The organism is Acaryochloris marina MBIC11017 (assembly GCF_000018105.1).
In the GTDB taxonomy this organism is placed as follows: Bacteria; Cyanobacteriota; Cyanobacteriia; order Thermosynechococcales; family Thermosynechococcaceae; genus Acaryochloris; species Acaryochloris marina.
Map to the genome: position 1 here is coordinate 1 of NC_009933.1, position 57,671 is coordinate 57,671.

The 57,671-nt window shown below is 45.9% G+C and carries 53 protein-coding genes and 3 pseudogenes (1 of these 56 running past the window's edge); 34 read left to right on the forward strand and 22 right to left on the reverse strand.

Features of this window, described 5'->3' with window-relative positions:
• Positions 1–27 precede the first annotated feature (27 nt).
• Positions 28–1,080: pseudogene (gene istA, locus AM1_RS43835) on the forward strand (IS21-like element ISAcma26 family transposase); the annotation flags it as partial.
• 382 nt (positions 1,081–1,462) lie between these two features.
• The gene (istB, locus tag AM1_RS36875; RefSeq protein ID WP_012168214.1) at positions 1,463–2,281 is read left to right on the forward strand and encodes an IS21-like element ISAcma26 family helper ATPase IstB; all 819 of its coding nucleotides are present in this window, start codon (positions 1,463–1,465) and stop codon (positions 2,279–2,281) included.
• Between the two features lie 178 nt (positions 2,282–2,459).
• Here istB and AM1_RS36880 read toward each other — a convergent pair.
• Together AM1_RS36880 and mobF are read right to left on the reverse strand one after the other, a co-directional pair.
• Positions 2,460–3,584 (reverse strand): annotated as a pseudogene (locus tag AM1_RS36880) (ISL3-like element ISAcma10 family transposase); the annotation flags it as partial.
• A gap of 662 nt (positions 3,585–4,246) precedes the next feature.
• A complete protein-coding gene (gene mobF, locus AM1_RS36885; RefSeq protein ID WP_012168420.1) occupies positions 4,247–8,176 on the reverse strand; it encodes a MobF family relaxase in 3,930 nt (1,309 codons plus the stop codon).
• Positions 8,177–8,324: 148 nt separating this feature from the next.
• Between mobF and AM1_RS38165 the strand changes: the two genes are divergently transcribed.
• The 8 genes from AM1_RS38165 to AM1_RS36925 all read left to right on the forward strand — a co-directional run bounded on the left by AM1_RS38165 (position 8,325) and on the right by AM1_RS36925 (position 14,146).
• The gene (locus AM1_RS38165) at positions 8,325–9,566 is read left to right on the forward strand and encodes a pentapeptide repeat-containing protein (protein WP_012168421.1); all 1,242 of its coding nucleotides are present in this window, start codon (positions 8,325–8,327) and stop codon (positions 9,564–9,566) included.
• A 419-nt stretch (positions 9,567–9,985) separates the two neighbouring features.
• Positions 9,986–11,011: a ParM/StbA family protein gene (locus tag AM1_RS36895; RefSeq protein ID WP_012168422.1), complete on the forward strand. Its 1,026-nt coding sequence runs from the start codon at positions 9,986–9,988 to the stop codon at positions 11,009–11,011.
• A complete protein-coding gene (locus tag AM1_RS36900) occupies positions 11,008–11,415 on the forward strand; it encodes a hypothetical protein (RefSeq protein ID WP_012168423.1) in 408 nt (135 codons plus the stop codon). Before AM1_RS36895 ends, AM1_RS36900 begins: the two co-directional genes overlap by 4 nt.
• Positions 11,402–12,091 (forward strand): hypothetical protein, encoded by a 690-nt coding sequence (locus AM1_RS36905; protein WP_148216143.1) that lies wholly within the window; start codon positions 11,402–11,404, stop codon positions 12,089–12,091. Before AM1_RS36900 ends, AM1_RS36905 begins: the two co-directional genes overlap by 14 nt.
• Positions 12,092–12,099: 8 nt before the next feature.
• Positions 12,100–12,366, forward strand: coding sequence for a hypothetical protein (locus tag AM1_RS36910; RefSeq protein ID WP_012168425.1), 267 nt, complete (start codon positions 12,100–12,102; stop codon positions 12,364–12,366).
• A 138-nt stretch (positions 12,367–12,504) separates the two neighbouring features.
• A complete protein-coding gene (locus tag AM1_RS36915; RefSeq protein WP_012168427.1) occupies positions 12,505–13,056 on the forward strand; it encodes a hypothetical protein in 552 nt (183 codons plus the stop codon).
• A 164-nt stretch (positions 13,057–13,220) separates the two neighbouring features.
• Complete coding sequence (locus AM1_RS36920; RefSeq protein WP_012168428.1) at positions 13,221–13,697, forward strand: hypothetical protein; 477 nt, start codon at positions 13,221–13,223, stop codon at positions 13,695–13,697.
• A 224-nt stretch (positions 13,698–13,921) separates the two neighbouring features.
• Complete coding sequence (locus AM1_RS36925; RefSeq protein WP_012168430.1) at positions 13,922–14,146, forward strand: hypothetical protein; 225 nt, start codon at positions 13,922–13,924, stop codon at positions 14,144–14,146.
• A 987-nt stretch (positions 14,147–15,133) separates the two neighbouring features.
• Here AM1_RS36925 and AM1_RS38170 read toward each other — a convergent pair.
• A complete protein-coding gene (locus tag AM1_RS38170) occupies positions 15,134–15,628 on the reverse strand; it encodes a GNAT family N-acetyltransferase (protein WP_012168433.1) in 495 nt (164 codons plus the stop codon).
• 227 nt (positions 15,629–15,855) lie between these two features.
• Between AM1_RS38170 and AM1_RS36940 the strand changes: the two genes are divergently transcribed.
• Together AM1_RS36940 and AM1_RS36945 are read left to right on the forward strand one after the other, a co-directional pair.
• Positions 15,856–16,482: a hypothetical protein gene (locus AM1_RS36940; RefSeq protein WP_041661547.1), complete on the forward strand. Its 627-nt coding sequence runs from the start codon at positions 15,856–15,858 to the stop codon at positions 16,480–16,482.
• Between the two features lie 231 nt (positions 16,483–16,713).
• Positions 16,714–17,382: a hypothetical protein gene (locus AM1_RS36945; RefSeq protein ID WP_012168435.1), complete on the forward strand. Its 669-nt coding sequence runs from the start codon at positions 16,714–16,716 to the stop codon at positions 17,380–17,382.
• Positions 17,383–18,126: 744 nt separating this feature from the next.
• Here the strand turns inward: AM1_RS36945 and AM1_RS36950 are convergent.
• Both AM1_RS36950 and AM1_RS36955 read right to left on the reverse strand, forming a co-directional pair.
• On the reverse strand, positions 18,127–21,183 hold the full coding sequence (locus AM1_RS36950; protein ID WP_390610102.1) for a tetratricopeptide repeat protein: 3,057 nt from the start codon (positions 21,181–21,183) through the stop codon (positions 18,127–18,129).
• A gap of 105 nt (positions 21,184–21,288) precedes the next feature.
• Positions 21,289–21,735, reverse strand: coding sequence for a hypothetical protein (locus AM1_RS36955; protein WP_238549408.1), 447 nt, complete (start codon positions 21,733–21,735; stop codon positions 21,289–21,291).
• Between the two features lie 997 nt (positions 21,736–22,732).
• On the opposite strand from AM1_RS36955, the gene AM1_RS36960 reads away from it, so the two are divergent.
• Positions 22,733–23,230: a helix-turn-helix domain-containing protein gene (locus AM1_RS36960; RefSeq protein ID WP_049783929.1), complete on the forward strand. Its 498-nt coding sequence runs from the start codon at positions 22,733–22,735 to the stop codon at positions 23,228–23,230.
• Between the two features lie 148 nt (positions 23,231–23,378).
• Positions 23,379–23,981 (forward strand): transposase, encoded by a 603-nt coding sequence (locus tag AM1_RS36965; protein ID WP_049783892.1) that lies wholly within the window; start codon positions 23,379–23,381, stop codon positions 23,979–23,981.
• A gap of 28 nt (positions 23,982–24,009) precedes the next feature.
• Here the strand turns inward: AM1_RS36965 and AM1_RS36970 are convergent.
• A pseudogene (locus AM1_RS36970) lies at positions 24,010–24,462 on the reverse strand (transposase); the annotation flags it as partial.
• A 207-nt stretch (positions 24,463–24,669) separates the two neighbouring features.
• Here AM1_RS36970 and AM1_RS36975 point away from each other — a divergent pair.
• Positions 24,670–25,296: a recombinase family protein gene (locus AM1_RS36975; RefSeq protein WP_012168441.1), complete on the forward strand. Its 627-nt coding sequence runs from the start codon at positions 24,670–24,672 to the stop codon at positions 25,294–25,296.
• 52 nt (positions 25,297–25,348) lie between these two features.
• A complete protein-coding gene (locus AM1_RS36980; RefSeq protein ID WP_012168443.1) occupies positions 25,349–26,209 on the forward strand; it encodes a hypothetical protein in 861 nt (286 codons plus the stop codon).
• On the opposite strand, the gene AM1_RS36985 is transcribed toward AM1_RS36980, so the two are convergent.
• The gene (locus AM1_RS36985; RefSeq protein WP_012168442.1) at positions 26,163–27,218 is read right to left on the reverse strand and encodes a hypothetical protein; all 1,056 of its coding nucleotides are present in this window, start codon (positions 27,216–27,218) and stop codon (positions 26,163–26,165) included. The two genes, AM1_RS36980 and AM1_RS36985, sit on opposite strands and share 47 nt — an antisense overlap.
• Before the next feature lie 109 nt (positions 27,219–27,327).
• Between AM1_RS36985 and AM1_RS36990 the strand changes: the two genes are divergently transcribed.
• Positions 27,328–27,750 (forward strand): hypothetical protein, encoded by a 423-nt coding sequence (locus tag AM1_RS36990; protein ID WP_012168444.1) that lies wholly within the window; start codon positions 27,328–27,330, stop codon positions 27,748–27,750.
• Positions 27,751–27,807: 57 nt separating this feature from the next.
• Here AM1_RS36990 and AM1_RS36995 read toward each other — a convergent pair whose 3' ends face one another.
• From AM1_RS36995 to AM1_RS37015, 5 genes are all read right to left on the reverse strand, one after another.
• Complete coding sequence (locus tag AM1_RS36995; protein WP_012168445.1) at positions 27,808–28,221, reverse strand: hypothetical protein; 414 nt, start codon at positions 28,219–28,221, stop codon at positions 27,808–27,810.
• A 68-nt stretch (positions 28,222–28,289) separates the two neighbouring features.
• Positions 28,290–28,643 carry a hypothetical protein gene (locus tag AM1_RS41900; RefSeq protein WP_041661550.1) on the reverse strand — a complete coding sequence of 118 codons (354 nt, stop codon included), beginning with the start codon at positions 28,641–28,643 and terminating at the stop codon, positions 28,290–28,292.
• An 84-nt stretch (positions 28,644–28,727) separates the two neighbouring features.
• Entirely contained in the window at positions 28,728–28,913 is a 186-nt protein-coding gene (locus AM1_RS37005; RefSeq protein WP_041661564.1) for a hypothetical protein, read from the reverse strand.
• A gap of 13 nt (positions 28,914–28,926) precedes the next feature.
• Positions 28,927–29,190, reverse strand: coding sequence for a hypothetical protein (locus AM1_RS37010; RefSeq protein WP_012168449.1), 264 nt, complete (start codon positions 29,188–29,190; stop codon positions 28,927–28,929).
• Positions 29,191–29,228: 38 nt separating this feature from the next.
• Positions 29,229–29,474 (reverse strand): helix-turn-helix domain-containing protein, encoded by a 246-nt coding sequence (locus AM1_RS37015; protein WP_012168450.1) that lies wholly within the window; start codon positions 29,472–29,474, stop codon positions 29,229–29,231.
• Between the two features lie 198 nt (positions 29,475–29,672).
• Between AM1_RS37015 and AM1_RS37020 the strand changes: the two genes are divergently transcribed.
• From AM1_RS37020 to AM1_RS37060, 9 genes are all read left to right on the forward strand, one after another.
• Positions 29,673–29,975, forward strand: coding sequence for a hypothetical protein (locus tag AM1_RS37020; protein ID WP_012168451.1), 303 nt, complete (start codon positions 29,673–29,675; stop codon positions 29,973–29,975).
• Between the two features lie 69 nt (positions 29,976–30,044).
• On the forward strand, positions 30,045–30,422 hold the full coding sequence (locus AM1_RS37025; protein ID WP_012168452.1) for a DUF6876 family protein: 378 nt from the start codon (positions 30,045–30,047) through the stop codon (positions 30,420–30,422).
• 65 nt (positions 30,423–30,487) lie between these two features.
• Positions 30,488–31,471: a phosphoadenosine phosphosulfate reductase domain-containing protein gene (locus AM1_RS37030; protein WP_012168453.1), complete on the forward strand. Its 984-nt coding sequence runs from the start codon at positions 30,488–30,490 to the stop codon at positions 31,469–31,471.
• 107 nt (positions 31,472–31,578) lie between these two features.
• A complete protein-coding gene (locus AM1_RS37035; protein WP_012168454.1) occupies positions 31,579–31,908 on the forward strand; it encodes a hypothetical protein in 330 nt (109 codons plus the stop codon).
• Positions 31,909–32,265: 357 nt separating this feature from the next.
• Complete coding sequence (locus AM1_RS43840) at positions 32,266–32,904, forward strand: hypothetical protein (protein WP_012168456.1); 639 nt, start codon at positions 32,266–32,268, stop codon at positions 32,902–32,904.
• 14 nt (positions 32,905–32,918) lie between these two features.
• A complete protein-coding gene (locus AM1_RS37045; protein ID WP_238549409.1) occupies positions 32,919–33,383 on the forward strand; it encodes a hypothetical protein in 465 nt (154 codons plus the stop codon).
• 73 nt (positions 33,384–33,456) lie between these two features.
• Positions 33,457–33,789 (forward strand): hypothetical protein, encoded by a 333-nt coding sequence (locus tag AM1_RS37050; RefSeq protein WP_012168458.1) that lies wholly within the window; start codon positions 33,457–33,459, stop codon positions 33,787–33,789.
• A gap of 32 nt (positions 33,790–33,821) precedes the next feature.
• Positions 33,822–34,232 (forward strand): DUF4326 domain-containing protein, encoded by a 411-nt coding sequence (locus tag AM1_RS37055; protein ID WP_012168459.1) that lies wholly within the window; start codon positions 33,822–33,824, stop codon positions 34,230–34,232.
• A complete protein-coding gene (locus AM1_RS37060) occupies positions 34,232–34,618 on the forward strand; it encodes a hypothetical protein (RefSeq protein ID WP_041661553.1) in 387 nt (128 codons plus the stop codon). Before AM1_RS37055 ends, AM1_RS37060 begins: the two co-directional genes overlap by 1 nt.
• Positions 34,619–34,650: 32 nt before the next feature.
• Here AM1_RS37060 and AM1_RS37065 read toward each other — a convergent pair whose 3' ends face one another.
• On the reverse strand, positions 34,651–34,908 hold the full coding sequence (locus tag AM1_RS37065) for a hypothetical protein (RefSeq protein ID WP_041661554.1): 258 nt from the start codon (positions 34,906–34,908) through the stop codon (positions 34,651–34,653).
• A gap of 86 nt (positions 34,909–34,994) precedes the next feature.
• Positions 34,995–35,141: a hypothetical protein gene (locus AM1_RS42775; RefSeq protein WP_012168462.1), complete on the reverse strand. Its 147-nt coding sequence runs from the start codon at positions 35,139–35,141 to the stop codon at positions 34,995–34,997.
• 344 nt (positions 35,142–35,485) lie between these two features.
• Here AM1_RS42775 and AM1_RS41915 point away from each other — a divergent pair, with 344 nt between their 5' ends.
• The 3 genes from AM1_RS41915 (at position 35,486) to AM1_RS37075 (ending at position 38,589) form a co-directional block, all read left to right on the forward strand.
• Positions 35,486–35,797, forward strand: coding sequence for a hypothetical protein (locus AM1_RS41915; RefSeq protein WP_012166311.1), 312 nt, complete (start codon positions 35,486–35,488; stop codon positions 35,795–35,797).
• Positions 35,798–36,778: 981 nt separating this feature from the next.
• Positions 36,779–37,366, forward strand: a complete 588-nt coding sequence (locus AM1_RS38175; protein ID WP_012168465.1) for a hypothetical protein — start codon at positions 36,779–36,781, stop codon at positions 37,364–37,366.
• A gap of 278 nt (positions 37,367–37,644) precedes the next feature.
• Positions 37,645–38,589: a cation diffusion facilitator family transporter gene (locus AM1_RS37075; RefSeq protein WP_012168466.1), complete on the forward strand. Its 945-nt coding sequence runs from the start codon at positions 37,645–37,647 to the stop codon at positions 38,587–38,589.
• 190 nt (positions 38,590–38,779) lie between these two features.
• On the opposite strand, the gene AM1_RS37080 is transcribed toward AM1_RS37075, so the two are convergent.
• Positions 38,780–39,568: a RecB family exonuclease gene (locus tag AM1_RS37080; protein WP_012168467.1), complete on the reverse strand. Its 789-nt coding sequence runs from the start codon at positions 39,566–39,568 to the stop codon at positions 38,780–38,782.
• A 237-nt stretch (positions 39,569–39,805) separates the two neighbouring features.
• Between AM1_RS37080 and AM1_RS37085 the strand changes: the two genes are divergently transcribed.
• Positions 39,806–40,015 (forward strand): hypothetical protein, encoded by a 210-nt coding sequence (locus AM1_RS37085; protein ID WP_012166316.1) that lies wholly within the window; start codon positions 39,806–39,808, stop codon positions 40,013–40,015.
• Positions 40,016–40,509: 494 nt separating this feature from the next.
• On the opposite strand, the gene AM1_RS37090 is transcribed toward AM1_RS37085, so the two are convergent.
• The gene (locus AM1_RS37090) at positions 40,510–41,628 is read right to left on the reverse strand and encodes a hypothetical protein (RefSeq protein ID WP_012168468.1); all 1,119 of its coding nucleotides are present in this window, start codon (positions 41,626–41,628) and stop codon (positions 40,510–40,512) included.
• Positions 41,629–42,567: 939 nt separating this feature from the next.
• Between AM1_RS37090 and AM1_RS37095 the strand changes: the two genes are divergently transcribed.
• Complete coding sequence (locus tag AM1_RS37095) at positions 42,568–43,752, forward strand: diguanylate cyclase domain-containing protein (protein WP_012168469.1); 1,185 nt, start codon at positions 42,568–42,570, stop codon at positions 43,750–43,752.
• Positions 43,753–43,903: 151 nt separating this feature from the next.
• On the opposite strand, the gene AM1_RS37100 is transcribed toward AM1_RS37095, so the two are convergent.
• From AM1_RS37100 to AM1_RS37110, 3 genes are all read right to left on the reverse strand, one after another.
• Positions 43,904–44,917: a tyrosine-type recombinase/integrase gene (locus tag AM1_RS37100; protein ID WP_012168470.1), complete on the reverse strand. Its 1,014-nt coding sequence runs from the start codon at positions 44,915–44,917 to the stop codon at positions 43,904–43,906.
• A gap of 290 nt (positions 44,918–45,207) precedes the next feature.
• Complete coding sequence (locus AM1_RS37105) at positions 45,208–46,248, reverse strand: WD40 repeat domain-containing protein (protein WP_012168471.1); 1,041 nt, start codon at positions 46,246–46,248, stop codon at positions 45,208–45,210.
• 61 nt (positions 46,249–46,309) lie between these two features.
• Positions 46,310–46,879, reverse strand: a complete 570-nt coding sequence (locus tag AM1_RS37110; RefSeq protein ID WP_012168472.1) for a ferric reductase-like transmembrane domain-containing protein — start codon at positions 46,877–46,879, stop codon at positions 46,310–46,312.
• 729 nt (positions 46,880–47,608) lie between these two features.
• Here AM1_RS37110 and AM1_RS37115 point away from each other — a divergent pair.
• Positions 47,609–49,282: a phosphatase PAP2 family protein gene (locus tag AM1_RS37115; RefSeq protein ID WP_041661555.1), complete on the forward strand. Its 1,674-nt coding sequence runs from the start codon at positions 47,609–47,611 to the stop codon at positions 49,280–49,282.
• A gap of 249 nt (positions 49,283–49,531) precedes the next feature.
• On the opposite strand, the gene AM1_RS37120 is transcribed toward AM1_RS37115, so the two are convergent.
• The 3 genes from AM1_RS37120 to AM1_RS40680 all read right to left on the reverse strand — a co-directional run bounded on the left by AM1_RS37120 (position 49,532) and on the right by AM1_RS40680 (position 56,810).
• Positions 49,532–51,547: a tetratricopeptide repeat protein gene (locus AM1_RS37120; RefSeq protein ID WP_315897256.1), complete on the reverse strand. Its 2,016-nt coding sequence runs from the start codon at positions 51,545–51,547 to the stop codon at positions 49,532–49,534.
• Positions 51,548–51,696: 149 nt separating this feature from the next.
• Positions 51,697–52,794 carry a TIR domain-containing protein gene (locus tag AM1_RS37125; RefSeq protein WP_012168475.1) on the reverse strand — a complete coding sequence of 366 codons (1,098 nt, stop codon included), beginning with the start codon at positions 52,792–52,794 and terminating at the stop codon, positions 51,697–51,699.
• Positions 52,795–52,928: 134 nt separating this feature from the next.
• Entirely contained in the window at positions 52,929–56,810 is a 3,882-nt protein-coding gene (locus AM1_RS40680) for an NB-ARC domain-containing protein (RefSeq protein ID WP_012168476.1), read from the reverse strand.
• A 314-nt stretch (positions 56,811–57,124) separates the two neighbouring features.
• On the opposite strand from AM1_RS40680, the gene AM1_RS37135 reads away from it, so the two are divergent.
• On the forward strand, positions 57,125–57,652 hold the full coding sequence (locus AM1_RS37135; RefSeq protein WP_012168477.1) for a hypothetical protein: 528 nt from the start codon (positions 57,125–57,127) through the stop codon (positions 57,650–57,652).
• Positions 57,636–57,671, forward strand: partial view of a hypothetical protein gene (locus AM1_RS37140; protein WP_012168478.1) — the start only. Its footprint extends 609 nt past the window's final position; the window shows 36 of its 645 coding nt (coding positions 1–36); the start codon lies at positions 57,636–57,638; its stop codon lies off the right edge, out of view. The genes AM1_RS37135 and AM1_RS37140 overlap by 17 nt, the downstream gene beginning before the upstream one ends.

Consider the following 57,671-nt stretch of genomic DNA (forward strand, 5'->3'; position numbering starts at 1 on the left):
ATTGATTCCTATCATACTCGTGTTTATATGAACGGAAGAGACCTCGGCTTAAAACAAGCTGATGCAGCTTACATTGCCGAAATATCTACAAGAACCGGACAACGAATTGAGGCCGGCACCCATCAACCTAATCGCGGCCGCCTTCAGGACCAACGCACCGTTCCCGACCCCTTAGCTGATGTGTGGGAAGACGAGCTAGAACCAATGCTGCGTCGAGACCCACGCCTCAAACCCATGACCCTGTATGAGTACCTGCAGGATAAGTATCCAGGCCAGTATCCCCAAGTCCTGCGGACCCTACAACGTCGGGTGAGAACGTGGAAAGCCTTACATGGACCAAGCCCTGAAGTGATGTTTGAATTGCGTCATGAACCAGGGGTACAAGGGTTCTCCGATTTTACAGAACTCAAAGGCATCACGATTACCATTGCCGGCAAACCCTTTGAGCACCTGATTTACCATTACCGTCTGGGATACAGCGGCTGGCGATATGCCCAGATCATCGAAGGAGGCGAAAGCTTTGTCGCCCTCTCAGAAGGATTGCAAAATGCCTTTGCAGCCTGTGGAGGTGTTCCTACACAGCATCGTACTGATAGTTTGAGTGCAGCCTATCGCAACATGGGCGGCCGCCGGTCCAAAAACCTCACTCGTCTGTACGACGAACTGTGTGACCACTATCGGCTAGAACCCACTCGTAACAACAAAGGTGTAGCCCATGAGAATGGCTCCATTGAATCTCCCCATGGTCATCTGAAGAACCGAATTAAGCAGGCGATCTATCTGCGCGGCAGTGCAGATTTTACGAGCGTTGCTGAGTATCAAGCCTTAATTGATGCACAGGTTGCCAAGTTGAATCAGCAGTGCCAAACCAAGTATGAGCAAGAGAAAGACCATCTACAACCACTGCCCAAATATCGAACCCCTGACTATGAAGTGCTCACGGCTAAAGTCAGCAAACGCAGCACCATCGATGTTCGCTGCATTCTATACACCGTCCCTTCTCGACTGATTGGTCGTCAATTGGAACTGCATCTATACCATGACCGGATTGTCGGCTATCTGGAGCGACACCCGGTGGTGGAATTGCCGAGGAAGCGCGTCAGTGGCAAAGGCAAACGTCGCGACCGTTGCATCAACTATCGCCATGTTATTGGTTCAATGCGATTGAAGCCTCGTGCTTTTATCTATTGCACCTGGCAATCAGACCTACTTCCCAATCCTGAATACCGCCAAATCTGGGAACAGCTCAAAGCCCAATTTGACCTGGAGCAGGCTGCCAAGATCATCGTGGAAGCCCTGTATATTGCTGCGGTTCAAGATAAAGAACAGGCCGTAGCAGTGTACTTACAGCAGCAGCTTCGCTCATCCAGCCTTACCCTCAATCGCCTGAAAAAACAGTTTGAGCCGCCTCAGATGAAGCAGGTTCCTGAACTCAGCATTGAACAACATTCACTTGAACTTTATGACAAACTCCTCCCCTCCTGCTCAGTCCCCGCTGAGCCCCTACCAGCACCTGAGCCTCTATTTAAAAAAGCTCAGGCTCTCCCACATGTTGACCCATTGGGAATCTATCGAATCCCAAGCCATGCAGGAAAACTGGTCTTATGCGGAATTCTTACTAGCCTTGTGCGAAACGGAGGCCCAACGAAGAGAACAAGCTCGTCTAAAACGTGCCCTCACCGAAGCCAGGCTCCCAAACGCAAAAAGTTTTACCAACTTTGACTTTAGCCATTGTCCCCAGCTCAATCCAGCTCCCTTGATGCAATTAGCCGCAGATCCGGGTTGGTTGGAGCGCGCCGAGAATTGCCTTATTCTGGGGCCCTCGGGTGTTGGAAAAACACATCTGGCCACTGGGGTGTCCAAAAAGATGCTGGAATTCGGTAAGCGGGTGAAGTTCTTTGCAGCCAACGCATTGGTCCAGCAACTGCAACAGGCGAAGCTCCAACTGCAGCTGCATCCAATGCTCAAAAAACTGGACCGCTATGATCTGTTGATCTTGGATGACTTGGGCTATTGCAAAAAGTCGGAAGCGGAAACGTCCGTTCTGTTTGAATTAATTGCGCATCGCTATGAACGAAAAAGTTTGTTGATTACAGCGAATCAACCCTTCAGCCAATGGGATGACATTTTCACTGATTCGATGATGGCGGTGGCTGCCATTGATCGCTTAATTCATCATGGCTTGATTATCGAAATTCAAGCCGATAGTTATCGGCGCAAATCAGCGACTCAGAGAACGGCTCAAACTCAGTCTCAACCTCAAAAATCCCAGTCCAAATAATCGAGCGATCACTGGTTGTCATTTCGATCACGGGTTGTCGTTTTGTTCTGAAGGTATCGTATGAGGTCTGAAAAAGAGCTAACGCAAAGGGAGTGTACGCCAAATAATACGGTTCAAATTTGGGGGTTGATCCGCCTTGTGGTTGTCGCGACATCGCCTATGGGGTTGACATCCAATATTCCACAAAACCACTGGTCCACCCCTCCAGGAAATAGTTGGTCATCTCGTCCATCCAATTATTGATAGTGGTCAGAAAACAATCGAATTCCTTGATGTCACTCTTGAGTACTTGTTTACACCAAGCACGGATGGCACATTTAGCTCCGTGCTTGGTGTACCTGCCCTCAAATATCTGCGTGAGTTTCTCTCGGAGGTTGTACGCCTGTTTCAGTTGTGGAGAATAAGCAAACAATCGCTCAAGGAGTTGTTGCTCTGACTCTTTCAGATTCTCTGGTCGTTTTCTAAAAGGCCACATCGCGCCTTTGATGCTGTCATACTCTTGCTTAGAGAGCTCTCGTCGTAGACGTTTGACCTCACGTTTACGAACCGTATCAGCACAATTACGATAGGCTTTGGTCACATGAAAGCGGTCAATGACAATTTTGGCTTGCGGCAATTGTTCTCGGACTGCACTGACAAATCCTTGGTACATGTCCGTACAGACGCGCTCAATGGTTTGGCGTAAATCAATGGGAATCGATTGAAGGAAATTTGCCACTGTCTGCTGTTTACGGTCGGCTAGAACTGCCAATATATCCACCCCATCCGTCGTAGGAATCGTGATCAAAACCACAAAATCACGATGGCCTCGTTTGAGAGAAATCTCATCCATCCCCATAACTTTGAGGTCTGCATATTCGCTCCAGTCAACTTGAGCGGCAATCCAACGATCAATGATTCCACTGACGATATCCTCACTAACGCCTAGTTTTCTGGCAACATCTGAGACCGTTGAATTGATCAAGATTCGCAGAAGCCAACGCTCATATGCTTTTGTATTGGGACTGCGAGGTTCGTGCCATTCTAAATGTTGAGTTGTTGTGGGATGGTCATCGCAATACTTGCATCGATAACGCTTGGGCCGAATTTCTAAGTAAACGGGGACTTCAAATAATGGCAGGTGACGAATCCGAAAAGGCTGATCATGACAATGGAGGTCAGTAATCTCACGTCCGCATTGATGACAGGTTGTTCCTTGAAGCGTACTCTCAATCTTGATGAGCCAATCCCCTCTCTCAGTCTTCGATAGCTCTAGAACTCGAATATCAGGAAGGTTGAGCGGGATGCGAATTGAGTTATCCATTACGCCATTGCTCTGAAGTACTACCTCAGATCATTCCATAGGGATGAAAAAGGAAACACACTAAATGTAGGACTGCTACACGCTAATTCCCAGAGAGCCAAAAATGTTGGCAGTTGTTGCTATTCTTCAACAGAGAAAACTTGCATAAATATTCCATGCAAAAAACGGCCAACTCTCTAACAGAAGTTGATCGACTCCCTGCACTTTACAAGTGTTGACACAGAGTATTTATATGGGGAAGCTGGAATTAATTTAATTATTATAAAAAGAAAATAAATGAAATACAAGTAAATTTTCTTAAAAAAGAATTTTAATAAATCACAGCCTAACTGGGTGGAATCTATCAGAGATACTGATCAATCGGTAGTGGGTCAAACAATGTGGGTTTGCTCAACCGATAGGGAGTTGAGTTGTTTTATTTCTCCCTGCAATGTCCTTTATGTAGTCATCCAAAGATCTAAAAACATGACAAGATCAGCTAAGGTATTCACCGCTAACGCAGCTTGCACTGTCAACAAATCTTCAAGTTAGTGGAGCTATACTCCCCGCTGTTTGCGGCGAAGAAATGTGATTGCTATCCAAATCTACGGTTTGGGAGCAAATCGTATTCCATACTTCGACTGCTTGCAGCAGGGTAGATGATTAAGGATTGCACTTGTTCACTAATACGACTGTCCGATATCAAAATTGATTTGCTCACTCTGTAATGGCGTGGGCTTTTCTTTGACAATCTGCAACTTGATCCGATTCTGCACCATTTCAGGCATCCGCTGATTGAAGTTAATCGGCTTATCCGAGTTCATCAGCTCTTCATAGATAGGTGAGACTTTGTGAATCGCCAGCAGATACAGCCGTTTCTGTTCTGGGGTGGCCGCCCGCATATGATCTGACTCTGAGATGAACCGATAGGCATCATTGAGTTCTGCATGTTCCTTGCAGTAGGCGTAAATCTCCAGGTCAACCCGCTCCTTGGGCATCTCACCTAGGCGTTTTTGGACCCGCTTGGCAATGGAATTATATTGACCTTTGTAATGGCGTTTGACTTCAGCATCCGGGGAAATTGCATTAGCAATGGCGGCATTGTAATAGCGTGGTCCCACCTTCGCGATCACATCATCCAACCCCTTGCCTAACTTCGGATTCCACGGTGCCAATTTGCAGACGACCCCCTCAGCTTGAAGCAGTTCAATGGTGCGGACCAAATCACGACGCACATTGAAGATGGCCGATAGCTTGGTATCTTGGTCAAACGCAAAGGTGATTTTCCGTCCTGGTTTGGCTAAGGCTTTGCCATACTCCGTTAGCTCTCTTTGGGGAAGTCGATTATCGAATTCATCCTTGGCTCGATATAGGGCAGTCACCCCTGGTAATCCTACCGTTAGATGACCCTGACTGAGGGAAGCCCAAGTTTTCTTGAGTCCTTCCGTCAACACAATCGGTAGGTTGTACTGATCGGCCACATACCAAACCCCCTTGGCCCGCTCCTCTGGGGTCGGACTGATGGCATTACGCTGATAAATCAGCTCTGTAATTTCATCCGGGATATGGGGCAAGAATACCTGCTGGTCAACGCCTTTGGGTGTCTCATATTTCACTTCTTCACCATCAAAGATTCGAGGCGTCTTCGGCTTTACTTGGCAATAGGAAGACGGCTGTGGGTTCCCCTCGATAACAGAGAGTAAATCAGTCCCCCCATAGCCAATCCATCCCCCACCCTCAGCAATGCGGGTATAGGCTCGTTCAGGATCATCGACCCACTTGCCATTCACTTTGTGGGTTCCATTGAGCTTTCGCTTCATCTCGTTGGTGACTTCTTGGCCTGCTCCATATTTAGGTTTGGTAAACTCAGCTCCGAGTAACGCCTCTAGCAAAACGTTGTCTCGTATTGACGGTTCAGAACTCCCTGCCTCACTTCTCAAATGCTCTGGGGTTAACAAGCTGGGATGAATGCCACTGCCCTTCATCTCCGTCCAAGTGTCCGTGTCAAGCTGCCAGGGTTTCTCCACTCCCATATAGTCTGGTGTCCAGCCTTCGTGGGGGTCGAATAGGGTCTCAATCGCATTCTCTTGGGCGTTGGAGGTGGCGACCCACTCTTTCAAGTCTTCTAGAGATTCTGTAAACACAGATATATGCTTGGTCCGATGGCGCGAAATACCGACATAGAAAGATTCTCTAGCAGAAGAGGGATTGAGACTGGCAATGTAGATCGTCTCTGAATTGGTCCCGCCTTGCGCCCGGTAAGTCGTTGTCGCCCAATCATGGTCAATTTGCTGGGGCTTACTCAAATCAAGCTGATGCAGTTGGCCTTTGTTGCCTTGAACTGTGGCGATTCCCTCTTGAATATTGATGCACTCTAAATAGGCATGGGTATAGATCCCTTCTTTCTTATTGGTTGAAGTGAATCTGAGCTGATCTCCTACGGCAATATGATTCTTCTTTGCCGTGTAGACTTCAGTTCTTTCATGTTGAGCGGGGTTAATTTTGAACTGTCTGCCCCCTGGTGACACCACTCGTAGATGCTGGCCTTCAACCGCCAAGACTTTATAAGGGACATGGGTTTGCAGTTGGGTATAGGTGCGGTGCTTACGATGGAGGATGAGTAAATCGCCTTTGCGGTAGTTCTCTGCTCGTTTCTTCTGAACTTTCGTGAGATTGCGATTCTTGAGCTGTGTGAATTCTGTGTTCTGGGTCAGCTTCCCTTCTTCGATCAGTCGAACTCTGAGTTGATCCGTGAAGGCTTCTCTCTCGGCATTGGTCCCGATTACCACTAAGGTTTTGTCTCGTCGGCTTTGGGGTAATGAGATGTACTGCTTGACTGCCGCTGAGATTTTAGTGTCAGCATCTACGACTTCATGGATGTGACCATGCTTTTCTAGGACAGAGAGCGCTTCAATGCCATGTCCTTCAGCGATGAGTTTGACTGCCGTTTTCTGCTCTTTATTCTGCTGTCTGATGATCTCACTGAGCTTATGGACAGTGGCCCCACTATGCATGAGCATTCGCACGGGTGCCCCTGCGGCGATGGCTCCGTTCTGCCCAGTGTCTCCCACGGCCCAGACCCGAGCGCCCACTTTGGCTGCTTTATTCATAACCATCTCAAAGTCTTCAGATCCCACCATGCCTGATTCATCGAGAATCCAGAGCTGGTTCGGTTCAGGGGTGGGTTCACTGACGGCAAGTTGAGCGATGGTTGCTCCCTCTAGATCAAAGGATTCAGCAATGGCATTCTTGGCATTGTGGGTGGCTGCAAAGACTTTGATGACGGTTTCAGGGGGTAGCTGCTCTCTAGCGATACCCATGGCAGTAGTCTTGCCCGTGCCTGCGAGTCCTTTGAGGATTTGGTACTGATCCGGTGAGCTGAGCAATCGCTTCATGGCTTCCGACTGACCGCTATTGAGCTGGGTATGGCTAAAGTCAGCGTTAGGGTTGAGGGGGGTAACGCTGTCATTACCTTTGAGCCAGTTATCAATGATGCGAATATCCCGATCCACTGCGGTTTGAGTGGTGTATCGTCCATCCCAGGCATCTAATAGATCGGGGTGAGTATCAATCTCTTGGTTCAGGGGCTTTTCATCAAAGCTGCGGAGGTGGGAGAAGACGAACCGCTGAATGTCTTCACGGCTGAAAGAGGATTGGCGTTCGGAGAGATGGCCGATGGCAGCATCTAGAAGTTCTCTAGGGGTTTCCTGGTTCTGGGGGGTGATCGGGTGACTGGCAGGGGTGATGCCATGGAAGCCGACTACTTGCATTTCAGTTCCCCATCGGTCCTGCTTGTCTTCAAGGCTTTCCGTGATATCTTTAGCGATCCGAGTTTCAAAGACGGCTTTCTGTCTATTCGCTGGGGTATTGCTCCAGCCTTTTACTTTGAGGTAGTCTTCGATCTCCGTGGAGCGCTTACTAAACGCTTCGATTTGCTCATCCGTTACCCCCGCTAGCTCGAATCCTGTATCTGTTTCACGGATTTCATAGCCCATCTCTTGAATTTTCAGGGCTAGCTTCTGGTGGTAGATATCACCCAGGACACCGCTTCTCGTCAACAGCTCTTTATAGAGCGCTCGAAATTCACCATCGGGACAAAGGGTGCCGTTGAATAAAACGACATGGGTATGGACATGGGGGTCACCTGCCCTGGACTCATGATGATGAACGAGGGTGGCAGCAAGACTGCCCGTTTTAATGATTTGCCGATCTCCGCTTTCCATCTTCCTGGCAGCGGCATATTGGTCTTCGATGATAGTGAGAACTTCCTTGATGGATTCCACATGGGCTTTCCAGAGTCGTTTATCTCCGTTAGGTCCGTGGATTGCCATACTCAAGGATTTGCCTGGAACCTTAAAAGTGAGGTCATAGGCTAAGCGCTCTTTGCCTTTACCTAGAACCATACCCCTCATGCGTTGACCATTAGGGAGGTCACCGTAGAACATCTTTGTGAATAGCTCAGGGGAATAGGGTTCATGGGGTGCCATGCTGCCAAACCATTCTGATTCAGTCATTTCTTGGACTTCTTCATTCTGGCTGTAGTAGCTCTCTTCTTTGGTGTAGTAGCGGGCACCGTCCTTGATGTTGGAGCTGATGGTGGTGATGTCTAGCATTTCCCTAGTCCCAAGAAATGGAGGTTCCAAGTAGAGGATAGGCAGAATGCTATGTGAAGCCCAAATGGAGAAGAGCTAGTAATTGGCAATATGGTTAACGCGCAGAACTACACTGCTAGTATTTTGTTGTTAACGACTGGCTTTTGTGATGGCGAATGAGGAACAGCTTTCTTTGCTCAAGCAGGGGGTTGAAGCGTGGAATAGTTGGCGAGAGGAGAATCTTGATGTTGAGATAGACCTCAGCAGTGCCGACCTCCGCAATGCCGACCTCCGCGATGCCGACCTCCGCGATGCCGACCTCTTCAATGCCGACCTCTTCAATGCCAGCCTCAGCAATGCCAGCCTCAGCGGTGCCGACCTCACCAATGCCAACCTCCGCGATGCCAGCCTCAGTAATGCCGACCTCAGCAAGGCCAACCTCAGATTTGCCAGCCTCAGATATGCCGACCTCAGCAAGGCCAACCTCAGCAATGCCAGCCTCTATGAAGCCAAACTCTTTGGAGCCAACCTCAGCAATGCCGACCTCAGACTTAGCAAAGCAATAAGAACCAACTTCATGGACGCTGACTTATCAGGAACTTGCATTACAGACTGGCATATTATCCGTGGAACTAACTTTGAATGTGTTAAATGTAGCTACATTTACCTTGGTTATAATTTAGAACAAGAGAAATTCACTGATCGGCTACCAGTAAACCCTGATCAAGAATTCAAGCCAGGGGAATTTGAAGAGTGGATCAAAGACAGTGCTGAAGCCCAACAAACTATTGATCTAACCTTTACTGAGGGTATTGACTGGCAAGCTTTCTCTCAATCCTTGCAAGGAGTTCGTCAGAAATATCCTGACAGTGGAGTTGGCCTACAAGCAATAGAAGAGAAGGGTACAGCATTTGTAATTCGGCTGAAGACATCACTAGATGCAGACCAAGGTGTAATTAAATCATCGCAGAAAGAACTGTATGAGACACAGCTACAGCTCCGTGAAGCCCAAGGAGAAAATAGAGTTTTACGAGAAATGTCAGAAGTCCTCGAAAAACTGGCAAGTCGGCCAACAACAAATGTTGACTTCAATAGAGAAACACAAGGTTCTGATAAGTCAAATCTCCTCATGACTTTCTTGTCATGGTTTCAGAATGGTCAAGCGATCATTGCGATCATTGCTTTGGTACTTGGAGTAGCATCAACCTATTTCATCCCCAAAATGTTTCCCAATGGTTTCCCACCTGTTAATTCTGATCCTCAACCGGAAGTGATCCAAAGCGCACCAAGTTCACCAAGAACTGAAATTGGGATTGGAAAGAGGATGGCTCAGCAGGTGCATCAATTTCTACTAACTAGTGAACAGGCAGATCGTCACGTAAATGCTGAGTCCTTGAAGCTAAATCAGTAAAATAATTCTTGTAACACAAAAGTTTCAAATACACTACAAATTTGTAGTGTAAAAGTTTCAAACGTGTTACAAAAAACCAGAAAAACTGCGTTTGCCCTCAAAGTTGGTACAAACCCAAGTGATGGCGGTTAGCCGTATCCGGGTGGACTCCCCCCACAGAAGCCTCCAAAAGCCCTCTTAAACCCTCTCCCCGTATAGGTTTCTTGCAGGTTGGGTACCAGAAGGGTACCACAGGGGTGCCAGCCGGGTACCAGCAGGGTACCAACAGGGCAACGTTAGGGTACCAAGGCCAACCAACAGGGTACCACTAGGGCAACGCTTGGGTACCAGAAGGGTACCAAAATCCAAAAGGCCGATTTGGCACTTTTCATGGACCTTGCCTATGTTCCCAAAAGAGCCATCTTTTTGGAGCAAGTTTTATGGAAACTGAATCAATCGAAGCGATCGTGATCGACCTGGGGACATCCCTCACGAAAGTTCTGTACTACCAACAGGGGCAATATCACTTCTTTGCTCAATCGAGTTCCGTCCTAGAGCTAGACCATCGCAAGTATCAACAACATGCAGCTCACCCCCAGACCAAGACCCATGCCATCTGGACTGAAGGGGCGGGCTATCTCGTGGGGCGAGGGGCCTCTCAACCCTATGAAGAAGTGGACCTCTCTCAAACCAAAGCCACTTCAGCCATCGCTAAGGTACTCGCCGCAATCGGAGAAATCAAAGACCGGGTGAACAGTGACAAGGCCATCAAACTGGAGAACGTCATCCTGTTGCTTCCCCTCAAAGAACGCAAAGAATATGAAACCCTAAAGACTGCCATCGTTAAAGCACTCTATGGATTTGGGTTCAACGGCAAGACCACAAAGTTTTGGGTCGGACGGTTCAATATCCAATATGAGGGGTATGGCATCACCACGATTTCAACGGAAGAACGAGCAGCCTTCGCAGTCTTTGGTCAGAAAGATTTGACCATTGGGGCCATGAATCAGGGAGACTTAACCCCAAATATGAGTCAAACCCTCGTGGGTTGGGGCATGTCCAAAGTCCTTGAAGAAGTGCAATACACCTTTGAGTCGGATGTGTATGGGGCCAAGTGCGTCTACTCCTATAACCAACGCCGCACCAACCTCAAGAAACTGATTCCCGCCGAGAAAGTTGAATTTGTCTCCGCTTCCATAGACCGGGCGTTGTCTTCGTCCTGGTATCAAATTGAGCGTAAATTGGATTCCTCCCAAGCCCTGATGGATGCCGTCACCATCTACGTCACCGGGGGCAGTTCTCAGCTCTGGCGCAAACAGCTCAAAGGGGTCTATGGTCGGCGGCTGAATTGCCTAGATGGCATCGCGAGAGAAATCGCAGAGACATTCCCCCAATTGGACAAAGACCCCATGATTCTGAGAATGGCTGATGCCTATCTGACGATTAGAGGAATGGTGGCCGCATGAGCAATCGCAAAACCTTGAACCTCAATTTCAGCACCAGGCCAACCACTCGATTAGCGGCAACGATTGACACGATGAATGAGCTGTATGGCACAGACATCAAAGCAGCGACCGCTAACTTGCTGGAATACATGATGGCTCCAATGACTGCGGCGCTATCAGGTGCATCCAGAAGCGAAGTTGACGCCTTGATTGCGAAATCCTTGGCTCGGGCGAGATTGCATCTTGAATCGGCCCGTTTGCATCTGCCCTGTGATGAGCTTCCAGAAAAAGTTGCAGAACCATTTGCCGCTCAAGAGGCATCTTGCCTATCCTCCCCACAAGAAGACTCTTCACCACCACCACTAGATGAAGATGAAGAGTTTGATTACAGCAAACCCATTGGAGTATTTGATGATGATTACTAGTGAAATCTTAGACCTACTGAAAGTTGATGATGCTGAACTAGAAGAGATTCTGGAAGCTTGTGACTGGACGGGTACCACTGAGTTCACAGATGAGCAATCTGAGACCTTGCTGGTGATGAAAGCTCTCCATGATGAGAAGGGGCATGACTATATTGATGCGTACCTTCGCAGCATCGGCCAGAGACTACAAGTGAATGACACACTGTTCAATGAAATTTATGCCGCCATAGAAGCAGCGAATGGATTTCTGATTGACTACCGGGAGCGGTTTGAGGAGATTTGCCAACTGGTGAATGATTGTATTTCTCCCGCTGAAGCCATCATCCCCCCTCAGCCCGTGGTCGAGGATACGCCCCCAGAGGTCAAGAATGAGGCTGATCCTGAATCAGTCCAGATGGATAGATTCATTGATGAGCAGGCGAACGCTGCCATTGCGACCACGATCTCTCAAATCAAAGGGTTTGCAGATCTGGCCTATGAGGAACAGGAACGACTGAAGACTCTATTTATGACCAAGTATCGCCAGGGCTTAGCGAAGGAACTCCTTTCCGAGGAATTCAAAGCTGAATTTATGGCACGGATGACCGCTAGCTTGGAGGGCAAGGGAGAAGAAAAAAAGCAGGGAGAACTCACTGGAGTAAAGAACCCTACGCCATTGTTGTCCAGCAGCAACTAACGGCCCGGATGGATGGCCTGCTTGCAGAAAACGAGAAGGCTATCAAACAGCGCATTGTTGATTTAAAGCTCAAAGACAAGGAAATCAGTCAGCTTGAAAAGCTCCAGCGCATTAAGCGGACTGAGAGGGAAATTAAACGGGAAGGGACATGGTTCAAAGTCGCGTTTATTGGCATCGGTATTCTCATTGGCGTCCCCGTTGGGGGCTTCCTCAATCACTTAGCTGGGCAGAATGCGGCTGTGTCTTCGCCCATTGAGCAGGTTTCAGGGAAGTGATTTCGGGGGTGGTGTTGGGGTTTGCGATCGCAAATCCTGATACCAATACCCCCAAATCACACCTATTAAATACACTGAGCTTTTCACTTTTTCAGTTTCTAGAGAGATTCTATATTGCCTAACTATTGAGGATTAATCATGTTCTTTTTTGCCTCTACAAGCCTGGTTTTTGGTCTTATGTCAATGGGTTTTTGCGGGTGGGCTATGAGGAACAATGCAGCTTACAAAAAGATTGATATCCAACTATTGGGCCTTATGCTTTCCGTGGTTTGCTCCAGTTCCCTTGGAATCGTAGCGGTTCTGTACCCCTACCTCGATAGCAGTGGCAGCGTAGCGGTCAAGCAGGAATTAATAGGGGAGATAGAACCAAACGACTCATCTGAGAGTTTGCCACTGTACTTGGATGTGTTGAACAAAACAGCTAGCCAAAAATTCGGTGATGAGCTTGTAACTTTATTCCAAGAGCCAAGCAGGTATGTCATTGTCAAAAAAAACGGACTTTTAAAGTCTGAGAAATCTAAAGACTTAAATACACTGGCACAATCTGATTGCGATCAAATTCTTGAGATTGCTGGTAGTAAACGAATTTATATTCGCTATATAGACGTTGGAGCAGCATCAATAAAAGATTTCGATTGTGATCTCTTGGCAGAGCTAGAGCGTAATCTCCCCATGAAACTGAGGCGTTAGCTTTTGATGCTGCTCTGCTTTATGCGATGGTTGTCGCTTGCTATCCGTAGGATTTCGAGCATCGCACTCTGATACCAACCCCCAACATCACACCTATTAATTCACCCAGTCTTTCAGCTTTTCAGATTCTCGACGGATTTTGTGTTACTTAATTGGTTGCAATTATGAACAATAAATTTCTCAACGGTTTTTTCAGGTGCAGCCTTATTGTTGCAGGGATTAGTGTATGTCAGTGGTTTAATCCAGTTAATCGCCAACCTTCAAAAGATGCATCAGTTAAGCATCGTACTCCAGCTTTATCAGAACGGGATGAGATTGGTCGATTGAAACGGGCCATTAATATCAATGGCAAAGATAAACTGGGTGATCAATTCATTGGCGCTTCAAGGGTGAAGGACCGTATTGAGATATGGAAACAGACCGACCTGATTAGATCTGGGAATCCCAAAAGCCTAAATGCTCTTGCAAAGTCTGATTGCGACAAAGCTCTTAGGATTTTTGGGATTGGTCCGGTCAATATGTTCTCTTTTGATCCAATCGATATTGAATATTTCGATGAGCAGGCACCTGATGCGAAGCGGTTTCGGTGTGATCAAATGGCAGCGCTAGAACGTGAGAGCTACATCAGGCCAAAGGAATAACTTTCAGAATCTCTATGGATTTTGTGTTGCCAAACTCAATTTCTCACTCATCCACCCAAACCAAAACTCAGTCTTTTGAAATCCCTACAGAATCTATATTACCTAGGCAATTTTTACTCAACCATTCATGAACAAATACCCGACAACAATAAAACGACCTCCCCGATCTTCCAGTCCAAGAGGTCGTTACCAATCCTTTCCCTAAATTATAACGAGGTCACCCAATGACGACTAACCCCTTTTTCGGCTACTACGAGCAAATCTGGATCGACTACCAGACCGACTATGGCCAGCACCCAGACCCATGCACAAGACTGCCATCAGACCAAATCTTAGACCGGGTTTCGTCCTGGCTGGCTGAGTTTAACCCGCTGCTTCCACCTGAGTCTCAGCTATCTGAGAGTATCCAGGTGGGCATTGTCCAGCGATTTTATGGGTGGCAGCTATGACAAATACTCAAAACCATGATGACTCTTCAGGTTGGGAGGGGGAGAGTTTTACAATTGCATGTATTGATGATGTGCCGTTTTGAGTATTGGGGTTCGTACTGCAGGGATGCGATCGCAACTCGATACTAAAATCCTCGACATTGCACCTAGTTATATGCCTTTATATTCTCAAAATCCGCAGAGAATCTGTATTGCCTAACCTATTATTGAATTTTCCTGTAAAGAATTAATGCTTGAACTCATGCATATAGCTGGCATTTATGGTGGCTTGTGCCTATATACTTTGTTTCTCGGTGTGATATGCCAAATCCAAACCCCAAACATGCTCACTTGAAACCCCAGCCCAGAGCTGATAATTCAACGGGTAAGTTATCTAAATCAATTAGTATTCGTTTGGAGCAAGACGTTTATGAATCGCTCTCCAAGAAGTATTCCGGTAGTGGAGAACTCAGAGCTTGGCTAAGGAAAGTTACGAGAGAGGCCGCAGAAAAAGAAGGGCTGTTATAGGGTAAGGAATGATGAATTTCTTTTCTAGGAAAAAAGAGCCGACCTTTGAAAACTCAATATTTCATTCCATAGAATTCTGCAAGAGAGGGGATGGCTATACTTATTTTTTCCGCTTTTTTGATCCGATCGCAAATGAATATCTAGTATCTAGAGTCCACCGTTTAGTGCCATTTGAGATCGATGTTTTGCTACAAGAACAGCTGGGTAAACAAGTTCTATCCTGTGATTTCCTTGAGGGTGGTTCTGTATTTCATTTTGAAGGCTACACGTTGAAATTGGGCAGTACGGAATTAAGCCAGAATTGAGAGATCGCACTCCTGATACCAATCCCAAAACCCGCACCCATCCCGCAAGATTCCGACAATGCAGCATTCCCAAGTAAAGGCAGGGAGCAGAGCAAAGCCATTGCTTTGCGAGAGCGACATTGCCGATCTGAGGTACGCTACACTCTTGCTCGTTTCGGGGGTGCCCACTTCCGCATCATCTCAGCCTGATCCTCGATCCAATACCAGCCCCCGGAACCTGCCCAGCGGCGAGCGTCTTCTCTTCTTTTAGCATCGTCACCGATAGACCCGCATTGCCATTCTCAAACTGCTCGGAGACTTCCCGCCAACCTAGCTCCCGGTAAAACCTTGCAGAGCTGACCCTAGCGTTAGACCAAATCGGCCTTGCTTGATTGGACTCTTGCAAATCCTCAAGCAAGTATCGGATCAGTCCTGTGCCAATGCCCTGATTTCTCCAGCCTGGAGCTGTCGCCATTGCTCTAAGTCGCCACGCAGGTTCTCCGTGCCAGGTTGAGGGAATGAGGGTAGCGCAGCAGATGATTTCTCCATGCTGGTGTATTGCCCCATAATGACGGGTTTCCTGGTCTTGGTCTTCTGCAAAGATGACCTCAGCGATAGGCAAACCTGGCCGTAAAACTTGGTGGCGAAGTTTGAGGATATGATCTGCGGTCGTCCTGGTGAGGGTGATCATGGTGGGTGGGGTTGCGATTCTCGGAGAGCAGTCTAAGTCTTACTGACAGCAAGCAACAGCCATCATAAATTTTGATGCTAATTTCTTGGACCTCATACCTAAAATTTCGGATTGAGACCAATACTATAATTTTCAAAATCTGCCGAGATTCTGAGTTGCCTATCTCAATCACAAGACCTGAGAATTATAATGTTTGAGCAGCAATCTTCAATTGAGTGGAGTGTTTGATGCAAAAAACACTAAGGATAATAGCTATACATTCGAGCATAGCAATGGCTTTGATGATTCCGCCAAAATGCTTGGTTTCTTCTGCAGCAACTTTAACGACACTTGATCCATCTGATTTTTCTGGAGAACCCCAAATTACTTTTGATGCTCTGCCTAATCAGACTTCACTGAATGGAAGGGTAATCAATGGGGTCAGATTTAGCTTTGGAATCGGAACAAGTCCAGGTACAGATGCTCCATTTCAAGGAGTGGGGAGTGTAGAGTATGGCTTTCAATTTAGTAGACAAAGACATATCACTTCTCCCTATGTTAATTTTGCAGGGCCTTTGATTTTGCAATTCCCCAAGAAATTAACGCAGTTTGGTTACGGCTTTGCGATAGGTACTAATAGCGATGTTATCCCTTCCCTTACAACTGTTGAGCTTTTTAAAGGGACAACATCTTTAGGATCTTTAAGTTTCGATGGGAGACGGGATGGACCAAATATCTTCGGAAGCACTAACGGAGGTTTTGCAGGAGTTGCAAGCGATATTCCTTTTGATAGAGCAAAAATTAAGATAAATGCTCTTTCTCCATATGCTGTAGATAATATTCGCTATGTTTCAGTACCTTTCAAAGGTTTGTGAATAGAGTTTGAACAACTGGGTGTGCTGAAAGATAACGTTTCAGTTTTGGGGCAGCTTGGGTAATACTTTTCCTTTAATGTGAGTCTTTGAGAAGCATAAATAGGAAGAATTCTATTGATAATATACGAACACCTACCTTGTTGGGTGGATCAATAATCCAGATTCAATGAATAGCTTTTTATAAAATTCAAAGAATCTGTTAGCTCATATTTACAGGGGGGAAATAAGGTTATGATTTGGCGATCAAGATTGCTATTACTCACTTTTAGCAGTATTGTCTTAACTGGCAATATTCAGCTTCAATCAGTCAGAGCCGCCAACATTAAATATGACTTCACAGTAGATTTTCCACCATTACCTTTCCGACAGCCTTTGCAAGGCCAGAAAGGAGCTGGATTTCTTACCATAGATGATACTTCTCAGCCGATTTTCTCAGATACTAGGAGTGGTATTCCTCTTGATTTTTATGAAGTTGAGCAGCTAAATTTTAGTCTTCTAGGACAAACATTTACCAAGCAGGATGACATAGCAGCCAATAGACCATTACAACGCTTTCCACTTGTCGCGTTTCAAGGTGAACGACTTCAAGGTCTTGACTTTGCTGTAAACCGAAAAAGTCGAACAGGGCTTGGATTCATATTTCAAGTGGACACTTTAAGTTTGTCAGATGAATTTTTCTCACCCTCAGATGGAGATTTTACTGGTAATATCGGCGCTATTGTAGGTCCTGGTTTTTCAAGGAGTATTGTTGCTGCTCAAGGTTCTGGACTATCACTTGGGCGCGTAAAATTTAGGCGAGTTCCTCTAGATGATGGTGCCGTAAGCATTGTTTTAAGTATCTTCCTAAGTTCCCTGATCGTTGTATATAGGCAACGTAAACAACAACAACCATTACCCTGATACGCCATGCAACTTCCTCGTGCCAGGTCGAGGAAATGAGGGTGACGCAGCAAATGATTTCTCCCTGCTGGTTTAATCCCCCATAATGCCGGGTTTCATTGTCCTGGTCTTCTGCAAAGATGACCTGTCCATTATTTCTTTGTGTGCACAGCTTTAAGGAATTAGATGAACAATTTATGAATTTGCGTTGTTTCGATAATTAGCAGATAAAGAAAATAAAAATCTCCAGTTTTAAAGTTTTATATGCACAGCTCCTTAATTTTTCATACCTAAATGAAAGGAACGTCAGCTCTTTCAACCCCTAGTACTTGTTGACAGCCATTGCAAAAATTACTGAAGTTAATCCAATCAATCCAAAAGAATCAGACTTTGACTTGGCCTTGAGGTTCTGGGGTTCCCCCTTGCTCGGGGGCAATTTAGTAGCTGCCACGACAGGTTTATCCTGTATTCTCAAACTAGACGCGGTGGCCTAGTTTAAGAACATTGCTCCCGGCATAAGGTGCGACCTTACCACCACACTCAGACAAGTCCGAGTAGAAGCGGACAACTACTTGCATGTGAACACGAACATTTGTGAAACACATGGGCACTGGAAAGTAATGAAACTGGACCTTCATTTATCACAAATACTTTGATGCACCTGCGCGCGATAGTTTTTATTCTACTCCTGTCGCTAAGACCTTCTCAGGCTATTCATTAAACGAAGTAAATCAAACTTTGAAAAAGACTTAACTCACCTGCCTATCAACGATTTGATGCCTTTATTGCTTGTCGGCATACATCTAAATTATTTTGAACTGCGGCAGTATCGGGGTGTTCGTTGCCCAAGAGCTTCTGTGTCATCTCCAAGGCTTGTACATAGAGGGGTTCGGCTTCGCTGTACCGTCTTTGGTAGGCGTAGAGGTATGCCAAGTTATTAAGGCTTTGAGCGACATCGGGGTGTTTGTTGCCCAAGTGTTTCTGTCTCATCTCCAAGGCTTGTACATAGAGGGGTTCGGCTTCGCTGCACCGTCTTTGGCAGGCGTAGAGTCCTGCTAGGTTATTGAGGCTACTCGCGAGAAAAGGATGTTCGTTGCCCAAGAGCTTCTGGTTAATCTCTAGGGCTTGTTTGTAGAGGGGTTCCGCCTCCCTATAACGCCTTTGATTGGAATAGATTAATGCCAAGTTATTGAGGCTACTCGCGACATCAGGGTGTTCATCCCCAAATAGCTGCTGTCTCATCTCTAAGGCTTGTTTATGGAGGGGTTCCGCCTCCTCATAACGCCTTTGGTTTCTGTAAAGTTCTGCTAGGTTATTGAGGCTATTTGCTACATCGGAGTGCTCATGGCCCAGTAGCTTTAGTCTCATTTGTAGGGCTTGTTTATAGAGGGGTTCCGCCTCCTCATAACGCCCTTGGTCATCTAAAAGTCCAGCCAAAACATTGAGACTTTGAGCGACATCGGGATGTTCATTCCCAAATAGCTTCTTTCTCATCTCTAAGGCTTGGATAAAGAGAGGTTCTGCCTCCGCATAACGTCCTTGGTTATCGTATAGTGTTGCCAGGTTATTGAGACTTTGAGCGACATCGGGGTGTTCATTCCCAAATAGCTTCTGTCTCATCTCTAAGGCTTGGATAAAGAGAGGTTCTGCCTCCTCATAACGCCCTTGGTTGTCGTAAAGGTTGGCCAGGCTATTGAGGCCTTGAGCGACATTGGGGTGTTCATTACACAATAATTTCTGGAATATTTTCAGTGCTTGAGTACAGAGGGGTTCTGCCTCCTTATACCGTCCTTGGTTGCAGTAGAGGTTTGCCAGGTTACTCAGGCTAGCAGCGACATCGGGATGTTCGTCACCCAATAGTTTATGGAATATTTCCAATGCTCGAGTATAGAGGGGTTCGGCATCCAAATACTGCTCTTGCAAGTAATAGAGAGCTGCTAAATTATTCAGACTCTTAGCGACATCGGGATGTTCATCACCCAATAGTCTTTGTTTCATTTCCAATGATTGGATAAAGAAGGTTTCAGCCTCTGCATAGCGTCTTTGATGGCCGTAGATTGTTGCCAGGTTACCAAGGCTTTTTGCGATATTGGGATGTTCATTGCCCAATAGCCTCTTGTACATATTTAGAGCTTGGGTATTGAGAGATTCTGCCTCCTCATAACGTCCTTGGTTATCGTATAGTGTTGCCAGGTTATTGAGACTTTGAGCAATATCGGGATGTTCATTGCCCAATAGCCTCTTGTACATATTTAGAGCTTGGATATTGAGAGATTCTGCCTCCTCATAACGTCCTTGGTTATCGTATAGTGATGCCAGATTCGAGAGGCCAAGAGCGAAATCGGGGTGTTCGTTGCCCAAGAGCTTCTGATACATCTGCAACGCTTGCAAATAGAGAGGTTCTGCCTCCTTATAACGTCCCTGGTCTGTATAAAGGTTTGCCAGGTTATTGAGACTTTGAGCAATATCGGGATGTTCATTGCCTAATAGCCTCTTGTACATATTTAGAGCTTGGATATTGAGAGATTCTGCCTCCTCATAACGTCCTTGATAGTAATAGAGGGCAGCCAGGTCATTAAGACTAGTAGCAGTATTTTTATGCTCACTACCAAATTTATGTTGACACTGTTTGAGACATCTTTGCCTCCAAGGCAATGCTAAATCATAATTACCTTGTCCTTCATAAAATCGACCGATACCGACATAAGGCCAAATCAATTCATCATCACTGAGATGGTCAATCCATTGTCTGATGAGTTCCTCGAGATGAGGAATGCTGCCTTGTATCTCAGCAATTACATCAATCGTTGATCTGCCATCAATCCTCTGAGCAATACCAACCATTGCATTGCAATAAGCCGTTTTGAGGGATTCCCCCTTTTCAGTAAGCTCATCCAATTTGAGTCGAAAGAACTCCTGCACAATTTGATGAAGTTGATAGGTGCCCTTTCCTATTCGCTTGAGAAGGTTCCGCTTCAATAACCCTTTATTTCTAGCCTTTACGATTTCCCTGACAGATGTCTCTGGCAAACAAGATTCAACATGCTTCCACGGGATAGGAGCTATAGAAAATATTCCTAACAAACAGGCTAATTCTTTCTCAAAATCCTTAAGTTTCTTCCAACTCAACTCCAATGCTGCAGCAACTCCAAGTTGGGCTGTCATGCCGTCTTCTCTCTCACATAAAGCTTCAGCATGTAGCCGCATTGATTCGAGTTCTTGGATTAAATCGTGGATGGTTAGATCTTGGTCGTTAGACAGGTATCGTCCTAATAGTTCCAGGCCTAATGGCAGATTACCCACCCAAGCACACAACGATTTAGCATCCTCTAGTTGAATTTGAATTCGATCTTGTCCAACTAAGGATCCCAGTAGTTCTAACGCACTTTCATTATCGAGTTCCTCCAGGCAAAGAGAGCGGACAGACCGACCAAAATCAAGTCGGGTGGTGATCAGGGCTTTAAACCGTGGGTTCCATAGGGGAAGACAGGAGGCAACAAGCTCATACTCAACTACATCGTCAACAACGATTAAGACCTCCCCTTTGGGCCATCGTTGCCAAATGAAACTGACCTGGGCCTTTGCTTCGAGATCATCTGGGGGTTTCATTCCCAGATGGCTTTTAGAAAAATCAATGATTTGAGTGGCGATTTCTTGATCTCGTGACCGTAGCCAACAAATCCCACCTGGGTAAATCTTCTGGCTTAAGGACCGTTGAGCATATTCCCAGGCCAGCTCAGTTTTCCCAATCCCTCCCATCCCTTCAAGAGCAGTGATGGCGATTCGCTGGTTACTTTGCAGTTGCTCATGCAGTTGGTTGATCTGGGAGTCTCGACCAACGAAGGCAACAGCGCCACTTGGAGGGAGGTTATTTGGTGTATCAGTTGGGGGATGTAACTTTGTCCGGTCCCAGTCGGACGACTCTAGTCAATTCTGAATATTGATAGTTTCTGCTTGGTTTACTACTCCACCAGAAATCTTATTTTGATAATTTGTCCCACCATAGTTATTTTGAACCTGGCTACTGTTGTCTTCTATGACATGCAAATTGATTTCATGGGCTAACTGCTGAATCTCTTTAGCAAAGTCCTCAGACTCTAACATCTCCACATTCAAATATGAGATGACCGCATTCAAGGCTTCAGTATTGCCTGCATCTGCTTTTTGGAGAGCGGCTTCAGCTTTCTCTTTCCCTTTGAATTTTGACCATATTTTGGTCCGTAGTTGATCAATTAATGCATAAGCTGATGTTGCAAACTTTTTCCCAGTTTCTGAACCAGCGGCTTCAATGGCTTTTTGAAAGGCCAATGAGACAATGGCTGCTGCTGTGAAAGTCAATGGTTCAGTCATAGCACTTAGAATAAAGGCATCCAATAGATTATCAGGTGATTTTCTAGGATTTACGCTCACCTTCAGCAAGTTTTGAGAATCAGTTGATCAATCGAGAATCGGCTGATGGGAAGAAATAGTGCAACTAATTCCTTAAAGAATTTATTTTTCTCTCAGAAATAGTGCATCCATCTCTTGAAAAATCATTCTTGAGTATCATTACCTATAAATCAGTAAATCACTTTCTGAATATAGTTTATAGCGTTTCAAAGTTGTGCAGCTATTTCTATAAATTGCTCATTCTTGTGCGTTTAGCGAAATAATGGACACTTTTCAAATTCATTAGTTGTTGTACAGTACATCGCTATTTGCACAGATGTACATATTTTGTCCATTATTTCTTTATTTGCACAGCTTTAAGGAATTAGATGAACAATTAATGAATTTGCGCCGTTTCGTTAATTAGCAGATTAAGAAAATAAAAACCTCCAGTTTTAAAGTTTTAAACGCACAAAAGCTCTTCAGAAAATTGAAGAAATCAAAAATTGGGAAGCTGACGTTCTTTTCAACCTTTACCAACCCTCAAATGTCATTGCAACCCAGGACCAGGAAACCCGGCATTATGGGGCATTACTTTCAACCCATACCAACCCTCAAATGTCATTACAACCCACCTTGAAATTAGCCTAGTCCTGGTAAGACTTTGAGCGATTAAATTGCGGATCACAATCATATTGAGTGATCTTGGTAAAGAGGCATCCAAAAGCATTAGGGGCTATTTGCCCAAGTCCTTACTCATAGGGGGGGTTGAAGAATGCGCCAATCCATCTAAAGAAATTAGAATTTGATTTGGCCTTGAGGTTCTGGGGTTCCCCCTTGCTCGGGGGCAATTTAAGCGCTGCCACGACAGGTATTCCTGTATTCTCAAGCTAGTGCAAAAGCCTAGTCCTAGATTTTGAAGATAACCCATCAGTTATGCAAAATTGTACAGACATCAGATAGTTTCAGAGAAACCCTCTTGTTCAAGATCCTTTCTCTGCCAATGCCAACTCCCAAAGCCACTCCTATTGAGCTATCACAGCAACAACACCATTGTTTGCTCCAAATCGTTCGACAAACCACCAATCCTTATCGCTTGGTGCGTCGAGCGAGCATCATCCTATCAGCCGCCTCAGGCAAAAGTAACACCCAGATTAGCCGTCAATGGCAACTCGACCGCAACCAAGTTCGCTATTGGCGTCAGCGCTGGGTAGATAACCAAGAGCGTCTTGCCCTTTGTGAGCAAGTAGACGACAGCAAACCAGCATTGAACCAGCAAGTGTTGGCGACCTTAACAGATGCCCCACGTCCAGGTGTCCCACCCACCTTTACCCCAGAGCAGGTGGTCCAAATTGTGGCCATTGCCTGTGAATCTCCTCAGAACTCAGCCCGGCCTGTGAGTCAATGGACGCCTGAAGAGATTGCTGATGAAGCGATTAAACGCGGCATCGTCCCTCACCTGTCGGCCAGCAGTGTGAGACGTTTTTTGGGGAGAGGCTGAGCTGCAGCCTCATCGGAGTCGCTATTGGCTCAATGCTAACCCTGAGGACCCAGAAGCGTTCGAGGCGAAAGTGCGCCAGGTTTGCCAACTGTATGAATCAGCAGCTGAACTGGAAGCTCACCAGATTCACCTTGTTAGTACGGATGAAATGACTGGCATTCAGGCGCTTGAACGACTGCACCCAGACCAAGCTATGCAACCAGGTCAACCGCGTCGTTTGGAATTTGAATATGAGCGGCATGGTACCCTCAGTCTCATCGCCAACTGGCATGTGGCTCTGGGAAAGGTGATTGCGCCTTCTATCGGACCCACGCGAAAAGAATTTGACTTTGCCAATCATATTGCCAAGACAGTTGAAACAGCACCGGACGATGGGTGGGTTTTTCTGCTCGACCAGCTCAATACCCATCGATCTGCTTCCCTTGTGCGATGGGTCGCTGTCTGTTGCGGTATTGATTCAGATTTAGGCGTTAAGGGTCAATCTGGTATCCTTCAATCGATGGAAACTCGCACGGCCTTCTTGAGCGACCCCAGCCATCGGATCCGATTTGTTTATATCCCCAAACATACCTCCTGGCTCAATCAGATTGAATGCTGGTTTAGTATTTTGGTGCGTCGATTGATTCGTCGAGGAAATTTCACCTCCACGGATGATTTGCAACAGCGCATCCTCGATTTTATTGAATATTTCAATCACACTATGGCCAAACCTTTCCAGTGGCAATTTAAGGGATTCACGCCGCATGGATAACTGATGAACTATTTACAGATCTATGGACTAGGACGCGAGTAGAGTCAGTACGCTGCTGCCCTCTGGCTTTAACCAGTCCTTTGTTCTGACAGCATTGCAGCAATTTGTCTAGTAGTAGATGCTCTAGTTCACCAGCCATAAGGCGGTCTCGAAATTCGCTCAGGACGCTGAAGTCAAAGCCTTCGTCAGTTAGATCCAGGCCTAGCAGATATTTCCAATCAATGCGAGATCGTACTGCTTCAGCTGCTTGGCGGTCAGATAGGTTTTCCCGAAATTGAAGCACGGTTACCAAAGCCAGTCGCCATGGCGGTAGCCCTGGCTGACCAGTAACAGAAAACAGGGCTTGGAAGTCAGCATCGTCAAATACTGGGCCGATTTCATCTCGCAACGTCAGGTATGGATTGCCTTTGGGAAAAGCGGCTTTAGCGACGCGAACCGTTTCTGACGGCACTGGGTTAATGGACTGCGGACTCAGGGACATCGTTCATCGCCTCCAAGTATTGATACACCGCCTTTAGGCTAGCTCTGGTCCGATACTTTTGAGTTCGCCAACAGTATCCGACCGTTTTCTTTGCACTCTCGTTTTCATGGCATTGGAGCCTTGATTAGCATAAAGAAACTCGTCTAAAATTCAAAACTAGATAAACCCTTTATGATTTATCTTTCTTAGCTTCCAGCAGGGGACGATATGCTGATTGGCTACGCACGAGTATCGAAGGTTGATGGCTCTCAGGTTCTCGATCTGCAGATGGATGCATTGCTTGAAGCCGGTGTGCCAGAAAATAGGATTTACAAGGACAGAGTTTCTGGCAAGACGGCTCGACGACCAGGGCTAAAGGCTTGTCTCAAGGCGCTGCAACCTGGCAATACGCTGGTGGTTTGGAAGTTAGACCGTTTGGGGCGAGATCTCAAGCATCTCGTCGATGTTGTTGGTGAGCTACGGCAACGGGAGGTAGGATTTAAGGTACTCGCAGGTGCTGGTGCAGAGATTGATACCACCACTGCCAATGGGCGCTTGTTCTTTGCGGTCTTTGCGGCGCTGGCAGAGTATGAACGAGAATTAATTGCTGAACGAACACGGGCTGGATTGAAGGCGGCACGAGCGAGAGGGCGGATGGGCGGACGACCGCGCAAAATGGATGTTGCTACGCTTCAGATGGCGATGAGTGCCATGAGTGACCCAAGAGCGTGTGCTAAGGAGATAGCTCAGAAGCTTGGGATGACGACAGCGACGCTTTACACCTATGTCAACGGAGACGGTTCCGCAAAGGCCGCTGGTCTACGTTTGCTTGATAGGTCGCGAGAAGTCCAATAGAGAGGCTTTTTAGCTCACCGTTGCCGACGAATGCCTTGCTGTTTCAACTGTTATGGATAAACAGACGCCACTTTCAATATGGAATCAGCTAAACTCCCGGCAGCAGAAGTACTTGGAGCTGATTTATCAGGCTGACCAATCGGCTGAGCGGTTTGAAAAGATGAGTTGGAATAACGGTCGGCGTTCTCGACCAGCATCTGTCTGGCGATGGCTGTACTACGGCGATATCGATGATAGGCCCAGTCCTCTAAAGAGCCGATTGTTAAGAGCTGAGCTGGTTGACAACGGTACTGGCAGTACCCTAAATGCTTTAGAGCGTCGAACGTTAATTGAGTGTGATGGAACTGTCCCAGAGCTGTACATCAAGGTCACTCGCTTAGGCCGCAAGGCTGTCCGGACGGGAACTAATGAGTCTGTTTTTAAAGCACCTAGAACGCCAAAAGGGATGCTTAGTTACAAAGCATGGCAGGCGATGGTCCTTGTCTTCAAAGCAGGGAAAGAAGGGGTCCAGCATGACGGATATAGCAAATATACCGAAGGCATCCACATGTATACCTGGAGACATTTGGAACAGCTAGCCCCTCCGCTAATACAGGGTTATAGTTGTTCGCGTTTCACAGCCTTCGGCTTCATTTATTACAGTCGCCATTACGAGCAGTATCGAGAGACTTACCCAGATATAGACACACCTGAGTCACGACTGACGATAGATGACATCATTAACAAACTCAGAGCTTTCAGGATGCAGACACTTGTTCAACTGGTGCAGATGAAGCGAGGGGTAAAAGGGATCCAAGAAGCGGCTGATGAAATCGGTACACCTGTTAGTTTTGCTGCTCTCAGCCAGTTTGAGGACGGACAGACGATTAAGCTTGAACAACTGGAGAAGATAATTGACTGGCTAGTTCAATGAAACCACTGGGAAAGTGTTTCAGCCGAAACCGTAACTTTCTGTTCAAATGCCCCCGCTGGTCCAAGTGCTTTGATATCTCAGGGTTGTGCTTTTCCAGTAGTTCCAGTCGGGAAAAGGTAGAGTTAATTGCAGACTGGTCTTTACTGGTGAGCTTCCCATCAGGGCTAGCACCAAATCGGTCGATCAGGTCAGCTAGCAGTTCCCAGCCCTCATCCAGGCAAGCCACACGAGACTGTTGCACTGCTTGGGCAATACCATTGAGCATGAGCTGACTGGTTTTGATCCGCTCTTGAATCTCCTGAGCTTCTTTCTTTTGCTTGGCTGTCAGCCGCTTCTTTTGGGCTAACTCAGCTTGCAAGTCAGCATCGGCCTTGAGCTTATTTTTAAGGGAGGTGAGCTGGACGGGGCCATCGATAATCACCTGGAGGCTACCTGAGAAATCGTCAATACTGGGGAATTCTCCAGCATAGTAAATCAGGGCTTTTTCAATCTGCTTCTTTTTTCCGGGAATGGTTTCATTGAGTTTCTGCTCTAGCTCCACTAAGAAGGTTTTGAGCTGATCCGTGTAGGTATCGACTAAGCCTTGGCGCAAGGATGCCGCTTCCTTCTTGATTTCTTGAGCGAAGTCAACGGCGTCATTGATGATGCTTCCATCAATAAACCGGAAGGGCTTCACGTAGATGGTGAATTTCTTGTTGAACTTTTTCTGTAGGCCAGAGAGTTGATTTCGAGCCTTAGTGAATGCCTCAGAGAAGGCTTTGCGGTAGCCTCCCGCTAGTTCATCGACAACATGAGGATCTAAGCCCAAGTCTTCGGCATCTAAACGGGTTGAGAGCCTTAAGCCTGAATCAATTTCGATGGAGAGCCGATACAGGTCACGATCTGCCAGGGTATCCCAGATATCTTCAACCGAGAGTTGCGGAGCGGAATCAATCTGGGGATTAGCTGACAAGTCGCCTTGTGGGTCTGAGGTCTTGGCTGAGACTAATCTGGTGATTAATTTAGTCATGAGAAATACTCACTTTCTCTATGGATTGTATATTGCCTAGTAAAGATTTCGGACAAAGGAGGGCTTGCTATAATTCACCTGGCTTTGAAACCTTAAAACTCTGGGTGTGATGGATTTACGAGATTTTCAGGATAAGAGTTTGGCTGAGCTGGAAGAAATATTTTTAGAACCCCCTGAAACTGGATCTGATGCTCTGCTGTCTTCTGGGTTGGCGTTGAAAACAATTCAAGACAACAAGTTGTATTTGCCAGACTCCAAGGGCTTCAAGGTCTATGTGGAAGCGAATCTGGGAGTTACCTACATCCATGCTTTTCGCTGTATTCAAGCGGCTGAACTCGTATTGTTCTTGCAGCAGCATTTTAGTGTGCTGCCTCAGTCTGAGAGTGCTGCTCGGCCATTGGTGAAACTGTCGAGGGCAAATCAGCTTAAGGCTTGGGGGGAAGTGGTGAGGATTACTGCCGGGGATAAGTGGGCACCGGGGAAAGACAGGATAAAGAAGACTATTGCGGGGCTGGGGTTGGAGAAGGTCTAGTTATCTGATTCTCGATGAATACCGAAAAATTATAATTTCTGATATCTGAACTATGGATTACAAGTTGCTAGGCTGAACAAACTGAACATCTACCTCACGTATCCAAACATTACTGAATTGCTTGAAGCTACTCCCTGGAATCATCAGAGAGTCTATTCCTTCCTCCTTGCGGGCCATAAAACTTCTGCGCCATAGTTCCCAGTCTTCTTGAGTCGGATGGTCAATACCTACACAATATTTCGCCCAGCTCTCTTGCTGATACTCTGAAGCTCTCAAAAAAGATCCTTTGACCTGTACAGAGATCAAACCTGCATCAATAAGCCCTTGAATCAATGCAGGATGCCCCATCGGTGACTCTAAGTCATTGTTAACAGGAGATTCATAGGCAAGCTCAAATTCTTCAACAGAATATCGTTTGGCAAGTCTAAGGATTTCTAATTGATCCAGGGATAGAGATGGAATACTGATCATCTTAAAAACTCTCTACATGCAGTACAAATTTACTGATTCAAGTAAGTTATAAGGGCATAAACCAGGTTCTACCAAGGATTTGAATAACTGACTATCTTCTTCCACGTCACTAGCTGATTACTCCAAGATCTCCCTTTGTCACAGGCGGCAACATACGCTTTCTCAGGATCGAAGATGTCCATGTGGTCAATTGTCAGATCGAGCCAGTCATCGTTTGGCTCACCTCCAGACTTAGCAAAGTCTACGCTGAGGGTATGAGGACGAAAGTCGAGAAAGATATGGGATTTCGTCACATGCTTGCAGGCTATGGGAACCTCAAATCTTTGCATCGGTTTGCAGTGTTCATCAATGAGGGTTAATTCTAGGGTATCGCCAACCCTAAGCTGGTGCGATATTGGTTCTAAATCCTGATTCTTGTCCATAGAAGCTTAAACAAGACTATATACAAGTTTCCACTAATATAAAGGATGAATTATCACAAAAAAAGTATCTTTTCAGACCAATCACTACGTTTTTTGTTTACTCACAATCTTGGCATCAGGATATTTTTTGAGAACGGGTGTCCTGCTTTCACCCTGACAAATCCACCCTAGCAACCAATCACGCTCATATCGTGGATGATTCTTGCCAGGATCAACCATGACACGAATCGGCTTGCGATAGTAGCGGATGATAATTTCAACACGTTCCATAGGCATTACTGCCTTATACGCTACTGCTACCGTCTATTGCATCTACACGTCTTTTAAGTGCTTGCAGATCTTCTCGAACAGTCTGGATATCGCCTTCTTGATTGATAGAGTATCCCACCAAGTCTGAAGTTATAGATCTTAGATCGGAAACTGTTTGCCCCAATGACGAAATTTGCTCAGCATTCGCTAAAACAACATCCTTTAGGTCTGCAATATTTGATATGAGCTGCATCTGGCTTTGTTGTAGCTCTTTTTGTCCAGCAAAAAGCTGCTGCATGTTGGCCTCGAAAGATTGTTGCCAGTTTGATCCGTTGGTCATGACTTTCTAGTGTCCTTTTCCCATTTCATTAATAGCCCCGGTTGTATTTCGTATGTATCACAAATCTTCCTGAGAACGTCCGGGGAAGGCAGTTGATCAGGATTCTTATAGAGAGCGTAAGCGGTTGTCTTAGAGATGCCAGCATCTCCTCCGAGAGCATAGGGAGTTATTCCTCGCGAGTCCAAAAACTCCTTCACTGTATTAATCATGGGCATAGTTTCTGGAATTACCACCTTAATCATACTAACCAACTAGTTGACAATGCCAGCTAGATAAAACAATTCTATCTCCAAGCGAAGAATGCATAAGTAGTTGTTATTATCAAGTAGTTGAAATGTTGCCATCTAGTTGATATTATTAATACATAAAGCAAAGGCACCGCTTCTAACCGTGGAAAGTTCAAGCGATGCCCTAGTTAAAACCCGATAGAGGCCATAACTATGACAACTTTAACCGAAGCACCCACCACCGTCACTGAACTGCTTCAGCTTGTTGACTCTCAAGTCACTGATCCCCTTCATCCTGAAGTGATTGCAGTCGAGATGCAGATCGAGAAATATCCCGGTGTTTGTGAGGGTGGCGATTTGTTTGAAGTCTATGCACCCGTCAAATCTAAGCCAGGTCTGATCCAGCCTCGCCTAGAGAGTTGGGTCAAGACTTTCTATGGTGATGACCACTGGCTAGCTGATTGGCGCACCATCCCCACCACTCGCCAGATTAAAGCCGAAAACGAAGAATTCTAGAAATGCCCAGGGGCACCCTAGCCCCTCCCACACCACACATACCCACTCGCTACACAGGGGCTAAATACCATGATTACCGCTGAAGATCTTCAGGCTGAACTCGCGCATTGTCATTGCAGTGAATCTCACTATCAGCATTGGCTGGGCATCCGATACACAGAAGGCGTCAAAACACTCGCAGAGAAAGGGGAATGTTTCTGGCTCCTCGACGCGATCGCAAGTTATCAACGGGTGCGACTCATCAAGTGCAATCCCAACCTCCAAGAATTCCAGCTTTGGTTGCTGACCGTAAACGACGGCCATAGCGCTGTCTTAGCCTGCTACGAAGACAGCCCCAGCACTTGTAGCCCTGTCATTACCCAAGATATTCCTTTCACTGATTTCGTCCTGCCAGAAATCAAGCTGTATGTGGAATACGGCGTTGTGCTGCTGCCGTCAGAGCATTAATCTCCCTGGCCTGGGTGGTGCCTAACCACCCGCCGCTACATTCCAACTTCAACGAGATTTCAACAATGAACCCTAAAGACTATGATCGGACGATCATCATGTTCTCTGGTGGCAAAGATTCTTTGGCCTGCATCCTCTGGGCCATCGAGAACAACTGCCCCAAAATTGAGCTTTGGCATCACCTTGTAGACGGGTTGCCCGTGCAAGGCCAGACCGCTTCCACCCTAATGGATTGGCCGATCACATCAGGCTACTGCAAGGCTGTGGCCCGTTTGCTTTCTCTCCCAATATATTTTTCTTGGCTGGAAGGTGGTTTTGAGCGTGAGATGAATCGCTCCAACCAAGCCAAAGCAAAAACTTGGTTTGAAACGCCTGATGGACTGCACTCTGCTGGGGGCAATGGTGGTAAGCAATCTACTCGCCAGAAATTTCCTCAAATCTCCGCTGATTTAAGCGTCCGTTGGTGTTCGGCATATCTCAAGGTTGATGTCGGTGCGATCGCAATCCGAAACCAATCCCGATTCAACGATTCCAAAACTTTGGTGATTACTGGGGAACGGGCCGAGGAATCACCCGCACGAGCCAATTATGCAGAGTTTGAGCCAGACCGCACAGACAACCGTGATGGTAAATCCAATCGCCATGTGGATCGATTTCGCCCGATCCATGGCTGGAAGGAATCGGAGGTCTGGGCCATCATCCAACGACATGGCATCATCCCCCATCCTGCCTATCATCTCGGCTGGGGCCGATTGTCCTGTATGAGCTGCATCTTTGGTAGTCCTAACCAGTGGGCGACCATTCGCAAGATTGCGCCAGCGCATTTTGAGCGGATTGCCAACTATGAGCAGAGATTTTGCACCACGATTCAACGCAAGCGTTCAGTGCATGAGCTGGCTAATCTGGGCACACCTTACGCCGAAGCCAATAATAGCCAACTCGTGAAAATGGCTCTCTCTAGTGAGTGGGGGGATTATCCCATCTGGACCCATCCCCAAGCATGGGCTTTGCCTGCCGGGGCTTATGGCGAGAGCAATGGACCGACTTAAAGGGCAGCTTTGAACGCTTACACAATTCTCTATTGCCTGATCGGGCAATCCATCTATTTCTCACTCTTTCTCTATTTCTTCATCCCATTCGCTTCAGAGGGCCAATCATGAACAAACCAACCACGCGATACCAACTCATTCCACGAGTCCAGTTCACCACAACGATTGAACTCCACGACCAGCAGACGGCAATCCTTAACCGCCTGGTGCTGAGTAGCAAAGATTTGACCGATGACGAAGCTCTAGACCTGTGGCTGTCAATTAACCCCTATGTCCACACCTTCCAACATTCCACCCCCAGAGATATCTTTTCTTCTTTGAGATATGCAGCCCTCGCTGCTCTACCAAATAATCCCAAGCCTTCTTACCCCGTGGAGCTACTGAACTCAGTTCGTTCAGAGATTGAGGCCGATGGTCAGGACTTCATTTGCTGCTAAGGGTCAATCTGCCTACGTTTCTTATAGAACCCATTTGAGATCTTTTTATGATGTCGTCAATCCTCTAAAGCCCAGCTAGGAAAGGCATGGAAACAATTTAGCTTTGGCCTAGATTTAGGGCTCGTTGAAAAACTCTTTTATCTTTCTCTACCATCGTTAGAACCCTGAATCCCCCTTCACCGTGGATGATTTTCGACGATTGGTCTATTTGATTTGAGGTAACGGCAGTTTTATTAAGGGTCATCCTAAATCCTTGGAGTTGTTGCTGTAAAAGGTTCTTAGGCTACAACGAAAATCACTAAGATCTCAAATGGGTTCTATAACCACTCAAACCTCATTCACTTTTTGGAGAAAATCATGACCGCCACTCTAGACAACAACGCCACTCGCAACGCTCTAACCAAAGCCATCAAAGAGCATATCGATCCTGCTAAGCCTGAGAAGGTCAACATCAAAAAATACATCGTCAAACAGTACAAACCTGATGACCCCACAGGACAAGACAAGCTGGCTAAGTTTGCCTGGGAATTACACCATGGCAATCGCAATCTGCGCAACCGGGATCATGTCCTTGAACTCTTCGGATTGCTAACCCTGGAAGCGACGGGACTAGAACAGCGAAAAACCAATAAGGCCAAATGCTCTCCCCTGAAAGAGGCTGTATTCAAAGTGCTTAAACAGGTTGCAGGCCAAGACATTTTAATGATCGTTGCCCTGAATGAACTGATGGATCAACTCACGGTCACTCGCATCAATAGCTGGGAGACCTTCTTTAAGCAACTGGCTATTAAGCGAACTGAACTCGAATCTCTGGCTGATACCGTGTATGAACTCTCGGGGGTTTCTCCTGGTGCGGTTGAAGACCTCGACGCTGTGATTGTGCCCCTCTACAACGAGGCGAAAGGCCAAGACATTAAAGCCATTAACTGGGAACGCCGCTCTTGGTGGGACTGGGCACATACCCATTTACTTGAGCGGGTTAGCAAAGCAGCTTAATCCTCTCCCCCTGTATGTACCTGGGTCAGCCCTGTGGCGATATCCCCCCAACCATCGGGGCTGGCTTTTCCTTATTCCTATTCCCTTGGAGAAATCCCATGCAAGCTCATCACCTTAACTTGGCAGAATTTCTGCTCAACCCGCCTACGGTTAACTTGGCCTATTCTCCGGTGGCCGTTATGACGGTAGCGACGGCAAAAAACTTGATGCAATCCCAGGAATTATTACTCAGTGGTGCCCAGAAACTGTTTAATCCAGCAGTCTGGCCCCAGCTAGAACCAGAGATTGAGCGGATTCCTTTTGACCGACAGAAAGCCCAATGCTTCCGTGATTGTGTCGCCTATCTGATGGCTGAGGCGACGACGCTGAGGTCGGAGCGGCGACATGTCGATGCCCTCAAACATATGGAGGCGGCGTTGATGCTGGAGGCACTGACCCATAGCGGTTATGACGAGGGGCCATTTGTTTCAGAACAGTAAAAGGCATCGCCAAATTCGGGACAAGTCAAACGATGCCTTTCATTGAACGAACCATTCAACGAGGTTATTCAAAATGAATCATACAACTCTTCCCCGACTAGTTATCGACAGCATTGATCTGCCTTACTATGAACTCCACACTAGATCCACTGCTGATAATGACCGCAAGCTCAATGTGTTCTTCGGCAGTCGGCTGATCGGGTATGTCTACATCAACTTTATCCAGGGCCAATCCAATTACGTCGGCACCACTCTCCGACATCAGTCCTTCGGCCCCTTCTCTCGCAGGATGGAAGCGGCTGAAGCAGTCCTAGAAGCGTTCAATGCAGGACTCACGGATGAGCAACGGTTGAGGGTCGCTCTTGCTCATGAGATGGCCGAGAACTTGACCGTCATTGCTTGCTAATTCGTAACTGCTAGAGATTTGGAGTATTCATCATGCCTACTATCCACATTGCCAATCTGAGAAAGTCCCGGCAGCTTCAACCCGGTGTTCGATGTGATCGGGGGACTCCTTTGGGCAATCCTTTTCATATGTTCGCTGAATCAGAGCGAGATCGCTGCATTGCGGCTTTCCGAGTCTTCTTGTATGAGGTTGCCATTCTTGGAAATGAACCTAGCCAAGACTTGATTCGCAGGATTGCTGAGCAGCACAAGATTATGCCCAGCGGTAGTTATAAACCATTCGGTCGAGGTGCAATGATGGCGGTGCTGGAGGCTCTGGGTCAGAAGTCTGAAGTAACGTTGCTGTGCTGGTGTCATCCCAAGCCCTGTCACTGTGATGTGATCAAGGCTTTCCTTGAATGGAAGTGCCCAGCCCCCCAGCAACAAACATTGGAGGTTCTGTGATGCCGATGATCCGGGAACGTTACCCCGATAACTGGGACGAGATTGCGTTGCAGGTCAAGGAAGCGGCCAACTGGTGCTGTACCGAGTGCGGTAAACCTTGTCGCAAACCGGGTGTTGAGTGGTTGCACTTCGCTTTCTGGCTGATGATTATCCACCCTGAATGGTTCCCGAACACTTCAGAGGGAGAGGAACAGAAGCCTCAGCGATTCACCCTCACGGTGGCCCACCTTGACCAAGATCCTCAGAACAATCACCCAGACAATCTCAAGGCCCTGTGTGCGCCCTGCCACTTGAAATTTGATGCGCCGTTCCGAAAAGCCAATGCGTACACAAAGCAGGAATGGTTTGGGCAGTTAACTTTAGATGGATTGAGAAACGAAGAGTAAAAGGGCATATTGGAGTGCTGATATACCTGAACTTAAGAATCAAACTTCATCCAGCCAAGACATAGCTTTTTCATACAATTCCCCCAAACTAGCAAGCCAATACCCATCCACTCGACTTTTTTGCCATCAATAGAACCACCATCTCTAAGGTTAATACCGGCATTCCAATCAATCGCTAACTCTTCACGCATTTCATCAGTGACCATTTCATGATCAATGAATTCTTGAGCCATACAATCACACATTTCTGAGGCCATCGATTCACTCATGAATTTTAATGAGTGATCCATACAGGATTGGGATAATTTCGACTTCATTGATGGATCGTCGGAAAATGATGATTCATTCATTTCATTCTTAAGAATGCAGCAAGGGTTTAGATCCCAAAAACTAACTGAACCTGTCGCCCCTCCCTAGCCCCTTCCGGTAGAGGTTCTGGTTTCTCCGTCTTGGCGGGACAGTAACGCTGATACCCACAGCGATCGCAATGTTGTCCCACCTCCGGTTCCCCTTCTTGATCCACCCTGAGCTTCCCTGCTAAGTCCCCAATCAGCTCCTGACCCCGCTAGCGATGCGGTGAAGTGACTTCAAACGTGATTTTTGGGCCATATCACAAATAAATCAGACTCAATCTTCGAAGGTCCTGGTAATTAGCTCTAAAACCTAAGATCACCCTCTAAATCACCGATTATCACGCCTAGCTTGTGATCCAGCTTAGAGAAAATCTTTGACAGAGCCGATAGTTTACTTACAGAGAGAAAAACAAATCCAAAACAAGCAATCTAATTCATTAGAAAGTTTGAAATGATTCTCTCTTATCAGTACCGATCAACGTTCATTTTCTTATCAATTGCAGGATAATCCATCATGCTAAAGCCAATCAAAGTAACGCTGCTAGGCATTATGGCAGCAACGACAGCAACAATTGCCATCCCCCAAGCAAACGCTTACTCTTCTTTGGTTGGGCAACAGTCTGAAGCCATAGAGCAGAATGATAGTTCACTCGTTGCCTCTCATCGCCGTTTCCGCAGAGGTCGTAGAGTTCGACGAATTCGCTGGCGCAGAAAGTGGGTTTGCTATCGACGCCCCCATGTGTTCTATCGTCATGGACGTAAAATCGTGAAGTTCAAGCGTCATTGCTTCTGGAAAAAGTATCGCCATTCTGGCCATCATTTCTAAGTAGATACGGACTGAATTTACACCTTAGCTACGATTAACCCGCACTCCTCCCATATAGCGATCTGTGGACTGATCTAAAGGACTAACCCTGAAAGGGCAGTTCATCGATTTTGGAGTGAAGATTTTGGATCGCTAGATTGAAGAAACAGGTGGCGGCTATGAACAGAACCAATCAGGACTTTAAAGAATTTCTATGGTCCTTCATTTGAGTATTCGTTGCTATCCCCCAGTAAGATGAGCGCTCATCGGGTGATACCACTGCTCCAATCCCGTCTCATCCCCCACTACAGGATCAAAGAATGCACGAATGACTGAAATTATCGTGTATTTGTGCCAGGGGAAACAGCATGTTTGCCACTCTAAATCGGACCGAGCTTGCCGAGGTGGCCGCAATATCCAACTGTAAGTCTTTGCAACATTGGACTTTAATGATCCTACAAATGAGGTGGTATGAGCCTTGGCTTTCAGTTGTGTTGAGCATTTGAGCTATTTCCCATCACCACTGACGATTCATTACAGAAAGTTGGAGAAGTCATCGCCACACAACCATCAACAGTTTGTGGAGAATTTCTATGTTTAAAAACCCACCAGAACTCAATCTTGAGTACGGCATACTCTGTATAGGACTTCGAGCAGTGGTAAAACCTTTATTACTTTGAATTTTTTTACTGAACTTTCCACTGAATAAATCTGAACTTTTCAGGATTTTATCTGCCAAGAATATTGGCGATATTGAGGGCATCAAAGTTAAAGGAAACAAGCTAAACCATTAAATCTACTGGGTTACAGAGTTTACAACTTAGTTGTTGCCTCCTGGCAAACAACTCTTACCACCAAGCTTAGCCCTGACTTCAGTACTCAGTACTTACTCATCCAGATAACATTTCTGGTTTTCAAATGGCAGATGAGAAATGGTCTGCAAGCTTGTCATGCCTAATTTTTGATTTTTCACTCACATGTTGACTCAAATACTAAACTCCGATGCTATTAGAAACATCTTCTTCAGCTCAAGAAATCATTGTCATCAATCTAGGCTTTGCATTTTGTGGTGGAGCAATAAAATACATTGATGATGCTTTTGATTCTAGTGATCATGGAAAAACTTTAGCGATGATTTTTGCTCCAATTACAGGAGTTATATGTTATTTGCTCATAGCAACTGATATTGCAGCAGCGACAATTCTATTAGCTATTATGCTAGGAGTCGCCCTCAAAGGGAAAATCGATACAGTAGGTCATTTACTAGCATTAGCCATTGTTCTTTTACTTTTATATGTAAATCCTCCTGAAATCATGTTACTTCCCTGGCTAGTTTTAGGTCTCGCGGGTTTCGCTGATGAAATAGGGAACGATTTTGTTGACTCTCGGCCTAATCTCTTAAAAAGAGCTTCTTTTTGGAGTGGAACGAAATTCACCTACTTTTTTCTTGAATACCGTTGCTTCATGAAGGTGATGATGATAATTCTCTTCTTTATGAATATATTAAGCTGGCACTATTTAGTCGCTTTCCTGTTCTTTGATCTTGCATATCATCTTACGGGTACTTGGTCAGAACACTGGATAGCCTAAGCCAATATTTACTTGGAACATATTTTGTTCCAGTAAAACTCTAAGTTATGCAATGAGAAGTAAGGACATCTAGAATACCTATTTCTCTAAATGTCCTTTAAAAAAACCGAAGCAACGTGATATTGCATAAAAGACAATGACAACTATCAAAAAATTAGTTAATACATGAATAAAGACAACTGCAATAGTGAGCTATTAGTCATGCTCAACCATGAACTCTAAAGATAAGAATTTGGATTATAAATCTACTTTTTATATCACCAACCACATCATGCTTTATGTCTAGAAATATAACGATTGAAGAGCAAGGTATAAGGTTAAGCATATTGGGCAACTTCTTCATGGCAACCCTTGGCCTTTGTTTTGCTAGCTTATCCCACTCAGAAATGATTCTTCTAGATGGAGTATTTTCTTTAATTAATCTAGTTATTGCTTATCTATCTCTCAAGATATTAAGACGATCCAAACAGTCAAACGATTACTATAATTCTATTCCCCCAATTTATTTTGAACCATTGATAAACTTAGTAAAAGGCGTCATCTTAACTATTGTCTGCCTCTTAGCTTTTGGGTCTTCAGTAATTATTATCCTAAACGGTGGTCATGCTATATCTACAGGAAAAGCCATTTGGTATGCACTATTGGCAACATTAGTCTGTATGACTATTGCGATCAAGCAAGGAAAAAGAGCAAACGCATGTAGTTCTTCACTCATTGAAGTAGATGCCAAAAGTTGGTTCATCGATGGTTTGTTGAGCGGAGTTGTAGTCTTAGTTTTTACAATTGTGTTTTTCTTGCAAAATACAACATTAGCAATATTCTTACCTTACGCTGATCCTATTCTAGTTATTTTCTTGTGTTTAATAGTAGCTCCTATTCCTGTGGAGATTATAAAGGAGAACTGGCCTAAATTAGTAGGGGAAAAATATGATGTCCAGCTTGAATATAAAATCATTGATATTATAGACAAACATATTCCAAAGACAACAATACAAGACTACTATGTTAGTCATGGATACTTAGGTGATAAGCTTTACGTGCAATGTCATCTTTTAGTAATTGAAGAAATAAGTCAGAAGTTAAGTTTAGCCGAGCAGGATAAAATTCGTGCTTTTCTTTATCAGAAGCTAAGAGATGACTTTCCTAGCCTAGCCATTGATATAAATTTCATATGTGATCCAATATGGGTTGAAAGAAGGATATTGCATGTGAGTAAAGCTTGACTGATCCAAATATCTTTATAATGAAGTTCTCTAGTATCTCATTGGATAAGTCAAGATATCTCGACCATGAAGCCGGCACACGATGTCCTGGTATCCACTGAATATGTTTCATCAGAACCCAGCGTTATGCAACCGTGTCAGCAATAAGCATCTGAAACTGTTCGTACTGAAACTTATAAATTCAAAAAAATCACAATCCCAAAGCCAACTGCACTTGCGTAACCTCCTTAGCCTCTTGCGGTAGGGGTTCTGGTCTAGTATTTTTCGCGGGGCAATATTTCTGATACCCGCAGCGATCGCAATGCTGTCCCGCCACGGGTTTCCATTCCTGATCACATCTGAGCTTCATCGCCATATCTTCAATCAGAGACTGGGCTTGCTGGTGATGGTCAGGTGTGACCTCATAGATCAGTTTCTCATTAGAACGCAAGTAGATTAGACTCAGACGTTTGAGCGCTTTCTTGTAGATCTGTTCCAGTATCAGATAATAAAAACCCAATTGGATATCCACGGATGGAGGAGGATTGACGGATTTACTGGTCTTGTAATCAATCAATTCCAGACCATCATCAATATAATCCAAGCGGTCATACCGACCAGACAGGGTAAATTCGATGTTGCGGACTTGGAGGGTTGCCCTGACTTTTGTCTCTATCCCCAGCGGTTTACGGATTTGAGGAAGTGGGGCAATGTACCGCTCGTAGTAAAGCTGCAATGCTGCCCACCCCTCATGGATCTGCGTCGGAGTCAATTCACTGGTATGGTGCTGCCAACAAACAGCAAACCAGTCCAGGGAAGGAAGAGGGTAAGCGTAGTTCCAATCCTTGTAGACATTGGCTAACGCTGCATGGAGAGCATTGCCAAGCTTGGTGGAGCCGAATATGGTTGGTGAAGGTAATTTATGCTCATACCTAAATTGATAGGATTTTGGGCACTGTCCGTAGGTTTTGAGCTTGGTGGCTGACAGGGAATAGGACATGGGCGTGTGTTAGCGCATGAACCTATGGTAGATCAGATGTATTAAGTCTCAATCATCGATTCAGTTTTATCGTCTCTTCCTCAGCGGCAATATACTGATCTGCTGCCGCTGAAAAGCCATAAAGTAACGGTGACTAAACTTGCCAAAACTCTTTAGGGATTTCCGATCTTGGCTCTCCCTGAACTGTCTTGCTAGCATGGTTCACTGAACACCATTTATTCATCCTTTCCACGCTTAATGTCAGAGCAAGATAAATACGCCCCAGCCCCCACTCGAAATACGGAGGAGATTCAGAAGAACTACAACAGCGATGCCAAGGCAATGCGGGCTAAAGCTGCTAGGGCCAGGATTGCTGCTCGACAGAAAGCGGAACGAGATGCACGGCAGAGAGCGGCGATTGAGAAGATTCCGCTAGAGCATCGATACGTGCCTGATCAGGCTAGTTAGCATATAGAACCCATTTGAGATCTTTTTATGATGTCGTCAATCCTCTAAAGCCCAGCTAGGAAAGGCATGGAAACAATTTAGCTTTGGCCTAGATTTAGGGCTCGTTGAAAAACTCTTTTATCTTTCTCTACCATCGTTAGAACCCTGAATCCCCCTTCACCGTGGATGATTTTCGACGATTGGTCTATTTGATTTGAGGTAACGGCAGTTTTATTAAGGGTCATCCTGAATCCTTGGAGTTGTTGCTGTAAAAGGTTCTTAGGCTACAACGAAAATCACTAAGATCTCAAATGGGTTCTATAGGACTTTCTTTATCAATACTGAGGTAGATCTGCTTTGTGCTAATGTTTACAGCCATTCTGAATGTTCTGGTGTAGAGAGGGTACCGAAAAGTTCAACTTATCTGAATCCTGGCCAAAGCCTTTAGGCTCGTAGTTTAGAACCCATTCTCAACATCAATTACAGTTGTAATTTTAAATTTTGCTCTACGTTCATCAAACTGTGGAATCTGTTTCTATCCAATCGGGTAAATATTCAGAGTGCAGATTGTCATAAGTTGATAAGGTCTCATGATCATGAATAGATGGGAGCTGAAGGAAAGGAAGCTTTCCAGAAGATGGCATAGTATTTTTTGCAGATACCAAAGGCAAAGCCTTTTTCTTCGGGGGTAAAGGCTCTGCGACTTCGTCAGCAGCTTTGTTTAATCGCTCCTGTCCATATCTCTGGGAAGATAGCTTCGATGGGTAGGCAGCATCTACAGTTTTTTTAGCCAAAGTTCGCTGGGGTAGAATCACATTTTGAAATACGAATTCAACCGTTTCAAATTTGAGCCAGCCCCGAGACACCAAGATTTCTCCAAATCGCATTTCCGTAGAATCTTGATCCGATAAGACAACTTCTACTTGAGCCAAGGACAATAAGCCTGCGTCAACTAGGTAACTACCAATGCGTTTAATGCCAGGATAGCGGGATGCATCTGTCCGACGATGTACTGTTTGTTTTTGTCTCAAACGGTTTTGGCGTTTTTTTGACTGAGTTTTATTAAAGTGCTTTTTCGGTTTGGAGGGTGTGGTGAGAGAGGGTTTTTCTGTACTTTTCAGCCAACTCAACATATTCAATGGGTTTAATCGCATCCAATGGCCCGAAATTTGAATCGCGATGATACCTCGCTCACAGGCCAAGTTTTGGATAGGATATAAAACACCTCGATAGAGGATAAGTAAACTCATTAAAGAGCGCTGTTTATTCTCTTTTTCATACCTCCACCAGGCTTGTAATAAGTCTAGGGAATTAGTAAAGTGAACACTATAGTTTTTAGGAATATCAATAGGTTCATATTCATAAAAACCTGAAATGTTTGACTGGCGGATGGGCAAACATTTTTGCTTGGCCATAGATTCATGCAACTGTGACCAAAAGCTAGACTTATAACGAATTGAGCTAAAGCGTCGTTTACCAGATAATTTAGCTGTAGCAATTAATCCTTCAGATTTAGCTAATAGTTGCAAAGTATCTCCAATTGGCTCAAACCTAAGCTCAGCATTGCTCTCAAATGCTGAGTAGCCTGAAAGATAACTTGATACAAATACTTTTAAAAGTTCGGCATTGTTCATAAGGGTAAAGTATGAACTTTAGTTAAGATAATAGAAGCCATTCCATCATACGATTGTTCTCAAACGGGTTGAGTGATCTATATCAGTGACTGTTATAGATTTTATCTCTCGTGAAATATATTAGGGAAACCACTCAATAAAATTCTCAGATTTCAAACTAAATAGCAGAACGCTTAAGATCATGGAATAGCTTGATAAAAATGAGAAATAATTAATTTAACCCCAGCGACACCCCTATAATCTCTCCCTGAAGATTCTTCCAATTATTGTCGTATCTAAGCACCGTTTTAGATTCGTTAAAACACCAGCCATGCAATCACCCTCTCCACCTATCGGTGACCTCAAGATACCCCTACAATGCGGCCAGCGTCCTGTGCCTTGAGATTCGCTGAATATTCTTCGTCGGCATTCAAGCGTTATGCATCCGCACCAAAGCTGTGCATCTGAGGGAAAATAGGTGCGAGTTGGAAAAGGGCATAAGCCACTAAATAGTCATGTAGCTGAGGATGCATCGGCACTTCTCGCGTATCCCGCTAGCCATTCATCTGATGCCAGTGAAACAACACCGTGGACTCGGGACCACTGGTGTTGACCACATCACTGGTGAGTAATATACAGACTTCACAGATCCTGAATCCGGTATAGAGGCAGACACCGAGCAAGGCTGATAATCTCACTTAAATTCAAGATCAAAGCACTCTTGAACATGGGAATAATGGCGAAAGAGTTTCACAAAATATCTACATCGCACTGCCATTTAAACCCCGTTTCATATTGACCATAAATCGTCCACTGATGTTGATCTCAGTACGATGTTTTCAGTTCGAAATTACTTGAGAAACCCTTTATTGTTATTTGCCTAAGAAAGTAAATAATTAGGCTACTCATAACTAAGGAAAATCATCTTTCATTTAGTAACTTGAAACCAAGATGTAAACCATGAAGTCCTCTAACATTGAGAGTATAAAATCCTCCCATTGCTGGAAAATAATTGTTGTTGATGATAAAGAACAAGTTCATGCCGTTACTCGTCTGGCACTCCAAAATTTTCAATATAAGCACAAATCTCTAGAGCTTATTTCAGCCTATTCTAGTAGTGAAGGGCAACAACTATTAGAGCAAAATCCAGATACAGCCGTGCTGTTGCTGGATATAGTCATGGAAAGAGAAGATGCTGGTTTAGATCTAGTTAAATATACTCGTGAGAAACTCCATAATCGGTTTATTCGTATAATTCTACGGACAGGTCAACCATGGATTGCTCCCGAACAGTCCATTATTGAAGAATATGACATCAATGGGTATATTTTAAAGACTGAATTAACCCAGCACAAACTCTTTTGTTTTCTATTAACAGCAATCCGAAACTATCACAACTTACTAACTGTAGAAGAGGCTCGTCAGCATATATCTGCCCAAAACCAAGAACTAGAGAACTCTAATCTCATTTTGGAAAAGAAAGTGCAAGAGTATACCCAGATATTACAAAAACAAACTTTAGCACTTGTAGAAAATAATAAAAAGCTCGAATTAGAAGTTCAGGCTAAGCTCCATGCTCAACAAAATCTAGAAATAATCAATGAAAAGCTTTTTGAGGCGAATAAGAAGCTCTCCTTACTTGCCAACCAAGATGCATTGACAGGTTTGGCTAATCGTCGTTATTTCGATGTGTATTTGCAACAAGTTTGGGAATCTGCTCAAGAAAACAAGCATCCATTGAGTATATTGATTTGTGATATTGATTTTTTTAAGGGTTATAACGATAGTTATGGACATCCAGAGGGTGATCATTGCCTTCAAAGAGTCTCCCAAATCATTCACCGAGTTGCTGGGAAATCCGAGGGCTTTGCTGCACGTTTTGGTGGTGAAGAGTTTGCTATAGTTCTACCCAATACCAACCTCATAGACAGTCAAACAATAGCTGATATGTTAAGGTCAGAGATTCATAACGCTCGTCTCCCTCATCGAGCTTCAACAGTTAGTGAGTATGTAACAGTGAGTATTGGTGTGACCTCGATACAATTTCAGTCAGATGGATCAATAAATGACTTGATCCTTCGGGCCGATCAGGCCCTCTATGAAGCTAAAAAACTAGGACGTAATCAGTTCGTTACCCTTCACTAGAATCTATAAGGTTACCCAATTGAAAAGTTACTAACTGAATCTCCTTGTTTAACAACCCTGCCCCCATAACCTCTTCCTGAAGATCCTTCCAGTTATCGTCGTACTACATCACCGTTGCTGCTTTCACTTGGCGTGAAAGCTGCTGAAACGTTCAAATATCTTCGCCACTTGGTACTTCATCATGCACCTCATAGAATTCCTGCTCTGCCTTCAGCTCAATTCCTCGATCTGAATACCGGACAAAAGACTGTTCCGAAGCATGACAGGTAATCCGCCGAGCCAGAACTGAATCCATGTCCTTCATCACCAGCTGAGTCGCTAGGGTATGCCGTCCCCGGTGCGGATGGGCATTCTCCACCTCGGCAATCTCTGCTATCGCCTTAAAGATCTTGTAGATGCCCCAGTACTGTAATCGCTGACCCTTACTGTTGTTGGAGTGAGAGACAAACAACGGTGAATCATTTTCCAGAACATCCCCCTGTTGCTCTCGCCATTGCTTGTACTGGTCAATCGCTTTTCGAGCTTTCTTCAGCAGTGGCACGGTGCCCACACTGTCTGCTTTAGCGACTCGAATGGTGATGCGCTGCCCGTCATAGTCCCCGACGTTTAGCCTGTGAATCTCCGATGCCCTCAGCCCATGATCAATCAGGTGCAGCAAGGCCCGATCTCGGAAGGCATGGAAGCCGCGATCGCAAATGGCTTGATATAGTTTATCCACTTCATCCTGGCTGAATTCTTGGGGCAGCACTGGATCGGCCTTAAGCTTTTCTAGTAGCAAAGTTGGGTCTTTGGGGATGTAGTCTCGGACGGTCAGCCATTTGAAGAAGCTCTGTAATGCGGCCAAGTTGCGGTTAATGGTCGCGTTCCTTCGGAGTTGGCCCCGTTGATTGGGTTCCGTCTTCAGATGATTCTTGTACCGATCCAAATCCCTGGCTGTTATCTCATGCCATCCCTTATCCGTCCAGTCCATGAACTGCTTCAAGTCTCGCTCGTATGCTTTGCGGGTGTTGGAGCTAATCTCGCGAGACCTCATAAACTCTCCCACTCGCATCCATAGCAGATCTGCTGGGGTGGTTTGAGGGGGGTGAGTCCGGGACCGGGCAGTATCGATGGGGGTAATGGCCTGGTCTGCCAATACAATGAGTTTTACTTCGGGGACGGTCATGAGGAGAAGCCTAGGAGCGAGACGCTGTGATGGTTAAGGATGCCATCAATGGAGATTCTACTCCAGATAAATGAGCGGTTGTTTCGCACCAACATAAGATATGGCCCCAATATCTTTTATTGATTCCATTAGGTTCAAAGGACAAGAGCCATTTTAGTCTGTATCGATGAAAGGATATGCAGTGAAAGGGTTTTAGATAATTAGACCCATGGAATAAAACCCGAAATGAGTGTATGGGAAGACAAGTGCAATAAAGTTGGGAATAGCTTTACATACGAGATTTCATATTGCTATCCCTTAGCATTGATAGTAATTGTTGACCAGATTTTAATGGTTGCGTCACTGCCTGAGCTAATCAACTTTTTTCCATCAGGGCTAAATTGAATAGATCTTACAGATTTAGTATGTCCAATTAAATTACCTAAAGGCTTACCCGATAGGGGTTGCCAGAGCTTAATAGATCGGTCATAACTGCCACTTGCCAAGCTACGTCCATCTGGACTAAAGGCAACAGATAAAACTGGCTCAGTATGCCCCTTTAAAATCTTTAATAGCTTCCCTTGATGGCGTTGCCAGACCTTTACACTTTGGTCTTGACTTCCACTAGCTAAATATTGACCATCAGGACTGAAGGAGACAGATTTTACAGCACTTTTATGTCCCTCTAAAGAAAAAGTTAGAGCAAGCTGTTCTCTCTGCCAAAAGCGAATAACACCATCTCGACTTCCGCTAGCTAACGTCTGGCCATCAGGGCTAAAAGCGAGAGATAGAACATCTTCAGGGGTAGGCTGAATACGAATCAGTTCACCAGTCTTTAAATTCCAAAGCCTCAAATTTTTATCAGCAGCACTCGCTGCCAAATACTTACCATCAGGAGTTAGGGCAATTGCACTGACATCATCTTCAGCTTCATCAAGGGTATGAAGATGTTCTCCAGTCTGCAAGTTCCATAAATCAATGCGATTATCCCAACTACCGCTGACCAACGTCTGGCCATCCGAACTGATGGCTAATGACGACACCGCATCTTCATGGGCATTCAGAGTAGCTCTTAATTTCCCCGTCTGTAGATTCCAGAGATTAATTTTGCCATCATAGCTTCCGCTGGCTAAAGTTTCACCATCCGGACTAATAGAGATGGCATAGACCCATTTATTATGACTCTTTAAAGTCTGCATAGCCATGTGAGTGGTGATACCCGCTAATAAAGGATCATGGGGATATGTAGAACTCACTCCTAATTGTTCATGAGCATTAAGGGCATATAAAGCCGCTGTAGTGGATAAGATTAGGAACATAACCCAGTTGCGTTTCTGAGGTATTTTGGCCATTCTATTTTTCCTTTTCATTGAAGTTGACTAAAGTAATGAGAACTGGGAGTGCTATTCCTCATCAATTCTTATTTGAAGGTTCTGGAGATTTTGGCTTTTCAGGTGCTTGTTTTGGTGCCTTTTTCAATAAATTGTTTTCATACAATATTCGAATTAGAAATAAAAAAGTCACAATTCCTATCATTAATAAAGAAGGGGGTGTTAACCATGTCCAATGCCCCCACATCTTGTCAATGATGTGCCAAAGTAACAAAAACATTGCCAAGTAAGTCAATTGGTGTAGCTTTTTCCAATTCTTTTTTAGTTTTTTTACGCTCCAATCATTCGATGTGAAAGCTAGTAACAAGAAAATAGTGAACGTAAAAATTCCTTGACTATAGATCCAATAGGTTTGAATATCTAGAAAGTCAATTTCTCTTTTTATAATCATCAAATATCCATGAACAATGGATAGTATGAATGCAACTAAACCTAATAGACGGCGCTGCAAAAGAAGTTTTTTAGGGATGCCTGTTTCTTTTAGAGATGGAAAGACAATCCTTAAAATTGTAGGTAATAGGGTAACAACATAAAGCAATGCAGCCCCAAAACCTAGCCAATTTGCATAAGGTGGAGAATCAAGTATAGACATAGAAATGACCACATAGAAATATTTAAGATAAAAAAGCCGATGATTACCGCTATTTATCTCTTTTTCTACTACTATTTTTTTAGTTTGATCTTCTGATAGTTATAAAGCTAGGTTTATTACGAAAGTGTCTTTCTCTAAAGTAATATTGTTCTCACCACAGAACTTATTGATAAGCATCTTTAGAATAGAAAATTAATCTCTTTAGAAAATAAATACAGAGCTTTGAATACTGCTATAGGTAAGAGAGTATCGACTAGGCTATGGCTTTTACGAAATTTATAAATCCTCTTACTTATATATCTGAACAAATCAGTATAAATACGCGCCTCAACTAAACTTTTTTCAAAAAAACTTAAGCTATTAGTTTACTAATATCTAGTAGATTTATATGTAAATAAAATATTTTTTGGTAAATTAAAAAACTTAAATTCAATGTATGTATATATTGTGGAGATTTTGCAAATCTATTCAAGGCATAGTTTGAAAGAAATAAATCTTTTAGAAAAAAATCATATTTGATTTATTTAATGTATTTTAAATCACGAAAAACATGTGTTACGTTAATCATTAAGCCAGTAGTATTTTTCCTATTTATCTACAAATTTAAATGCATAATTTTTATCACGATTACAGATAGATATATACATGGAGTAACTAGTTATTTCCAAACGGCGAATATCAGAATTTCGCAAAATGTACAAATTTTTTAGATATATTCTAGGGAAAATTATGACAGCCTACCCACCTGTACGAGATTTTGCTGAACGTTTGAATCAAGCTAATGAGATTCGAGATCTTACTCGCGATGATGCCTCAAATGATTTTTCAACTGAACAACCGCCGACGAATGATGATGAAGCTAGATTCAAGCAACTTGGATTGCCAGGTTTCGCCTCTTTTACTAAAGCTTTAGGTCATCAAGATAATGGATTGGTTCAAGAGCAGTCCTTTAACTCGTTACTAACAGCAATTCAGGAAGGTACCCAAATAGCATTCGAAGGTGTTCAGTTGGGAGGTGGCATCCGAAAACTTGCGAATCCTCTGAATGCTTTTTCGTTCCAATTGATTGGAAATGATTCTCATGGAGCAAGAATGGCTGCAGCACCATCCTTCTCTAGCAGGAACTCAGCAGTTGATTTGGTAGAGCGATATTGGATGGCGCTCTGTCGTGATATCCCTTTTGATCAGTATTTTTTAAGTCCGTTGATTGCTGATGCTTGTGAAGATCTGAACAACCTCGGATTTGAACAGGAATTTGGATTTACCTGTACCCCTCAGACTATCTTCAGAGGCCCATATACTGGATGTGACATAGGTCCTCACGTTTCCCAGTTTCTCCTCCAAGATTTTGATTTCGGAAATCAACCTATTCGGCAGCTTCAACGCTATCCGCAAGAGGGGCTTGATTACCTCACTGACTTTGATGGTTGGTTTCAGGTGAATAATGGCAATATTGATCCCACTGGAACTGATTTCTTAGTGGGTGAACGCCGCATCATCACCCTGAGAGATGCTGGTCAATGGGTTCACATCGATTTCCCTTACCAATCAGCTCTTTGGTCTACTATTATTTTGCTTGGATTAGGTGCTGAAATATCCGAGGCGAGTCCCTACGCCAATGGGGATATTCGTTCTTCTGAACCTTTTGGTAGCTTGGGTGGTCCAGATGTGACTATTCAGCCTGCTTTAGCAGCGGTATATGCTCTAAAACATGCATGGTTCCAAAAGTGGTGTGTTCATCGTCGTCTCAGGCCAGAAGTTTATGCCCAACGCTTAGAGCTGTTCCGTAGAGGTCTATTAGAACCCACTGCCAGTGATCCGCTTAACAACGGTTTATTTAATCAACTATTTGGTGCTGGAGCAGATGTATGGAGACAGACTCAAGTATTAGAACGCATCTTGGAGCACAACAAGATGCAGAATCAGGTTAATTTTAGAACTGATCCAGAGGGAACCTGGTTGCTACCTATTGCTTTTCCGGAGGGCTCTCCAACTCATCCAGCTTATCCAGGTGGGCATTCTGCATTTGTTGCTGCTGCGGCAACCACTGCAAAAGCTTTGTTTCAAGATGCTCCTTTCCCTAATCCAGTGATCCCAACGAGCAATGGTCAAGGATTAGTTCCTTACACTGGACCAGCTTTAACGATTCATGGTGAGCTGAATAAGCTAATTGCTAATATCACTCTTTTCCGTGATGGAGCTGGAATGCATTGGCGAACTGACGGTACTGCATCAGGTATTAATACTCCACCAGATCGAATGGGTGTAGGAATTCCAACTGGTGGGAATCTATTGGGCGAAATGCTAGCAGTCAGTATGCTCAGGGATATCAAACGTACATATCGTGAAGAACTTGGTCTCTTTAAGTTTCAAGGACTTGATGGTGGCCCGATTGAGATTTAGTTCTATTGCTAGCCTTCCAAAAGTAATCAATAGAATCAAATAAATGCCAACTTGCTCCCCATAATCTCAAAACCGAGTTTCAAACCCCTTCACCTGACTGAAGGGGTATTTTAGGAGTTATTTCTACTCCAAATAATACTCATTATCTGTATTACACGAAAACTTACACTAAAAAAAGACTGTTTCACTCTAGACTCTGGAATTCTTGCTACGACTGACTTTTGGATTTCTGATGTTTGCTGGGGCTAGCTAGAGCAATGACTCTAAGTTATTCCGGATAACCAAAGTGGTAGGATGCTCAGGACCCAAGGCGACCTCTGCGATACTTAAAGCTTGCTGAAAGTCAGAAATAGCTTCTTCATAACGCCCTTGGTTGTCGTAGAGGAATGCCAAGTTATTGAGGCTACGAGCGACATCGGGGTGTTCGCTGCCCAAGAGCTTCTGACTCATTTCTAACGCTTGCACATAGAGCGGTTCGGCTTCTGTGTATCGTCCTTGCTCGTAGTAGAGGAATGCCAGGTTATTGAGGCTAGTGGCAACAGAGGGGTGTTCGCTACCCAAGAGCTTCTGTCTCATCTCCAACGCTTGCACATAAAGCGGTTCGGCTTCGCTGTACCGTCCTTGGTTTTTGTAGAGTACTGCCAAGTTATTGAGGCTCGTTGCGACTAAGGGGTGTTCGCTGCCCAAGAGCTTCTGACTCATCTCCAACGCCTGCACATAAAGCGGTTCGGCTTCGCTGTACCGTCCTTGTTTTTTGTATAGTAATGCCAGGTTATTGAGGCTAAGAGCGACATCGGAGTGTTCGCTACCCAAGAGCTTCTGTCTCATCTCCAACGCTTGCACATAGAGGGGTTTGGCTTCTGTGTATCGTCCTTGGTTGTCGTAGAGTGCTGCCAGGTTATTGAGGCTACGAGCGACATCGGGGTGTTCGCTGCCCAAGAGCTTCTTTTGCATCTCCAACGCTTGCACATAGAGCGGTTCTGCTTCTGTGTAGCGCCCTTGCTCGTCGTAGAGGAATGCCAGGTTATTGAGGCTACGAGCGACATCGGGGTGTTCGCTGCCCAATCTCTGTCGAGTTTGTTCTAAGCACTTTTGTCTCCAGGGCAGAGCTAATCCATAGTTCCCCTGCCCTTCATAGAATCGACTGATGCCAACATAGGGCCATGTCAATTCACCGTCATTTAGTGAGTCAATCCGTTGATTGATCAGTTCCTCTAAGTGAGGAATTTTTGCAGTCATCTGGGCAATCACTTCAGTCGTTAGACTGTAATCAATCTCTTGAGCTGCAACTACCATTCCTCTGCAATAGGCTGCTTTAAGAGATTCCCCCTGATCAGGACGCTGATGTAATTGAATCCGAAAGTACTCCTGAACAATTTGATGGAGCTGGTAAGTACCCTGGTCTACTCGTTTGAGTAAGTTTCTAGCGATTAAACCTTTATCTCTGGTGTCTTCTAAGTCATCTGGATCCTGTTCAGATAGGCAGCTTTCAACCAAGGTCCAAGGAATAGGAGCAACCGCAAACATCCCTAGAAAGCAGGCCAGTTCTTCTTCTGTCTCACTCAACTCTACCCAGCTTAATTCCAACGCAGCAGCGACTCCAAACTGTGCGGTCATTCCTGATTCTCTTTCTGTCAGTGCTTTAGCATCAAGCCGCTTGGATTCAAGTCGCTTAATCAATTTATGGAGGGACCAGTCGGGCTTATTGGCTAGATACCGCCCCACTAACTCTAGTCCCAAGGGCAAGTTCCCCACCCATCTGCATAAGGCTTGGGCATCGTCGAGCTGAGGATCAATGCGCTTGGCTCCAACTAAGGTTCTCAGTAGGAATAAGGCACTGGTATCATTCAGTTCGGTGATGGAGAGGGGATTTACGGATAGACCTAAATTCTGACGGGTAGTGATTAGAACTTTATACCGTGGGTCTGATGGCGGTAAATACGGTTCGATGGTCTCAAGGTCCATCACGTCATCAAAAATGATCAGCACTTTTCCAGCCGGCCATTGCCCCCAGATATAACTCACTTGTTGGTCTTCATCGAGTCCATCCGGTAGAGCCAGTGCCAACTTGGTCCGGGCAAATTCGATAATTTGGGCAGCTAGCTCCTGGCCTTTCACTCGCAGCCAGCAGAGTCCACCCAAATAATGACCCAGATTGAGCTGGGAGATGGCATATTGCAGGGCAAGTTCTGTCTTTCCGATCCCACCCATGCCTGCTAAGGCGGTGAGGGCTACCGGGTTGTTCTTTTGGAGGAGCTGGTGCAATTCCAGCAGCGTTTGGTCACGACCGACAAATTCAACGACACCGCTGCGAGGGAGGTTATGAGGAGGACTTGCCTGCCGGGATGATGGTGCTTCTTGTCCCTGATATGGATGACTCTCCGTTGGTGGACTGTGCCCTGACGAAGAGGTGTCTACTTTTTTGTCAGGGTCTCTACCGCCCTCCGTATTCCATTGACAACATCCAAGAATGCTTCATCGCGATTGGTCCATTGCGTTACAGGTTTCGCATTTTTCGGCAATCCCTGAAGTTTACTGAAGGGGGAACCTAACCAATCACAAGGACGCAAAATAATAGGAATGACTTGGGCTGTACCTTCATCATGGCGGGCAATCGCTCTTTGCATCTCAATGTCGTAGCAATAGTCAGACGCGATAAAGTCCGGGCTGACCAGTAGCAAAATCATTTGAGCGGATTCTAGCTTGCTGTCGATTTGAGATTTCCATTCCTCCCCTGCTTCAATCGCCCGATCATGCCAAGCTGCAATTTTCCCCTGGCGTTTCAGATTGGCAAGATGGGTGACTAACTCTTCTCGCAAATCATCGTCTTTATGGGAATAGGAAATAAAGACCTTTAAGGGGTCATCGGCGTCTGGAATCATGGGAGAAGGTGCGGGTGTTGGAGGCGTTTGAGCCTTGGGTTGATCCTGATCCTTAGTTTCCTCTGTAGTGGGCTTTTTGATCAGAATGGGGGTGAGATGTTCTTCAATGCCTTCCAAGCGGATGGCAGCACAACCCAACTTGAAGGCAAACTCCACATCTCGTCCAGAACCGAGGGCATCATAGAATCCCACGGCAAAGGAGATCGCCGCTTTATCCTGGATCGCCCGTTTCATCCCGATCACATAGGGAATATGTTCTGAGATGGCCTTTGCCTGCACCTCGGTATAGCAACCATTGAGGACCACACAGCGCAGTTGATCGGCAAACAGACTAAACAGGTCTGCAATTGCTTCACCACTGACCAACTGGGTGTTGCCACTGACATCCTCAAAGACCAAGCCCTCATCCCCTTCCCCATGCCCTGAGAAATGAACGATCTGGGGATTTAGATCCAGCATGGCCCGCTGAATATCACGGGGGCGAACTGCCAGGCGCTGTTCAAGCTGGAACTCATCTCGATGTTGTGCCCGCTTCAAACCCTCATCAATATCCCTCAACTCCTGATCCAATCGAAGAGGCTGAGTATCTTTGGGATTCGCAGCGAGAAAGAGAATGGTTTGGGCAGTCATGATGGCAGGGCAGATACATTCGGGCAGGGATAGTGGAACGCTCAATGATTGAAATGCGACGTGGATAGCCTGCGGTTCTGGAGAACACCCCAAACTTTGAGGCAGGAATTGAAGGGAGATTAGAACGGTTTAAGTCATGAGATGACCTCCCCACCGCCTGAAAAGCTGGGTCCTTCTAGCCGCAGAAAGTAAAGCTGTCCCCCAGCATCTCCAGCAATGATGGTGCGACCATCTAGGGCAATCTCACAACATTGAAATCCGCCTTCTCCGGTGAAACTCATCACTTCCATGCCCGTCGCCAGGTCCCACACCTTCAGGGTCTTGTCCCAAGACCCGGAGACCACGGTTTGGCCATCCGGGCTGATGCTCACGCCAGTGACAGAGTCAGTATGGCCTGTGAGGGTGTGCTGCTCCTCGCCCGTCGCCAGGTCCCACACCTTCAGGGTCTTGTCCCAAAACCCGGAGACCACGGTTTGGCCATCCGGGCTGATGCTCACACTCCTGACAGAGACAGTATGTCCTGTGAGGGTGCGCTGCTCCTCGCCCGTCGCCAGGTCCCACACCTTCAGGGTCTTGTCACTAGACCCGGAGACCACGGTTTGGCCATCCGGGCTGATGCTCACGCCATAGACAGAGTTAGTATGTCCTGTGAGGGTGCGCTGCTCCTCGCCCGTCGCCAGGTCCCACACCTTCAGGGTCTTGTCCCAAGACCCGGAGACCACGGTTTGGCCATCCGGGCTGATGCTCACGCCCTCGACAGGGGAAGTATGTCCTGTGAGGGTGCGCTGCTCCTCGCCCGTCGCCAGGTCCCACACCTTCAGGGTCTTGTCCAAAGACCCGGAGACCACGGTTTGGCCATCCGGGCTGATGCTCACGCCATAGACAGAGTTAGTATGTCCTGTGAGGGTGCGCTGCTCCTCGCCCGTCGCCAGGTCCCACACCTTCAGGGTCTTGTCACTAGACCCGGAGACCACGGTTTGGCCATCCGGGCTGATGCTCACGCCATAGACAGAGTTAGTATGTCCTGTGAGGGTGCGCTGCTCCTCGCCCGTCGCCAGGTCCCACACCTTCAGGGTCTTGCCCCAAGACGCGGAGACCACGGTTTGGCCATCGGGGCTGATGCTCACGCCAGTGACAGTGGATGTATGTCCTGTGAGGGTGCGCTGCTCCTCGCCCGTCGCCAGGTCCCACACCTTCAGGGTATGGTCATAAGACGCGGAGACCACGGTTTGGCCATCCGGGCTGATGCTCACGCCAGTGACAGAGTCAGTATGGCCTGTGAGGGTGTGCTGCTCCTCGCCCGTCGCCAGGTCCCACACCTTCAGGGTATGGTCATAAGACGCGGAGACCACGGTTTGGCCATCCGGGCTGATGCTCACGCCCTCGACAGGGGAAGTATGTCCTGTGAGGGTGCGCTGCTCCTGGCCCGTCGCCAGGTCCCACACCTTCAGGGTATTGTCCAAAGACCCGGAGACCACGGTTTGGCCATCGGGGCTGATGCTCACGCCATAGACAGAGTTAGTATGTCCTGTGAGGGTGCGCTGCTCCTCGCCCGTCGCCAGGTCCCACACCTTCAGGGTCTTGTCCCAAGACCCGGAGACCACGGTTTGGCCATCCGGGCTGATGCTCACGCCCTCGACAGGGGAAGTATGTCCTGTGAGGGTGCGCTGCTCCTCGCCCGTCGCCAGGTCCCACACCTTCAGGGTATTGTCCAAAGACCCGGAGACCACGGTTTGGCCATCCGGGCTGATGCTCACGCCCTCGACAGGGGAAGTATGTCCTGTGAGGGTGCGCTGCTCCTCGCCCGTCGCCAGGTCCCACACCTTCAGGGTATGGTCATAAGACGCGGAGACCACGGTTTGGCCATCGGGGCTGATGCTCACGCCCCTGACATTGGATGTATGTCCGCTGAGGGTGCGCACTAATGCTCCCCCCGCTTGGTTGAGGTGGGGGAATAGACACCGTATCCAGCACTCTTCCGGTCCCTGAGCTAAAGATTGAGTCAAAGCGGTCACATCCGGTGAGTCTTGACTCAACAAACGCCCATAGAGCTGACTGCGAAGCTGCTCAGGATGCTGATTTAAGACATGGCTAGATAACCGCAACCCACTTTGGACGATGTTTAGGTCTTTGTCCTTGGGTAACGTTTCATAGTCCAATAGCAGCGCATTGATATCGGTGATTCTCAACTTGCGTTGCATCCAGCGATAATCCAAAAGTAATTGGCGTAACTCATCGGTGCGTTCTGCCTGCTTGAGGTGATGGGCCAAATGTTCATAGAAATATCCATCCTTCGGTCCCTTATGCCACCCTTCTAAACAGCTCTGCTGATAAGCCTCCAAAAGTTGCTGATGCAATGCCCCCTTGTTGGCCCGCTGGGCTTGTAAATAATCCTGCTGTAAGTCATGGAGGCTGACTTGCCGCTGGGGATAGTCCCCCTCTAGCCGCAGCATGCCTTTCCTCGATAAGGTTGTTAGGATTTTGCCCGCATCTCGCTCCTTTAATGCTCCGGTATATTGCCATAGACGAACAATGACTGCTTCAGGAATCAATTCATCGGCTGGAAACACTGCCAGTTCTTGATACCGTTCTGCAGCGATGGGGTTGGTTTCTGCTAAGACCGTTGCACTGATATGCAGGGCTTTGAAAACATCGGGGTAGGGATAATGACTGAATTGTTCTTGGATAAATTCAAGATCTGAATCTTGTAAAGCACTGAGAACATGAGGCCAAGGGGTTAAATCCCGCACCATTGCACCGCATTGGGCTAGGGCTAAGGGCAAATTTCCACATTCTTTCGCTACCGCCTGGGCTTGGGAAGGCAAATCTGAGATGGGGACACCCACCCAGGCAGCTAATAACTCTAACGCCTGGTCATCGTTGAGTACCGACAGGGAAAAGTCAGTGGCCCCTAATCTTGTGATTAATCCTGAGTCACGGGTTGTTACCACCAAGGTACTTTGATGTCCCAGAACATTGAAGACTTCAGCATCAGCGATGCGCCAGACATCATCTAGAATCAATAGACTTTGGCGTCCTTGCCATAGGATTTGAAGTCGATTTTTTCCTTCATTGATATCTTCAAATACCTGGCGTTCTCCACAGAGGGCTTCTGCTAGATCAGTTTGCTGGGCTAGCAGGTTTGGGTCTATCCCCACGGTCAGCCAGTAAATCCCATCCGGGAAGGCTGCTTGGGCTTGGGGGTCATAGGCTAGGGCTGCGGCTAACACCGATTTGCCAATACCGCCCATGCCCTGGACACCAATGCGTTGCTGGTGCCCCGTCATTACTACGGGCTGGGCTAGATTGTTGAGGACTTTCTCTCTCAGGGCTTTTAGGGTCTGAGGACGAGGTAAAAAGTAGGGGGGTAACTCTGGCACTCTCCAGAGTTTTTCAGGAGGGTGTTGTTCTGAAAAGGGTTGGATGGGTTCGGTATGAATACTGGATTTCTGGACTAAGACTGGGGTGTGGGATTCAGGGAAGCCCTCGATTTGAATGGCACTGAATCCTAATTTAAAAGCAAATTCAATGTCTCGGCCTGCACCCAAAGCATCGTAGAAACCCACGGCAAAGGCCAGGGCCGCTTCATTGCTGATGGCTTGCTGCATACCCACCACATAGTCAATATGTTGAGCAATGGCTTGAGCTTGCGCCTGGGTATAACACCCATTCAGAATTACGCAGTGGATATCTTCAGCAAACAGAGCAAACAGTCCGGCTAGGGCTGCACCTGTGACGAGTTGGGAGTTGCCTGCTTGATCTTCAAAGACGAGTCCTGCTTCTCTTTTGCCACTGCCAGCAAAGTGAATAATCTGAGGCGTTTCATCCAGTAAGGCCCGTTGAATATCTCTTACCCTTACAGCCAGGGAGGATTTGAGTTTGAATTGTTTTCGATGCTTTGACCGCTGTATCCCGTCTTCAATATCGCGTAATTCTTGGGCTGCTTGGCGCAATCCATCTGGGTTGCTGGCAAGGAATAGAATGGTTTGCTGTTCTGGTGGATTCTGACTCGTCATTCAGCGTTAATCTAAGGGATATTTTGGTGTCTTTTTTCCATTGGGTTGAGCGTTTAAAACTGACAGCCTGCGATAGATTGCTAATGACGATGGAGACGTTATTTTGAAATTTAATTTAATCGCATCTAAAATTATCGGCACTTTTGATATGCTTTACGCAATTATTAAGGATATTTCTGTAATCTAGGACGTTGGTGGGGATGGAAATAATTGCCTTTTTAAGGGCTTTTTAATGGCTCACAGATTTGATTGAGTCCTATCAGCCCCTCGATTTTGATGATCTATCACGAGTTTTGATCTAAAAAGAACGAACCATGCCACTGCCCCCGAACCCAATCTGTCTTCAATGCATCGACTATTCCCGAGGGGAAGCAAAGCGGATTCATGGGCCGCAAGGGGATGGTTGCTGGACGGATAATCGGTGCGATCGCAAACGACATCACTACCGCTACCGCAAGGAAAGCAATGCTAAGCGCCGAGGAGAATACGCTAGTCAGAAAGCAATAACAACCTCAACAGAAACGACTGAAACCTTCTCGATTCCCGTCCAAACCCCAGCCGTGGCGTTGCTCTATCTCTACAAAGATAAGCCCAAGGATGCCCATCTCCATGCTCTGGCTGTCAGTGTCTGGCAGGGGAGTGAGAAGTTAGCGGAAATTGAGGCCGTCCACTGCATGGGCATGACCAATACTCAGGTGAATCGGTATTTGAAAGAGGTGCTGAGGGTACTAAAAGTAAGGTACGGCATCACAGAGTTTGAGCCGCCGATTCGCATGGAGCCTTCTGAGTGCGAAATTGCTGACTGTCCCCTGAAGGATAAGCGCCATGTTCAAACAGCTTGAGCTAGATTTTGCTAGTGCT

Excerpts from the sequence above, each read along its gene's own strand:
- istB (WP_012168214.1), top strand. The coding sequence starts at position 1,463 with ATGACAAACTCCTCCCCTCCTGCTCAGTCCCCGCTGAGCCCCTACCAG.
- AM1_RS36990 (WP_012168444.1), top strand. The coding sequence starts at position 27,328 with ATGGATTTACGAGATTTTCAGGATAAGAGTTTGGCTGAGCTGGAAGAA.
- AM1_RS36920 (WP_012168428.1), top strand. The coding sequence starts at position 13,221 with ATGAACAATAAATTTCTCAACGGTTTTTTCAGGTGCAGCCTTATTGTT.
- AM1_RS37030 (WP_012168453.1), top strand. The coding sequence starts at position 30,488 with ATGAACCCTAAAGACTATGATCGGACGATCATCATGTTCTCTGGTGGC.
- AM1_RS37060 (WP_041661553.1), top strand. The coding sequence starts at position 34,232 with ATGCCGATGATCCGGGAACGTTACCCCGATAACTGGGACGAGATTGCG.
- AM1_RS36960 (WP_049783929.1), top strand. The coding sequence starts at position 22,733 with ATGCCAACTCCCAAAGCCACTCCTATTGAGCTATCACAGCAACAACAC.
- AM1_RS36985 (WP_012168442.1), bottom strand. The coding sequence starts at position 27,218 with ATGACTAAATTAATCACCAGATTAGTCTCAGCCAAGACCTCAGACCCA.
- AM1_RS36915 (WP_012168427.1), top strand. The coding sequence starts at position 12,505 with ATGTTCTTTTTTGCCTCTACAAGCCTGGTTTTTGGTCTTATGTCAATG.
- AM1_RS37110 (WP_012168472.1), bottom strand. The coding sequence starts at position 46,879 with ATGTCTATACTTGATTCTCCACCTTATGCAAATTGGCTAGGTTTTGGG.
- AM1_RS41900 (WP_041661550.1), bottom strand. The coding sequence starts at position 28,643 with ATGGACAAGAATCAGGATTTAGAACCAATATCGCACCAGCTTAGGGTT.
- AM1_RS36900 (WP_012168423.1), top strand. The coding sequence starts at position 11,008 with ATGAGCAATCGCAAAACCTTGAACCTCAATTTCAGCACCAGGCCAACC.
- AM1_RS41915 (WP_012166311.1), top strand. The coding sequence starts at position 35,486 with ATGCTAAAGCCAATCAAAGTAACGCTGCTAGGCATTATGGCAGCAACG.
- AM1_RS36940 (WP_041661547.1), top strand. The coding sequence starts at position 15,856 with ATGCAAAAAACACTAAGGATAATAGCTATACATTCGAGCATAGCAATG.
- AM1_RS37100 (WP_012168470.1), bottom strand. The coding sequence starts at position 44,917 with ATGACCGTCCCCGAAGTAAAACTCATTGTATTGGCAGACCAGGCCATT.
- AM1_RS37035 (WP_012168454.1), top strand. The coding sequence starts at position 31,579 with ATGAACAAACCAACCACGCGATACCAACTCATTCCACGAGTCCAGTTC.
- AM1_RS36910 (WP_012168425.1), top strand. The coding sequence starts at position 12,100 with ATGGATGGCCTGCTTGCAGAAAACGAGAAGGCTATCAAACAGCGCATT.
- AM1_RS37085 (WP_012166316.1), top strand. The coding sequence starts at position 39,806 with ATGTCAGAGCAAGATAAATACGCCCCAGCCCCCACTCGAAATACGGAG.
- AM1_RS38175 (WP_012168465.1), top strand. The coding sequence starts at position 36,779 with ATGCTATTAGAAACATCTTCTTCAGCTCAAGAAATCATTGTCATCAAT.
- AM1_RS37010 (WP_012168449.1), bottom strand. The coding sequence starts at position 29,190 with ATGCAGCAGCTTTTTGCTGGACAAAAAGAGCTACAACAAAGCCAGATG.
- AM1_RS37005 (WP_041661564.1), bottom strand. The coding sequence starts at position 28,913 with ATGGAACGTGTTGAAATTATCATCCGCTACTATCGCAAGCCGATTCGT.
- AM1_RS37135 (WP_012168477.1), top strand. The coding sequence starts at position 57,125 with ATGCCACTGCCCCCGAACCCAATCTGTCTTCAATGCATCGACTATTCC.
- AM1_RS38170 (WP_012168433.1), bottom strand. The coding sequence starts at position 15,628 with ATGATCACCCTCACCAGGACGACCGCAGATCATATCCTCAAACTTCGC.
- AM1_RS37090 (WP_012168468.1), bottom strand. The coding sequence starts at position 41,628 with ATGAACAATGCCGAACTTTTAAAAGTATTTGTATCAAGTTATCTTTCA.
- AM1_RS43840 (WP_012168456.1), top strand. The coding sequence starts at position 32,266 with ATGACCGCCACTCTAGACAACAACGCCACTCGCAACGCTCTAACCAAA.
- AM1_RS36925 (WP_012168430.1), top strand. The coding sequence starts at position 13,922 with ATGACGACTAACCCCTTTTTCGGCTACTACGAGCAAATCTGGATCGAC.
- AM1_RS36945 (WP_012168435.1), top strand. The coding sequence starts at position 16,714 with ATGATTTGGCGATCAAGATTGCTATTACTCACTTTTAGCAGTATTGTC.
- AM1_RS37055 (WP_012168459.1), top strand. The coding sequence starts at position 33,822 with ATGCCTACTATCCACATTGCCAATCTGAGAAAGTCCCGGCAGCTTCAA.
- AM1_RS37050 (WP_012168458.1), top strand. The coding sequence starts at position 33,457 with ATGAATCATACAACTCTTCCCCGACTAGTTATCGACAGCATTGATCTG.
- AM1_RS37065 (WP_041661554.1), bottom strand. The coding sequence starts at position 34,908 with ATGGATCACTCATTAAAATTCATGAGTGAATCGATGGCCTCAGAAATG.
- AM1_RS37115 (WP_041661555.1), top strand. The coding sequence starts at position 47,609 with ATGACAGCCTACCCACCTGTACGAGATTTTGCTGAACGTTTGAATCAA.
- mobF (WP_012168420.1), bottom strand. The coding sequence starts at position 8,176 with ATGCTAGACATCACCACCATCAGCTCCAACATCAAGGACGGTGCCCGC.
- AM1_RS36905 (WP_148216143.1), top strand. The coding sequence starts at position 11,402 with ATGATGATTACTAGTGAAATCTTAGACCTACTGAAAGTTGATGATGCT.
- AM1_RS36965 (WP_049783892.1), top strand. The coding sequence starts at position 23,379 with ATGACTGGCATTCAGGCGCTTGAACGACTGCACCCAGACCAAGCTATG.
- AM1_RS37020 (WP_012168451.1), top strand. The coding sequence starts at position 29,673 with ATGACAACTTTAACCGAAGCACCCACCACCGTCACTGAACTGCTTCAG.
- AM1_RS37015 (WP_012168450.1), bottom strand. The coding sequence starts at position 29,474 with ATGATTAAGGTGGTAATTCCAGAAACTATGCCCATGATTAATACAGTG.
- AM1_RS37025 (WP_012168452.1), top strand. The coding sequence starts at position 30,045 with ATGATTACCGCTGAAGATCTTCAGGCTGAACTCGCGCATTGTCATTGC.
- AM1_RS36975 (WP_012168441.1), top strand. The coding sequence starts at position 24,670 with ATGCTGATTGGCTACGCACGAGTATCGAAGGTTGATGGCTCTCAGGTT.
- AM1_RS37125 (WP_012168475.1), bottom strand. The coding sequence starts at position 52,794 with ATGACTGCCCAAACCATTCTCTTTCTCGCTGCGAATCCCAAAGATACT.
- AM1_RS37080 (WP_012168467.1), bottom strand. The coding sequence starts at position 39,568 with ATGTCCTATTCCCTGTCAGCCACCAAGCTCAAAACCTACGGACAGTGC.
- AM1_RS37105 (WP_012168471.1), bottom strand. The coding sequence starts at position 46,248 with ATGGCCAAAATACCTCAGAAACGCAACTGGGTTATGTTCCTAATCTTA.
- AM1_RS40680 (WP_012168476.1), bottom strand. The coding sequence starts at position 56,810 with ATGACGAGTCAGAATCCACCAGAACAGCAAACCATTCTATTCCTTGCC.
- AM1_RS36995 (WP_012168445.1), bottom strand. The coding sequence starts at position 28,221 with ATGATCAGTATTCCATCTCTATCCCTGGATCAATTAGAAATCCTTAGA.
- AM1_RS37095 (WP_012168469.1), top strand. The coding sequence starts at position 42,568 with ATGAAGTCCTCTAACATTGAGAGTATAAAATCCTCCCATTGCTGGAAA.
- AM1_RS38165 (WP_012168421.1), top strand. The coding sequence starts at position 8,325 with ATGGCGAATGAGGAACAGCTTTCTTTGCTCAAGCAGGGGGTTGAAGCG.
- AM1_RS37045 (WP_238549409.1), top strand. The coding sequence starts at position 32,919 with ATGTACCTGGGTCAGCCCTGTGGCGATATCCCCCCAACCATCGGGGCT.
- AM1_RS36895 (WP_012168422.1), top strand. The coding sequence starts at position 9,986 with ATGGAAACTGAATCAATCGAAGCGATCGTGATCGACCTGGGGACATCC.
- AM1_RS37075 (WP_012168466.1), top strand. The coding sequence starts at position 37,645 with ATGTCTAGAAATATAACGATTGAAGAGCAAGGTATAAGGTTAAGCATA.
- AM1_RS36980 (WP_012168443.1), top strand. The coding sequence starts at position 25,349 with ATGGATAAACAGACGCCACTTTCAATATGGAATCAGCTAAACTCCCGG.